At 51.9% G+C, this 57,268-nt stretch carries 58 protein-coding genes (1 of these 58 cut by a window edge); 29 read left to right on the top strand and 29 right to left on the bottom strand.

What is annotated here, in order from left to right; all coding sequences use genetic code 11:
- Window positions 1-143 precede the first annotated feature (143 nt).
- The 7 genes from O0S09_RS00580 (at window position 144) to O0S09_RS00550 (ending at window position 4,885) form a co-directional block, all read left to right on the top strand.
- Window positions 144-803 (top strand): type IV pilin N-terminal domain-containing protein, encoded by a 660-nt coding sequence (locus tag O0S09_RS00580; RefSeq protein WP_268921930.1) that lies wholly within the window; start codon window positions 144-146, stop codon window positions 801-803.
- On the top strand, window positions 800-1,489 hold the full coding sequence (locus O0S09_RS00575) for a type IV pilin domain-containing protein (protein WP_268921929.1): 690 nt from the start codon (window positions 800-802) through the stop codon (window positions 1,487-1,489). The genes O0S09_RS00580 and O0S09_RS00575 overlap by 4 nt, the downstream gene beginning before the upstream one ends.
- Window positions 1,486-2,127 carry a type IV pilin N-terminal domain-containing protein gene (locus O0S09_RS00570; RefSeq protein WP_268921928.1) on the top strand — a complete coding sequence of 214 codons (642 nt, stop codon included), beginning with the start codon at window positions 1,486-1,488 and terminating at the stop codon, window positions 2,125-2,127. Before O0S09_RS00575 ends, O0S09_RS00570 begins: the two co-directional genes overlap by 4 nt.
- A complete protein-coding gene (locus O0S09_RS00565; RefSeq protein WP_268921927.1) occupies window positions 2,124-2,780 on the top strand; it encodes a type IV pilin N-terminal domain-containing protein in 657 nt (218 codons plus the stop codon). Before O0S09_RS00570 ends, O0S09_RS00565 begins: the two co-directional genes overlap by 4 nt.
- A gap of 10 nt (window positions 2,781-2,790) precedes the next feature.
- Window positions 2,791-3,474, top strand: coding sequence for a type IV pilin N-terminal domain-containing protein (locus O0S09_RS00560; protein WP_268921926.1), 684 nt, complete (start codon window positions 2,791-2,793; stop codon window positions 3,472-3,474).
- Window positions 3,468-4,193, top strand: coding sequence for a type IV pilin domain-containing protein (locus tag O0S09_RS00555; protein WP_268921925.1), 726 nt, complete (start codon window positions 3,468-3,470; stop codon window positions 4,191-4,193). Before O0S09_RS00560 ends, O0S09_RS00555 begins: the two co-directional genes overlap by 7 nt.
- A gap of 116 nt (window positions 4,194-4,309) precedes the next feature.
- A complete protein-coding gene (locus tag O0S09_RS00550) occupies window positions 4,310-4,885 on the top strand; it encodes a PAS domain S-box protein (protein ID WP_268921924.1) in 576 nt (191 codons plus the stop codon).
- Between the two features lie 197 nt (window positions 4,886-5,082).
- Here O0S09_RS00550 and O0S09_RS00545 read toward each other — a convergent pair whose 3' ends face one another.
- From O0S09_RS00545 to O0S09_RS00495, 11 genes are all read right to left on the bottom strand, one after another.
- Window positions 5,083-5,940 (bottom strand): class I SAM-dependent methyltransferase, encoded by an 858-nt coding sequence (locus O0S09_RS00545; RefSeq protein WP_268921923.1) that lies wholly within the window; start codon window positions 5,938-5,940, stop codon window positions 5,083-5,085.
- Between the two features lie 69 nt (window positions 5,941-6,009).
- Window positions 6,010-6,162, bottom strand: coding sequence for a hypothetical protein (locus O0S09_RS00540; RefSeq protein WP_268921922.1), 153 nt, complete (start codon window positions 6,160-6,162; stop codon window positions 6,010-6,012).
- 16 nt (window positions 6,163-6,178) lie between these two features.
- Entirely contained in the window at window positions 6,179-7,363 is a 1,185-nt protein-coding gene (locus O0S09_RS00535; RefSeq protein WP_268921921.1) for an ABC transporter substrate-binding protein, read from the bottom strand.
- A gap of 94 nt (window positions 7,364-7,457) precedes the next feature.
- On the bottom strand, window positions 7,458-8,645 hold the full coding sequence (locus O0S09_RS00530; protein ID WP_268921920.1) for an ABC transporter substrate-binding protein: 1,188 nt from the start codon (window positions 8,643-8,645) through the stop codon (window positions 7,458-7,460).
- Window positions 8,646-8,757: 112 nt separating this feature from the next.
- Window positions 8,758-9,561 carry an ABC transporter ATP-binding protein gene (locus O0S09_RS00525; RefSeq protein WP_268921919.1) on the bottom strand — a complete coding sequence of 268 codons (804 nt, stop codon included), beginning with the start codon at window positions 9,559-9,561 and terminating at the stop codon, window positions 8,758-8,760.
- Window positions 9,558-10,742 carry a FecCD family ABC transporter permease gene (locus tag O0S09_RS00520; RefSeq protein WP_268921918.1) on the bottom strand — a complete coding sequence of 395 codons (1,185 nt, stop codon included), beginning with the start codon at window positions 10,740-10,742 and terminating at the stop codon, window positions 9,558-9,560. Before O0S09_RS00520 ends, O0S09_RS00525 begins: the two co-directional genes overlap by 4 nt.
- Before the next feature lie 160 nt (window positions 10,743-10,902).
- Window positions 10,903-12,984 carry a sodium-translocating pyrophosphatase gene (locus O0S09_RS00515; protein WP_268921917.1) on the bottom strand — a complete coding sequence of 694 codons (2,082 nt, stop codon included), beginning with the start codon at window positions 12,982-12,984 and terminating at the stop codon, window positions 10,903-10,905.
- Window positions 12,985-13,166: 182 nt separating this feature from the next.
- The gene (locus O0S09_RS00510) at window positions 13,167-14,585 is read right to left on the bottom strand and encodes a DNA-directed DNA polymerase II small subunit (RefSeq protein WP_268921916.1); all 1,419 of its coding nucleotides are present in this window, start codon (window positions 14,583-14,585) and stop codon (window positions 13,167-13,169) included.
- Between the two features lie 56 nt (window positions 14,586-14,641).
- Window positions 14,642-15,805 carry an aminotransferase class I/II-fold pyridoxal phosphate-dependent enzyme gene (locus O0S09_RS00505; RefSeq protein ID WP_268921915.1) on the bottom strand — a complete coding sequence of 388 codons (1,164 nt, stop codon included), beginning with the start codon at window positions 15,803-15,805 and terminating at the stop codon, window positions 14,642-14,644.
- Window positions 15,806-15,816: 11 nt separating this feature from the next.
- Window positions 15,817-16,308, bottom strand: a complete 492-nt coding sequence (locus O0S09_RS00500) for an Lrp/AsnC family transcriptional regulator (protein WP_268921914.1) — start codon at window positions 16,306-16,308, stop codon at window positions 15,817-15,819.
- A gap of 29 nt (window positions 16,309-16,337) precedes the next feature.
- Window positions 16,338-17,594, bottom strand: coding sequence for an ORC1-type DNA replication protein (locus tag O0S09_RS00495; protein ID WP_268921913.1), 1,257 nt, complete (start codon window positions 17,592-17,594; stop codon window positions 16,338-16,340).
- 577 nt (window positions 17,595-18,171) lie between these two features.
- Between O0S09_RS00495 and O0S09_RS00490 the strand changes: the two genes are divergently transcribed.
- The gene (locus tag O0S09_RS00490; protein ID WP_268921912.1) at window positions 18,172-18,660 is read left to right on the top strand and encodes a MogA/MoaB family molybdenum cofactor biosynthesis protein; all 489 of its coding nucleotides are present in this window, start codon (window positions 18,172-18,174) and stop codon (window positions 18,658-18,660) included.
- A gap of 2 nt (window positions 18,661-18,662) precedes the next feature.
- Window positions 18,663-19,169 (top strand): GNAT family N-acetyltransferase, encoded by a 507-nt coding sequence (locus O0S09_RS00485; protein ID WP_268921911.1) that lies wholly within the window; start codon window positions 18,663-18,665, stop codon window positions 19,167-19,169.
- Window positions 19,170-19,171: 2 nt separating this feature from the next.
- Here the strand turns inward: O0S09_RS00485 and cgi121 are convergent, their stop codons facing one another.
- From cgi121 to O0S09_RS00465, 4 genes are all read right to left on the bottom strand, one after another.
- On the bottom strand, window positions 19,172-19,678 hold the full coding sequence (gene cgi121 / locus O0S09_RS00480) for a KEOPS complex subunit Cgi121 (RefSeq protein WP_268921910.1): 507 nt from the start codon (window positions 19,676-19,678) through the stop codon (window positions 19,172-19,174).
- A gap of 4 nt (window positions 19,679-19,682) precedes the next feature.
- Complete coding sequence (locus O0S09_RS00475; protein WP_268921909.1) at window positions 19,683-21,875, bottom strand: ATP-dependent DNA helicase; 2,193 nt, start codon at window positions 21,873-21,875, stop codon at window positions 19,683-19,685.
- 114 nt (window positions 21,876-21,989) lie between these two features.
- Window positions 21,990-22,532: a KH domain-containing protein gene (locus O0S09_RS00470; protein WP_268921908.1), complete on the bottom strand. Its 543-nt coding sequence runs from the start codon at window positions 22,530-22,532 to the stop codon at window positions 21,990-21,992.
- Between the two features lies 1 nt (window position 22,533).
- Entirely contained in the window at window positions 22,534-23,364 is an 831-nt protein-coding gene (locus tag O0S09_RS00465; RefSeq protein ID WP_268921907.1) for a serine protein kinase RIO, read from the bottom strand.
- 283 nt (window positions 23,365-23,647) lie between these two features.
- On the opposite strand from O0S09_RS00465, the gene O0S09_RS00460 reads away from it, so the two are divergent.
- Window positions 23,648-24,346, top strand: a complete 699-nt coding sequence (locus tag O0S09_RS00460) for an acetyltransferase (protein ID WP_268921906.1) — start codon at window positions 23,648-23,650, stop codon at window positions 24,344-24,346.
- Window positions 24,347-24,375: 29 nt separating this feature from the next.
- Here the strand turns inward: O0S09_RS00460 and O0S09_RS00455 are convergent, their stop codons facing one another.
- From O0S09_RS00455 to O0S09_RS00430, 6 genes are all read right to left on the bottom strand, one after another.
- Complete coding sequence (locus tag O0S09_RS00455; RefSeq protein ID WP_268921905.1) at window positions 24,376-25,173, bottom strand: MBL fold metallo-hydrolase; 798 nt, start codon at window positions 25,171-25,173, stop codon at window positions 24,376-24,378.
- A gap of 58 nt (window positions 25,174-25,231) precedes the next feature.
- On the bottom strand, window positions 25,232-26,200 hold the full coding sequence (locus tag O0S09_RS00450) for a phosphotransferase family protein (RefSeq protein ID WP_268921904.1): 969 nt from the start codon (window positions 26,198-26,200) through the stop codon (window positions 25,232-25,234).
- Between the two features lie 46 nt (window positions 26,201-26,246).
- The gene (locus O0S09_RS00445) at window positions 26,247-27,200 is read right to left on the bottom strand and encodes a tyrosine--tRNA ligase (RefSeq protein WP_268921903.1); all 954 of its coding nucleotides are present in this window, start codon (window positions 27,198-27,200) and stop codon (window positions 26,247-26,249) included.
- 74 nt (window positions 27,201-27,274) lie between these two features.
- Window positions 27,275-27,688 (bottom strand): pyridoxamine 5'-phosphate oxidase family protein, encoded by a 414-nt coding sequence (locus O0S09_RS00440; RefSeq protein WP_268921902.1) that lies wholly within the window; start codon window positions 27,686-27,688, stop codon window positions 27,275-27,277.
- Window positions 27,689-27,776: 88 nt separating this feature from the next.
- Complete coding sequence (locus tag O0S09_RS00435; RefSeq protein ID WP_268921901.1) at window positions 27,777-28,511, bottom strand: winged helix-turn-helix domain-containing protein; 735 nt, start codon at window positions 28,509-28,511, stop codon at window positions 27,777-27,779.
- Between the two features lie 62 nt (window positions 28,512-28,573).
- On the bottom strand, window positions 28,574-28,981 hold the full coding sequence (locus O0S09_RS00430; protein WP_268921900.1) for a pyridoxamine 5'-phosphate oxidase family protein: 408 nt from the start codon (window positions 28,979-28,981) through the stop codon (window positions 28,574-28,576).
- Window positions 28,982-29,636: 655 nt separating this feature from the next.
- Here O0S09_RS00430 and kdpA point away from each other — a divergent pair.
- Genes kdpA through O0S09_RS00410 form a run of 4 tightly spaced genes read left to right on the top strand, consistent with a single transcriptional unit; the run spans window position 29,637 to window position 36,537 of the window.
- Window positions 29,637-32,039 carry a potassium-transporting ATPase subunit KdpA gene (gene kdpA, locus O0S09_RS00425; RefSeq protein WP_268921899.1) on the top strand — a complete coding sequence of 801 codons (2,403 nt, stop codon included), beginning with the start codon at window positions 29,637-29,639 and terminating at the stop codon, window positions 32,037-32,039.
- Window positions 32,040-32,042: 3 nt separating this feature from the next.
- On the top strand, window positions 32,043-34,136 hold the full coding sequence (gene kdpB, locus O0S09_RS00420) for a potassium-transporting ATPase subunit KdpB (protein WP_268921898.1): 2,094 nt from the start codon (window positions 32,043-32,045) through the stop codon (window positions 34,134-34,136).
- 3 nt (window positions 34,137-34,139) lie between these two features.
- Entirely contained in the window at window positions 34,140-36,107 is a 1,968-nt protein-coding gene (locus O0S09_RS00415) for a DUF4118 domain-containing protein (protein ID WP_268921897.1), read from the top strand.
- Complete coding sequence (locus tag O0S09_RS00410) at window positions 36,100-36,537, top strand: hypothetical protein (protein ID WP_268921896.1); 438 nt, start codon at window positions 36,100-36,102, stop codon at window positions 36,535-36,537. The genes O0S09_RS00415 and O0S09_RS00410 overlap by 8 nt, the downstream gene beginning before the upstream one ends.
- A 259-nt stretch (window positions 36,538-36,796) precedes the next feature.
- Here the strand turns inward: O0S09_RS00410 and O0S09_RS00405 are convergent, their stop codons facing one another.
- Complete coding sequence (locus O0S09_RS00405; RefSeq protein WP_268921895.1) at window positions 36,797-37,984, bottom strand: histidine phosphatase family protein; 1,188 nt, start codon at window positions 37,982-37,984, stop codon at window positions 36,797-36,799.
- Between the two features lie 11 nt (window positions 37,985-37,995).
- The gene (locus O0S09_RS00400) at window positions 37,996-39,021 is read right to left on the bottom strand and encodes a type II glyceraldehyde-3-phosphate dehydrogenase (RefSeq protein WP_268921894.1); all 1,026 of its coding nucleotides are present in this window, start codon (window positions 39,019-39,021) and stop codon (window positions 37,996-37,998) included.
- A 140-nt stretch (window positions 39,022-39,161) separates the two neighbouring features.
- On the opposite strand from O0S09_RS00400, the gene O0S09_RS00395 reads away from it, so the two are divergent.
- On the top strand, window positions 39,162-39,479 hold the full coding sequence (locus O0S09_RS00395) for a PadR family transcriptional regulator (protein WP_268921893.1): 318 nt from the start codon (window positions 39,162-39,164) through the stop codon (window positions 39,477-39,479).
- A complete protein-coding gene (locus tag O0S09_RS00390; protein ID WP_268921892.1) occupies window positions 39,476-40,030 on the top strand; it encodes a DUF2812 domain-containing protein in 555 nt (184 codons plus the stop codon). The genes O0S09_RS00395 and O0S09_RS00390 overlap by 4 nt, the downstream gene beginning before the upstream one ends.
- A 6-nt stretch (window positions 40,031-40,036) precedes the next feature.
- On the opposite strand, the gene O0S09_RS00385 is transcribed toward O0S09_RS00390, so the two are convergent.
- On the bottom strand, window positions 40,037-40,273 hold the full coding sequence (locus O0S09_RS00385; protein WP_268921891.1) for a hypothetical protein: 237 nt from the start codon (window positions 40,271-40,273) through the stop codon (window positions 40,037-40,039).
- Between the two features lie 445 nt (window positions 40,274-40,718).
- The gene (gene putP / locus O0S09_RS00380) at window positions 40,719-42,281 is read right to left on the bottom strand and encodes a sodium/proline symporter PutP (protein WP_268921890.1); all 1,563 of its coding nucleotides are present in this window, start codon (window positions 42,279-42,281) and stop codon (window positions 40,719-40,721) included.
- 221 nt (window positions 42,282-42,502) lie between these two features.
- Here putP and O0S09_RS00375 point away from each other — a divergent pair, with 221 nt between their 5' ends.
- The 7 genes from O0S09_RS00375 (at window position 42,503) to O0S09_RS00350 (ending at window position 46,614) form a co-directional block, all read left to right on the top strand.
- Window positions 42,503-43,201, top strand: coding sequence for a peroxiredoxin (locus O0S09_RS00375; protein ID WP_268921889.1), 699 nt, complete (start codon window positions 42,503-42,505; stop codon window positions 43,199-43,201).
- Window positions 43,202-43,246: 45 nt separating this feature from the next.
- Window positions 43,247-43,435 carry a DnaJ domain-containing protein gene (locus O0S09_RS00370; RefSeq protein WP_268921888.1) on the top strand — a complete coding sequence of 63 codons (189 nt, stop codon included), beginning with the start codon at window positions 43,247-43,249 and terminating at the stop codon, window positions 43,433-43,435.
- Window positions 43,436-43,553: 118 nt separating this feature from the next.
- Complete coding sequence (locus O0S09_RS00365) at window positions 43,554-44,111, top strand: flavodoxin family protein (protein ID WP_268921887.1); 558 nt, start codon at window positions 43,554-43,556, stop codon at window positions 44,109-44,111.
- A gap of 63 nt (window positions 44,112-44,174) precedes the next feature.
- Window positions 44,175-44,282 carry a hypothetical protein gene (locus O0S09_RS09995; protein WP_342765825.1) on the top strand — a complete coding sequence of 36 codons (108 nt, stop codon included), beginning with the start codon at window positions 44,175-44,177 and terminating at the stop codon, window positions 44,280-44,282.
- The gene (locus O0S09_RS00360) at window positions 44,239-44,448 is read left to right on the top strand and encodes a hypothetical protein (protein ID WP_268921886.1); all 210 of its coding nucleotides are present in this window, start codon (window positions 44,239-44,241) and stop codon (window positions 44,446-44,448) included. Before O0S09_RS09995 ends, O0S09_RS00360 begins: the two co-directional genes overlap by 44 nt.
- A 278-nt stretch (window positions 44,449-44,726) precedes the next feature.
- Window positions 44,727-45,785: a chymotrypsin family serine protease gene (locus tag O0S09_RS00355; protein WP_268921885.1), complete on the top strand. Its 1,059-nt coding sequence runs from the start codon at window positions 44,727-44,729 to the stop codon at window positions 45,783-45,785.
- Window positions 45,786-45,846: 61 nt separating this feature from the next.
- A complete protein-coding gene (locus O0S09_RS00350; RefSeq protein ID WP_268921884.1) occupies window positions 45,847-46,614 on the top strand; it encodes a winged helix-turn-helix transcriptional regulator in 768 nt (255 codons plus the stop codon).
- Between the two features lie 169 nt (window positions 46,615-46,783).
- Here O0S09_RS00350 and O0S09_RS00345 read toward each other — a convergent pair whose 3' ends face one another.
- The 3 genes from O0S09_RS00345 to O0S09_RS00335 form a co-directional block, all read right to left on the bottom strand.
- Entirely contained in the window at window positions 46,784-48,100 is a 1,317-nt protein-coding gene (locus O0S09_RS00345; protein ID WP_268921883.1) for a uracil-xanthine permease family protein, read from the bottom strand.
- 64 nt (window positions 48,101-48,164) lie between these two features.
- A complete protein-coding gene (locus O0S09_RS00340; protein ID WP_268921882.1) occupies window positions 48,165-48,764 on the bottom strand; it encodes a LytS/YhcK type 5TM receptor domain-containing protein in 600 nt (199 codons plus the stop codon).
- A gap of 478 nt (window positions 48,765-49,242) precedes the next feature.
- Window positions 49,243-51,288, bottom strand: a complete 2,046-nt coding sequence (locus O0S09_RS00335; RefSeq protein WP_268921881.1) for a M13-type metalloendopeptidase — start codon at window positions 51,286-51,288, stop codon at window positions 49,243-49,245.
- 290 nt (window positions 51,289-51,578) lie between these two features.
- Here O0S09_RS00335 and O0S09_RS00330 point away from each other — a divergent pair, with 290 nt between their 5' ends.
- The 6 genes from O0S09_RS00330 (at window position 51,579) to O0S09_RS00305 (ending at window position 56,066) form a co-directional block, all read left to right on the top strand.
- Window positions 51,579-52,094: a GNAT family N-acetyltransferase gene (locus tag O0S09_RS00330; protein WP_268921880.1), complete on the top strand. Its 516-nt coding sequence runs from the start codon at window positions 51,579-51,581 to the stop codon at window positions 52,092-52,094.
- Window positions 52,095-52,266: 172 nt separating this feature from the next.
- Entirely contained in the window at window positions 52,267-52,884 is a 618-nt protein-coding gene (locus O0S09_RS00325; RefSeq protein WP_268921879.1) for a hypothetical protein, read from the top strand.
- Window positions 52,871-53,143 (top strand): hypothetical protein, encoded by a 273-nt coding sequence (locus O0S09_RS00320; RefSeq protein ID WP_268921878.1) that lies wholly within the window; start codon window positions 52,871-52,873, stop codon window positions 53,141-53,143. Before O0S09_RS00325 ends, O0S09_RS00320 begins: the two co-directional genes overlap by 14 nt.
- 97 nt (window positions 53,144-53,240) lie before the next feature.
- Window positions 53,241-54,404 (top strand): hypothetical protein, encoded by a 1,164-nt coding sequence (locus O0S09_RS00315; protein ID WP_268921877.1) that lies wholly within the window; start codon window positions 53,241-53,243, stop codon window positions 54,402-54,404.
- 140 nt (window positions 54,405-54,544) lie between these two features.
- Window positions 54,545-55,294: a hypothetical protein gene (locus O0S09_RS00310; protein ID WP_268921876.1), complete on the top strand. Its 750-nt coding sequence runs from the start codon at window positions 54,545-54,547 to the stop codon at window positions 55,292-55,294.
- Window positions 55,269-56,066 (top strand): winged helix-turn-helix transcriptional regulator, encoded by a 798-nt coding sequence (locus O0S09_RS00305; RefSeq protein ID WP_268921875.1) that lies wholly within the window; start codon window positions 55,269-55,271, stop codon window positions 56,064-56,066. Before O0S09_RS00310 ends, O0S09_RS00305 begins: the two co-directional genes overlap by 26 nt.
- A 48-nt stretch (window positions 56,067-56,114) precedes the next feature.
- Here O0S09_RS00305 and O0S09_RS00300 read toward each other — a convergent pair whose 3' ends face one another.
- A protein-coding gene (locus O0S09_RS00300; protein WP_268921874.1) for a TolB-like translocation protein crosses the window boundary here: on the bottom strand, window positions 56,115-57,268 show its 3' portion. 40 nt of this gene lie beyond the right edge of the window; only the last 1,154 of its 1,194 coding nucleotides appear in the window; the start codon falls outside the window, past its right edge — the gene reads right to left on this strand; it ends in the stop codon at window positions 56,115-56,117.

Below are 57,268 nucleotides of genomic sequence, written 5' to 3'. Positions count from 1 at the left end.
ACAACTCGCAGAATTTGCTCCAAATAGGCAAAACAAACCTGATTCGCGACTTATTTTTATAGCAGCCGGTACATATCACACAATACCAAATTTATTTCACTACCTACAAGTGATTTGCTTAATTTGGGTGGAGCATGTGAACTATGAAAAAAATTACGCCGCCGAGAAACCATCGTCCGAAAAACCAGGACGCGGTATCGCCGGTCGTGGGGGTGATGCTGATGCTTGTCGTCACCATCATTATCGCAGCTGTGGTCAGCAGTTTTGCGAGCGGACTTGGGACTACAAGTGAAGCGGCACCAGCTGTTTCCCTTGGAATCTCCATCTCTTCTTCCAATGTTGGAGATTCCGCGAAGTATGTCACAATCGATCATCTGGGGGGAGAGACGCTAAACACGAAAGATCTCCAGATTATCAGTACGTATACCGTCCCGGGAAACGTCATGAAACAGGTAGTATCCAATGCGGAAAAAGTTATCAAACATACGATTGACGGTTCCATGGATCCCATTCCGGAGAATGACCTGAACAACGATACCGGGCTCGGCTATCCGTGGATTCCGCAGAAAACCAACAATGATGACATCGTTTCCAAACGAACGGCAGACGGAACCTTTGGAACAGCAGTACTCATTTCCGGAAGCAGTCTCAGGTTTGATCGATCCTATTTCCTTGGTTTTGACACGGAAGACGAAGATGTTCTCAAAGACTACGGATTTGCAACCGGCACCAAAACGCACGTAACGATTGTCCATCTGCCAAGCGGAAAAACCATTTACGACAGGGACGTGGTGATTGCATGAAAACGGTACAAAAGAACATCCGGGATGATGCGGTATCGCCGGTTGTCGGTGTCATGCTGATGATCGTCGTGGTTGTCATCATCGCAGCGGTTGTCAGCATGTTTGCAACCGGTATGCTTTCCGACACCAAATCAGCCCCGTCTGTTCAGATTGGCTATGTCGGAGTGATGGATGGAGAACTGGGAGAGGCATCCAAGATCGGTCTGGTCTTTCAGAATCTCGGCGGAGACAATTTCCGGCTTGATGCAATCAGTCTCATACTCAAAAGCGACGATGACGAGGCATCCATCTCCTACAATGATCTGCCTTCCGAGGGGATCATCAATGCGGGAGCAAATGCAACAACATCGGTACTCAAATCCGATCCATACAAGGCCTACCGGTTCTCGAAGCTTCCTGCACGGGTGAACGGTGAAGGGCTAATAACCGAAGCATCAACTCAGGTAAGGGCTGGATCAAACCTCCTGATCGAACCCGGAGAACGGTTCATCATTCTTGCAGACACCTACCTGGCGGATGAAAAGACCGGTACGGGAAAGGTCTACTACGTTGCCGAACGCGGCAGCTCCGGGAATCCGTACTCCGCGGGATGGTTCTCGGTCAGTACCAAAACGACGTACTCGATCGTCGATGAAAACTCTGGTGCGGTGATTGCATCAGGAAAACTTGTGGGAAGTGTCATATGAAACAAACACACAGTAGAAAAACCTGTGCAGACTCCGGAAAAGAGTCTGCTGTATCGCCGGTTATCGGCGTCATGCTGATGCTCGTGGTTACGATCATCATTGCCGCATTCGTCTCGGTTTTTGCCGGAAACACGTTCGGAGCAACCGAAGTCGCACCAACAGCCTCGCTGGATGTCAGCATCATCTCCAATGGCGGTGACAACAAAGATCAGTACGTGATGCTGATCAAACATCTCGGCGGCGACAGTATCGCTTCGGGGGATATGCAGCTCGTCTGTTACTACACGACAGCGAACGGCAACATGCTTGGAGGAACGGTTTCCACAATCAGCCCTGCCATCAAAATAGGAGAGACTAATACAAAAATCCCGTATCTGAATGACCTGAGTATCGGTGCTCCGGGAAGCAAGGGAACCAATCTCGGCGAGTTCACCATGACCTCAGGCGACGTACTCAGTACCGGAAACAACCTCGGAACGGCCATGGCTGTTTTTGGAGAAGTTTCGACAAAGACAGATGAACAGATTAAGCAGCTCTATAGAGACAACGGATTTAAGAAAGGTTCCATTGTAGAAGTCGAAATTATCCATACACCGAGCCAGAAGAGCGTGTACAAAGGAAAGGTGACGGTAGAATGACAAAAACAAAAAGAGAAGACGGAGTATCACCGGTCGTCGGTGTCATGCTGATGCTGGTCGTGACTATCATCATTGCAGCAATGGCTGCCTCGTTTGCAGGCGGTCTGAGTGCAAACGAAAAGGTTGCGCCGCAGTCAACATTCTCGGTTGATTATACCGCAAAGATCACGGATACGGACAAGACAAACGACATCCCAAACAATCCTTCCAAGAACAATGGTCTGACCTTCCGTCTGGTAAGCGGTGATGTGGTCGCGATGAAGGATATCGCAATTCAATTACAGAACGGTGATAAGAACATACAGTTTAGCATGGACACTTCTCTGAACACTACAAATGCAGCAGTGGACGAGACAAAACTGGATCTTCTCATCAACAATGCAGGAAACAAAACCTACTTTGCGGTATCGAAAGGGATGAAAAACATGTCCGAAGTTGTCTCAACCGGCGACTCCATCACACTCCTTGCCGACAACAGCTATGACAGTACTCTTGCGACTGACGTTGGCATTGAGAAGGGAAGATTCCTTACCTGGTCCCCCGAAGGTTCGTCCGGAACATTCAAGGTTCAGACAAACGTGCCGTTTGAGTACACCATCTTCGACACCGTCAGCAGGAAGCCTATCCAGACCGGAACGATAACCATCCGATAACGGAGAAGAAATGATGTACAGACAGAAAGAGAAAAAAGACCCGGCGGTATCACCGGTTGTCGGTGTCATGCTGATGCTCGTGGTAACCATCATCATTGCCGCAGTTGTCAGCAGTTTTGCTTCAGGACTGGGTGACACGACAGAACCTGCACCCGTCGCGTCATACGAGTTCACGATCAATGCGGGGATTGAGGAAAACACCCGTTCCTCCTCCGGCAGGTACCCGTTTGAACTGCGGGTTCTTCAGGGAGACAGCATTCCGTCAAAGGATCTGCAGATCATCACCACCTACACAGTGCCGGAAACCTACCGCGGTGTGGGACTTACGCACGCCGGAAAAGTCATCAAACATACACTTGATGGATCCATCTCACCGCTAACCGCAGCGGGACGGTTGGACTCAACGGTGGCGATTGACGAGGATGCCGAAGGCTATCCGTTCACCCCGCAGGTGAGCGGCTATCCTGATACCTTGTATCCACCAACGAACAATTTCATGCAGACATCCGTCTTTGGTCTCTGCACCTTTGAGCCGACCATCACCTACTACTTCCGTCATCCCTCATGGGTCCTCGGATTTGACGTCAGTGACGAACAGTACGGATTCGGCGAAGGTTCCGTTGTTCACATAACCGTCATCCATACGCCGAGCGGAAAAACCATCTTTGACAAGGATGTGATCGCGAAATGGTAACAAAGAAAACCAATCAAACCGACGAGGCCGTATCACCGGTCGTCGGCGTTATGCTGATGCTGGTCGTGACCATCATCATTGCCGCAGTTGTCTCGATGTTTGCCTCCGGTCTGATGGGTGATACCCCCGCACCATCAACCGCACAGGTAAAGTTTCTTGGCATTTCCTCCACAGGAACTGATATGAAACTTGATGACGGACTGGTCGGCCTGCTGTTTGAGGTGGAGAGCGGGGCGCTGGATCTCCGGACTCTGAAGTATTATATTCAGGATAAAGAATACGGAGGAGGAGGAGAATGTTACGGATCTTATAGTGATCCTATCTCATCGGCACTTGACCCCGGCAATCCCAATGTGAATCCGAACCGTCTCAGATACTATTTCAATAATCCCGCAGACGCCACAAAATGGGGTGTACGGATGATGAAGTTCACGAATCTCACCGTTGACGCAGATCTCAAGGCCCCCGGTCTCGATCCAGAACCGATCGTCTCTACCGGTGAACGGTTTATTCTCTTTGCTGAATCATTCGTACCGGCAAAATATGCCGCAAATGGTGCATTCACACCGACGACCCTCCAGTTCCGAACTGATGATGCAGCGGGTAACGCGTGGATTTCCATGGGGGCGTACGTAAACGGCAACTGCCTGTTTACCCTCTCCGATACCGACGGAACGGTGTACTTCTCTGACTATCTGAAAGCATCGGATGTTCTCTGATCTTTTCACTTTTTTTCAAAGTGGGGTCAACAATATGCATATACGCCATGCATATTTACCTACATACAAAAAATATTTAGTTAGATAAGAAGAAATATATCTTTACGAAGTGGTGTGTGTTGCCAAACGATCGCGATGCGGGAATCGATCTCGTAATGAATACCCTCAAAGATAACAAGTACGGTCTTTCCATTGCCGAAGTCTCCCGAAAATCCGGGATGAACAGAAACTCCGCTGCAAAATATCTCAACATTCTGGTAACCCTCGGACAGGTGGAGATGCAGATTGTGGGGCCCGCCCGGGTGTATCACCTCTCTCCCCGCATGCCGATATCTCCGGCGTTTTTTAGTTTTCTCCCAGACCCGGCGATTTTTATTGCAGAGAACGGAGAGATCCTGAAGGTGAACAAACTGTTTGCTGAGTACTTTTCCCTGTATGCCCGTACAGTTATCGGAAAAAAAATCTGTGAAACGTCTCTGGATATTCTCCATGAGATGGAACAGCTGCCGGCATATCAGACGGCCAGAAGCGGAAAGATTCCAGATGAACGGGGATGGATACAGGTGGATACGAAATCAGGGAGATATCTGCTGTGGATTGTGCCGACCGTGTTTTTCGACGGACGGCCCAGCGTGATGTGCGAAATTGTACCATGGCGGGAAGATAAAACGGTGAGCAGTACAAAAGACTAAGGAACAGACCCCCGGTGCGCGCAGCAGTACCGCAGTAAAACGAATGCAGCGGCAGACCTGCCGATCGCACCGGGCAACTGGGATACATTTCCAAAAATACGTTTTTTAATAGAGATACCAGCTGAACAAACGTGAACTTCACGGCAAAAACTCAATGATCTAAAAATTGGAGAAGCGGGTGGAAAAGATGAAAAAAACTACTTCTCCCACCAGATATGCGCCGTGCGGGAAACCCCCGGAATCACATACCCCGACTCTTCCCGGACCGCCCTATCCAGCAGAAACGCATCCACAATATGTTTCTGCCACTCCTCTGCAACCGACATGCGGTTGTAGTAATCCTCCTGCATCTCAGAGAACGACGAATAGTGCTGACTCTTGTCCTTTGTCTCCACAAAAATATTCGCATAAATTCCCAGCTGACAGAGACAGTTCCATAAAATATCCGCGTTTGCCTCGCTGCAGTACGGCTCGCCGTGAAGAATCGGCCACAGTTCCTCATTGCCTCCGGATGCGGACGGAGGTGTCAAAAACCAGTACAGATGCACCGACTTCTTTGCCGCCGCATCCATCTTCAGGAGACTGTTCCGGATATCCCCCATAATCAGCGACCGCGACGCAACCACCACATCATGAACGCCCGCCTCCTCCGGTGTCACATCCTCCCAGCACTTGCGAATCTCCCGGATCGGCGGCGCATGCATCATCCTGCGGTACCGCTCCATCGCAATCCCCATCGGCTCCGACGGCTCAACCGTCGTCACCGAACATCCCGCGCGGGACAGCGGCACCGCAAGTGTTCCGGGACCCGCACCGATATCCAGAACCGAAGAGCCGGGAGGAATCTGCATCTCCGCGATCTGTTTCTCCATCCGCGACGGATCGCCGGCGATAACATTCTGAACAAACCGATCGACCACGCCCTGATCCGACCAGAATGCACCCCTGCCCTCACCCATCTTTTCCTTCTGGGCAGCAGAACGGGCATGCTGTTCATCCCACAGGCGGCAGTAATCAACAGCCGCCGGAGACGTACCCGAGTTATGCGAACTCATACTCTATACAAAGCGTCCAAAGATAATCAAACAACCCCCATTGAATGGATGGAATCAACCAAAAATATTTTACAAACCCCGGCCCCCGGTAAACAGCCGGTGCAAAAAATGGCGGGCACGTTTGGGACCCTCCCGGAAATGCCTGCCGCCGGTAAAAAATTCCTTCTGGCGATGCGTCGCCGCATGCTGCTCGTCCCACAGAAAGAGGTAATCGATCGCCATCTGTGTCAAAATCTCTTCAGCATCTCCGTCCGGCAAAAACCGCCGCAGCCGCAAGACCTGCCAGAACACCGAACAGCGGTGCCGGAGCTTTGGTCGGCACAGGCGTGGACGAAGCATTCGGCTTTGCATAAATCATCAGATCGGAAAGCTCCGCGTCCGTCAGATCATAGTGGAAGAACAGTGAATAAAATTCCTTCACCCGATCATTGATGCTGTAGTCAAACACCTCCGGATACATCAGATTGCCAAGCCACATCAGCGACAGCAGCCGGTGCACAGACGGCGGTGCCCCCATCCAGTTGTACGGACCATACGGAGCCTCATAGACATTGCCGTTCTGCACCGCAGTCAGGGACCGCCACATAGGATCACTCATGATTTTGTTGTAGTACGCGTGATCCCCCGTATACGAAACGATGATGTAGTCCGGGTTCAGCTGCAGAATATCCTCCATCGTATAGCCGTCGCCCGTTCCGCTGCTGCTTGTCACCGGCGCCGCAATATTATTACCGACATAATCCAGAACCTCGGCATGATACGAGCCGTTACCCACCATTGAGACCGAGTTGCCGTCAATGGACGTCACATAAATCAGAGACTTCTTGGCACCACCGATCGTTTTCATCCCGGCATCAAACTCCGCAAGAAGTGCAGTCGCATACGCGGAAAGCCGCCCGCCCTGTTCCTTTCGGTCAAGAAGTTCGCCGAGCTTCAGATACGAACCCGGAATATCGGAAAGCTTGTTCTGCGTGACAAACGCAAACGCAACATTCGTCTTGCTCTGAATATCATCAAGATCCGGTTTCATCGTCTCCTTCGCCTCCCCGATATCCAGAACAACATCAATGTGCAGCTGCTTATTCAGTTCCATAATCGACTCCGGGTTCATCGTCGAAGCCTTCGAACCATAGAACTGGCCGGTAACCGGAAGCGTCAGCAGCCGGGGATCAATATACTTCGTCTCAACCGAATCAAACGAACTGGAAACACTCACAAACAGATCCGGATCCAGCGAGTAGAGCACAATCTGTGCAAGCGGGCCGGACGGCGAAACTGCATCGATCTCAGCCGGCAGAACAACCTCCCGGCCGACATCATCAACAAACGTCCGCATCTCCTCGGCGGAGACAGCCCCGCAGACAACGGTACATCCGGCACAAACCAGCGCCAGAATCAGAAAAATTTCTGCAACCTTTTTCATACATCCACCTCCCAAAGGGAGACATACGATACTATTGGAACCTCGAAATATAAAATATAACACTCGATTATTGGGAAAAATAAACTAAAAAAAATTAACTTTGGAATCGCCGGCAGCCGACACCCGTCAGTGCAACCGCAGCGCCTGCACAGATACCGGCGATCGGAACCGAAGCCTGCGTTGCAGCGGGAGCGGGCGATGAATTCGGCACTGCATACACCATCAGCTCATCCAACTCCGCATCGGTCAGATCATAATGGAAGAACAGCGGATAAAACTCCTTCACCCGATCATGAATATCGTACGAAAACACCTCCGGGTACATCAGATTTCCCAGCCACATCAGCATCAGAAGTTTCAGAGGAGATGAAGGTCCCATCCAGCTGTACGGACCGCACGGCGCCTCATACACATTACCGTTCCGCACCGCAGACAGGGATTGCCACAGAGGATCGTTCAGGATCTTGTTGTAGTAGGCGTGGTCAGTGGTGAAGGAAACGATGATGAAATCAGGATTCATCTGCAGAATATCCTCCATCGTATATCCATCGCCCGTACCGCTGCTGCTCACCGCATGACCGCCCACATTATTGCCGACATAATCAATCACGTTCGCGTGATACGAACCGTTCCCCACCAGAGAAACCGCATTCCCGTCAATTGAAGAGACATAAATCAGCGATTTTTTGTTCTCACCGACGGTCTTCATCCCAGCATCAAACTCGGCAAGAAGTGACGACGCATACGCGGAAAGTCGCCCGCCCTGTTCTTTTCGATCAAGAAGTTCACCGAGTTTCAGATACGAACCCGGAATATCGGAAAGTTTGTTCTGCGTGATAAACGCAAACGAAACACCGGTTTTTCCGGAGATATCATTCAGATCCTCCTTCATCGTCCCTTTTGCCTCACCGATATCCAGAACCACATCAATGTGTAGTTGCTTATTCAGTTCCATAATCGACTCCGGGTTCATCGTTGAGGCCTTTGATCCGTAGAACTGGCCCGTCTCCGGCAGGGTCATCAATCGTGGATCGAGATACTTCTGTTCCATTGCCGACGGAGTCGCAGAAACGCTCACAAACAGATCCGGATCCAGCGAGTACAGAACCGTCTGCGCGAGCGGCCCGGATGGCGAAACCGCATCAATCTCAACCGGCAGAACAACCTCCCGGCCGACATCATCAACAAACGTCCGCATCTCTTCAGCGGAAACAGCACCGCAAAGAACGGTGCACCCGACACAAACCAGTGCCAGAATCAGAAAAATTTTCGTAGCTTTCATAAAAAACACATCTACCTTCCACAACGAGAGTGATGAAGTACTGTTTGGCTGCCGCAACATAAAATACATTCAGGAAAAATATTGGAAAAATAATGAAAAATAGTTAACAAAATTAGGTATGCTTTCCGACTCCGCCGTCGATCGGGATGCACAGCTTGTGACGGCGGGAACCGTACTGATAATCCTCAACATGGACATCCACACCATACACCTCCTTGATCAGCGCTGCATCCAGCACCTTCTCCGGAGCTCCGTCCGCAATCACGCGGCCGCCGTAGATCATCAGAGTCCGGTTTGCATACAGAAAGGCATGATCCGGATTATGAGTGGAAAGAATAATACTGTAGCCCTCCTTCGCAAGATCCGAGATCCGGCACATCACGCGAAACTGGTTGCCGTAATCAAGGTTTGCCGTCGGCTCATCCATGATCAGAATCTTTGCCTTCTGAACAAGCGCCCGTGCAATTAACGCAAGCTGCCGCTCACCGCCGCTGATCTCCCCGTACCCCGCATCCCGCAGATGCGCAATACCGAGACTTTCCATCGCCGCGTACGCTTCGTCGATGTGCTGCTGGTTCGGGGCGGCAAGCAGATTCACCTGATTGGTCAGGCCCATCAAAACCACATCAAGAACTGTGTAGTTGAACACCGGGTACGTTGACTGCGGAATGTAGGCAACATGCTTTGCAATCTCTTTGTGATCCAGCGTCCGGATATCCCGGCCGTTCAGATGGATGGTGCCCTGATAACTGCGGAGAAAGCCGAGGATGCAGCGAAACATTGTACTCTTGCCGACCCCGTTCGGTCCGAGAACCGCAAGCAGATCTCCTTCTCCAACGGAAAAGGAGATATCATTGAGTACCTGCCGGGAGGTTTTGCTGTACGCAAAGGAGAGATGTGAGATATCAAGCGTCATGATCGTTTTCCTCCCATCATCAGAAGATAGGCAAAGATAGGAGCCCCAACAAATGCCGTGAGAATCCCAAGCGGAACTTCGGTGGTTGCAATAGTGCGGGAGAAGTCGTCCACCAGCAGCAGAAATCCGGCACCCATAATAATTGCGGCCGGAATAATCCTCCGGTAATCGTAGCCGAAGATCATTCTGCAGAAGTGCGGGATGACAAGACCGACCCAGCCGATGAGACCAGAGATGGAGACGGCAACCGCGGTCACGAGCGTTGCGCAGATGATCACGACAAGCCGCAGAAGATTTGTGTTGACGCCAATGCTCCGGGCTTCATCCTCGCCGAGCGTGAGGACATTCATCCTCCAGCGAAGCAGTACCAGCGGGAGAAGACCAAGACCGATAACGACAGCCGCAAGACCCAGTTTATAGTCACTCTCCGCACCGGCGAGACTTCCCATCAGCCAGTAGGTAATCGCCGGAAGCTGATCGTTGGTATCGGCAACGAGTTTGATGTAGGAGGTTGCCGCACTGAAAAGACTCCCGATCAGAATTCCGGCAAGCACCATGCTCAGGGTCGCAGAACCTTTGGTCAGACGGCTGATCAGATAGGCAGCGCCGACGGCAATGAGACCGCCCGCAAAGGCAAACGCCGTAATCGCGCCGGTGCCAAGATAAAAATAAATAGCAACGGCCGCACCAAACCCGGCACCGGCTGATGCACCGAGGATGTCGGGGGAGACCAGCGGGTTCTGAAACATCCCCTGATACGCAGCACCCGCCGTGGAAAGAGCAGCGCCCACCAGAATCGCTGCGCAGATTCTTGGAAGGCGGATGTTGAACAGCACACTGTAGGTTGCAAAGTCCCAGGTATCCGGGCCCGGAAGAATCATTGAGAGAAGATGCGCAATGCCGGAAGAGAGGAAAGAAACAGACCAGACCGCACCGGACAAAGGAGAAAACGGAGGGAGAATAGAAAGAAACGTTTCACAAACCGTAACGGAGGATCCGATAAGAGAGTGAAATGAGGAGAGGAAGACGAGAATAACATCAGCGATTCCGAGTGAATATCTACCGACAGCAAAAGATCCAACGATGCAGATTACCGCCGCAAGGATCAGAAGAACAAATCTGAACCGGTAGTCCGGCAGCTTTCGATCAGGTGCCTGCGGGGCGGAAACAGCGTCAGCCATAGATAGGTACTGGTTGTCTGTCCAAAGATTATTAATTCTCTTGAATCTTATCGGATTTGTTAATAAAATATTATTGACGAATCAACTCCTGAAAAGGGCAACGCGGGAAAATGATTGGAAACGCACCCGCGGAAAAAAATGTGGATATGATTTTGTCTGTTTATGCTGCGAAGGCTAAGATGACCGGCACAAATACCAGTGCAATCATGCTCATCAGCTTAATCAGAATGTTCAGAGCGGGTCCGGACGTATCCTTGAACGGATCACCGACGGTGTCACCGACCACTGCTGCCTTGTGGGCGTCAGAGCCTTTGCCGCCGTAGTTGCCAAGTTCAATGTACTTCTTTGCATTGTCCCAGGCTCCTCCGGAGTTTGCCATCGTAAGCGCAAGGAGAACACCTGCAACAAGCGAGCCCACAAGGAGACCGCCGAGTGCAAGAGGACCAAGAACCAGACCGATAATGATCGGGGCTGCGATTGCAATAACGCCCGGCAGAATCATCTTGTGAATTGCCGAGTCGGTTGCAATAGCGATTGCGGACGTGTAGTCCGGCTCTGCAGTGCCTTCCATCAGGCCTTTGATCTCTTTGAACTGACGGCGGACCTCAACCACGATCTTCTGTGCTGCCTGACCGACTGCGGTCATGGTAAGGGCAGAGAAGAGGAACGGAAGCATACCGCCGATAAGGATACCAATGAACACATTGGTGTTGAGAAGATCGATTGCCTCAAGACCGACTGCGGTTGCATAGGCACTGAACAGTGCAAGAGCCGTCAGCGCAGCGGAACCAATGGCAAATCCTTTACCGATTGCCGCGGTCGTGTTTCCAACCGCGTCAAGGGTATCGGTGATCTCACGGACAGAGTGCGGCTGACCGGACATCTCGGCGATACCGCCGGCGTTGTCGGCAACCGGGCCGTATGCATCAACGGCAAGGGTCAGACCAAGAGTGGACAGCATACCAACTGCGGCAATACCGATACCGTACATTCCTGCGAAGTAGTAGGCAACATAGGTCGCGGCTGCAATGATCAGAACCGGCCAGACGGTCGACTCCATACCTTTTGCAAATCCGTTAATTATGTTGGTTGCAGCTCCGGTCTGACAGGACTCGGAGATCGATTTTGTCGGTTTGTAGTCAAAGGAGGTGTAGTACTCAGTGATCAGACCGATACCAAATCCTGCAACAAGACCGGCGATGGTTGCAAACCAGATACCCATACCAAACTGACCACCAACAAGGTTGGAGGTCAGGAAGTAGGTTGCAATCACGGAAAGAATCAGTGCAATGACCGTTCCCGTGTTGAATGCCTTGTGGATTGCGGAGTTCTCGTTCTTCTTGGTTCTGACGAAGAGGGTTCCGACTGCTGCGGCAATGATACCGCATGCGGAGATGAGCATCGGCAGAAGAATGACGTTGAGTGCGTTGGCGTTCTCACCAAACTGGGAGAGGGCAAATGCTGCACCGACGATACCGAGAGCCATGGATGCGATGATCGAACCCACATAGGACTCGAACAGGTCGGCACCCATTCCTGCAACATCACCAACGTTGTCACCGACGTTGTCGGCAACGACAGCCGGGTTGCGGGGATCGTCTTCAGGGATGCCTGCCTCGACTTTGCCGACAAGGTCGGCACCGACATCAGCTGCCTTGGTAAAGATACCGCCGCCGACACGGGCGAAGAGTGCAACAGAGGATGCACCAAAACCAAAAGCCGCCATGTTGGAGACCACGGTGTTCACGGCAACGATGTCGCCGAATCCGCCGAAGATGCCGATAAGGGCAAGGAAGACAACGGATGCACCGAGAAGGCCGAGACCGACCACGGACATACCCATGACCGAGCCGCTGGCAAAGGAAACTTTGACTGCATCAGCAATACCGCGTTTTGCGGCATTGGTAGTTCTTACGTTTGCCTTGGTTGCGCTGTGCATACCAATGTATCCCGCAAGCGAGGAAAGAGCGGCACCGATAACATATGCGGGTGCTGCCCAGATACTCATACTGTCGTCGGTGACGAAAGAGAGACCTGCAAGAATGATTGCAATAACAACAACAAAGGCTCCGATTGCGCGATACTGACGGTTCAGAAAGACCATTGCGCCAAGGTGAATGGCTGCAGCGATCTTCTGCATCTTCTCATCGCCGGTCCCCTCTTTCTTTACCACAGAGTAAGAGTAGAGGGCGAAGAGAAGGCCGATTACGGCACATATTGGAGCGAGATAGATCAGATCCATACGAATCAAAAACCTCCGGATACCCGGTTTGGTTTCTCTCTATAGTACAGGACAGACTACCTAATAATACTAGTGCAAAAAGAGTTTCCGGTGCTGACAGGAAGAAGGTCGTACGAAAGGGTTTCGATTATTGACGAACGGGCGGCGCGCGAGGGAGAAGGGAAGGATTGGTATTGATACCCTCACTTCAAAAAGCAGAACTTCTCATACCCCATCGTCGCCAGATCCACCACAACCGCCTCCGCCGGCGTCGGATTAATGTTCATCTGTTTCTGGAACGATGTCTGGCCCTGCCAGGTCCCTGCATTCACGCCGAGCACACCGCGATAACTGATAACATCACTGATATGCACATGCCCGGTCTGTAAAATGTCCGGAACGTCACGGATCACCAGATGATCCATGGGTGTTGAGAGCAGCGGCGTTCTCTGACCGTAGATGGGACCCAGGTGACGGCGTTTCAGCATCGCTTCCATGATCTCTCCCGGATGCTCGTAACTTGCTCCCGGAATAAACTTGATCAGATCATCAATACTGCGCCCGTGATACATCAAAACGTTCACCGACTGGATGTTCACCACCGCCGGGTTTTCCACAAACGTCACATTGCCCGGGAACTGCGCCCGGAACTCTTCGGGGAGAACCGGCTGGGGTTCTGCGGCCCGCACCGCATCGTGGTTACCGGGAGAGAGAACAATCTGCAGATGCGACGGCAGGGCCGAGAGCATCTCGCCGACCGCATCATACTGTTCGTAAATCGTTTTGATGTGCAGTTCCTTGTCCTGATTCGGATACACCCCAATACCGTCCACCACATCTCCTGCGATCAGCAGATACTTGACCTCGGGTGTCGCTTCCAGCCACGAAGCAAACCGATCCCACGCATCCGGAAGAAACGTATCGCTTCCCACATGTACATCCGAGATGAGAACAACTTTACCCGGCTCTTTGGAAGGAGATATCGTATGGGTCAGCGGAATCTCCGGCCGGAACAGGGTGTCGGAGAAGATCATGCCGCCGCCGCCGCCCGTATCACGGGCAAGTTTTCCGCGAACGCCGATAACCTCATCAGGGATGATCTTCTCCGCTTCATCAAACCCTTCGCGGTTTTTGTTGAACAGGACCTTAATAGTCCCGGTCGGATCTTCGATCTCCACAATCCGGTGACCCTTCGCACTCGTCGAACTCTCAACCACCATACCGATAGCACCGATATCGGTGTCGGCAAAGCGGCTGTTCTGTTTCACCAGTGCTTCAATTGGAACCGGGCTGACACGGGGCCGCATCATCGCGGCAAGGGCATCGTACCGATCGCGGAACAGGGCAAAGGACTCCTCCGGGTTTGCTGTGGGAACAGAAGAGCCCTCTCTTCCCGCAAGAATCTCCGGCAGCGCACTCACGCCGACCGCAAGTTTGTCAACCCGTGCCGCCACCATACCCGGCACCTCCTTCGGCGTCACCACCGAAACCGCGGACGGCAGAGAACTGATGATTCCTTCAATAATACCGGAGCCGCCGCTCTCGCTGATATACGTAACAACCGCCGGGTGAACCAGCAGACCCGCCTCAAGGAACCGTGCGACGATCTCTCTCTTCTGCATGGAAAATCGGGAGGAGTATATAAACTCCTCCACTCGAAACAAAGGGGTTAAATACTTCAGCTGTGCAGCGACTCAACAAACATTCCGATGCGGTGTACCGCATCGGAAAGCTTCGATCGATCCACCGCGTAACAGGTCCGCACATGGCCGCGACCACTCTCGCCAAACGCGCTTCCCGGCACAACCGCAACGTGCTGCTCCTTTAAGAGCTGCTCGGCAAACTCCTCATCCGACAGGCCTGTTCCCGCAATCGAGGGAAACGCATAGAATGCACCCTTCGGCAGATGACAGGGAAGCCCGACGTCATTGAGACCCTTCACAAAGAGGTTGCGCCGCATCCGGTACTCAGCAACCATTTCGTTTTTCGCATCCTCACCGTTCTTCAGTGCCTCAATTGCCGCAAACTGCGCAGCGGTCGGTGCTGACATCATCACGTACTGATGAATCTTCAGTGCCGCGTCACAGATCTCCTTCGGCGCACAAACGTAGCCGAGCCGCCAGCCGGTCATGGCATAGGCTTTGGAAAATCCGTTCAGGGTGATCGTCCGGTCCCACAGACCATCGATCGCAGCGGTTGATACATGGTGACCATCATAGGTCAGCTCCGCATACACCTCATCGGAGATCACCAACAGATCGTGATCGATCACGATATCGGCGATGGCCTTGAGATCGTCTGCACCCATCACCCCGCCGGTCGGATTGTTCGGGAAGTTGATCATCAGCACTTTCGTCTTCGGTGTGACGGACTCCATCAGTGCCTCGGGCGTTACTTTGAACTGATCCTCTGCCCGGCAGGGAAGGGCCTTCGGCCTTCCGCCGGCCATCAGCACCTCAGGCTGATACGAGACGAAACAGGGATCCACAACGAGGACCTCATCGCCCGGATCGACCACCGCCCGCACCGCAACGTCCAGCGCTTCGGAAACGCCGCTGGTTACGATCATCTCGGTCTCCGGACAGTACTTCGTGTGGTAGCGCCGGTCAAGATCAGCAGCGAGGAGCTCACGCAGCTCCGCAAGACCGCGGTTTGACGTGTACATCGTCATGCCTTTTTCGATGGATGCAATCGCAGCCTGCGAAATGTTCCACGGGGTATCAAAATCCGGTTCGCCGACGCCGAGGCTGATCACATTGTCCATGGTGAGCAGCAGATCAAAAAATTTCCGGATGCCCGACGGAGGAATCTCCGCGGCCATGCGTGATACAAAACTTCGCATGATCCCCCGCCTTAGAACGTGATGAGCTGACGGTCACGGCTGCCGGGCCGCGACATCTCAACTCCCTGCTCTTTGTATGTCCGCATCACAATCTGCGTCATCGTTTCGCGGACGCCCTCGATGGACGCGATCTGCTCGGCAACAAACCGGGAAACCTCGGCCATGGACTGGCCGCGGATGATGACCTGCAGATCATACGTTCCGGTCAGGAGAAGAATAGACTCCACCTGCGGGAACCGGGCAATCTGGGCGGCGATGCCGTCATAGCCCAGTCCGCGTTCGGGAGTGATTTTGAGGGACAGAATAACAGCCACCTCGTCAACTCCCGCAGCACTGTAGTCAATGACCGCAGTGCAGCGCCGGAGAACACCTGCTGCGTGGAGTGCTGCGATACGGTTCTCAACTTCGCGTTCATCAACCTCCAGCATGACAGCAATATCGCCTGCGGCGATACGGCTGTTCTTTTGCAGTTCCCGAAGGATTACTGTATCCTTTTCGTCCATGATTTTTTCACCTGGGTGATGCAGAGGTCTCAGAGAAGCGGCTGTAAGATGCTACACTCCCGGAGACTTGGATCGTTCATTACTACTGTACGTATCTGATTAGTGGGACTGTTGAAATAGATTTCTGTTGTCCGGCCGTGACGACCGTGCGAGACGACACGGGCGGTCACGATACCGAGCATGTTCAGTTCGTTGATGAGATCCGAAACCCGCCGGTGGGTTAAGGGTTCGACATCGAGTTCCCGTGCAAGCTCGCGGTAAATGTTGATGACGCTGCCGCTGGTGAACACCTTCTGACCCGAAGAGGAGACGAGGAGCATGGCACAGAGTACCATCTTTCCCTGACGCGGAAGGGTCTGGACACACTCGCTCATAGTATCGGTCTCGATGTTTTCCTGGGCGCGGCGGACATGGGCCTCAAGGACTTTGTCCGAGGATTCCCGTTCGGCAAGTTCACCGGAGACGCGAAGAAGATCAAGCGCACGCCGGGCGTCACCATGCTCCTGCGCGGCGAGTGCCGCACAAAGAGCAATAACATCTTCACTGACGGCGTCCGGGAGGAAGGCCATTTCAGCACGCTGATGCAGAATGTCCTGCAGCTGAACGGCATCGTAGGGGGGAAACACCAGTTCTTCTTCGGAGAGCGAGGAAAGAACACGGGGGTCCAGGAAGTCCTTGAAGGTAAGATCGTTGGAGATGCCGATAATGCTGACCCGGGCATTTTTGAGATCACTGTTGATTCTTGTCAGATTGTAGAGCGTATCGTCACCACTTTTTTTGACGAGTTTGTCAATCTCGTCAAGTACGATGATCTGCAGACCTCCGGCCTGTTCAAGTACGTTCTTGAGTTCGGAGTACACCTGATCGGTGTGCCAGCCGGTTGCAGGGATGGTGTTCTTGGCGCGGTCGCTTGGTTTGAGATCGTGACCGCTGATATGGTTTGCAATCTGGGCAAGCACGCGGTACTGGGTATCGATGGTCTCACAGTTGAGATGCACCATGCGGCAGGGGGAAAACTCGGAGCTTTCATTCTCCAGTTCGGATCCGACAAACTTGACGGTTGCGGTTTTTCCGGTACCGGTTTTGCCGTAGATGAGAATGTTGGAGGGAGTGGCACCCTGAAGAGCAGGGGCAAGAATCACGGCAATAGAGTCAATCTGATCCACCCGGTGCGGGAGCTCACGTGGACTGTAACTATGGCGGAGAACCTCACGATTCTGAAATATTTTATTTTGTACGGTATATTTTTTGAAAAGGCCGGTAGATTTGAAAGGTTCGTCAGGCATGAGATATCAGATCTGTAGATTAGAATACGCTTCTTTTCCTATTAATACACCGCTCTTTCCACTGGAGAGTACCTTTATAGGGTCATCTAATTGAGGGGGTATGGAGAGTACGAATATGTCAGGAGAGTGGCCAGAATTTCCAGAGAACATCATGGATGCTGTATGCAGTCCCCCACCCCTTCATTTCGAGTGGAAACCGGATTGGGTGTTTCCAAAAAATCTCGCATATTCCCAGAATCTGTGGCAGATTCTTCTTTTGTTCACAAATAATTTTTTATTTTTTATAATCAATAAAAAATTTTTACAATGTTTAAAATGAAAAGTTTTATATTATGAGAGGTAGACTTACTTATGAATAGTAAGACCAGACAGGAAGGTATCATTTTTGGGAAGATACCTTCCATGTGTTCCACTCGAAATAAAGGGGTGGGGGTGTTTCTGGGGAAGAGTCAAAAAATTCTGATAAAAAAATTGTCACATTAGATCTGTTTTTCATTTTTCTCAACTGATTAACTTATTTCATTGAACTTACCCTGTTGCGAATCGCATAATACTAAGGAATACCTACATAGTTTTCATGCCATCCGAACACCGAAAGGATGTTTCCATACAAACTGCTGTTATCACTGTGTCCACAACCCGGACAGAGAAAACAGATTTGAGCGGACAGATCATTCGCGATACATTTGCTGCCGCAGACATTCCGATTGTATCTCTTGTCATTGTCAAGGATGATATCCCTGCAATTCAGGCTGCGATCTTGGAAGCACTGAAAACAGCAAACTGTGTTGTGGTAAACGGCGGAACAGGTCTTACGCATGATGACTGTACCATTGAAGCGGCAATCCCATTGTTTCAAAAGACCATAGACGGGTTTGGTGAACTGTTCCGGATGAAAAGTTATGAGCAGGTAGGAAACTCTGTTATCCTTTCCCGTGCAACTGCGGGGATCACAAACGGCCGTGTGATCTTCTGCATACCGGGTTCTCCCAAAGCAGTGAAGCTTGCAGCAGAAGAGATCATCGTCCCGGAGATCCGTCACACCCTCACACATGCAGGTCAGTAACCATGACATCCCTTTCTCTTCTTCCGGTTGAAACGGTTGAGGATATCACTGCGGTGGCAGAGCTTGCCAAAGAGATCTGGACCGAACATTTTCCGCCGATCATTGGCGCGGCGCAGACTGCGTACATGATTGAAACGTTTCAGTCTGCTGAGGCGATCACCCGCCAGATTACGGAGACCGGTTATCAGTATTATCTTCTGCAGTCAGGCTCCGATCGGATCGGCTATACTGCCGTTCATCCCGAACCCGAGAATCATGCGATGTTTCTTTCAAAAATTTATATCAGAAAAAGTTTCCGCGGTCGGGGATTTTCCCGCAGTGCAATAGAGTTCATCGCATCACTTGCCAGAGAGCACGGGCTTACCATGATCTATCTGACGGTCAACAAAAGGAATTTCTCTTCCCTTGCGGTGTATGAAAAACTTGGTTTTGTCCGTGCCCGGGAACTGGTGACCGAGATTGGACACGGGTTTGTGATGGATGATTACGTGATGGAAAAGTCTCTCTGAATTTATTTGTACGCATCCATCAGAGCAACTCGTTCGATCACCAGCTCATCAATGCGGTCTTCCCCGACGACCGCCAGCTCCGCATCCGTAATCCCGAACTCTTTCATCAGCACCGCCCGGGATGCACGCACTCCGTGTTTCTCCGGCACAACAACTTCGTTCAGCAGCTCCTGTGCTGCCGCTGTATCTCCGTCGAGAATTACCACAAACAGTACGTTATCTCCTGCATGCAGACCAAACCGCGGCGCAAGCGAGCACTGGCGCTGGCCGGAGGCATACAGCAGAATCTCCATTGCAAGCGTCCGGGCGACCGGTTTTCCGGAAGCACATGACCGCTTTGCATGCAGGACTGCGGAACGGATGTGATCCTGTCCTGCAACTTTTTCTGCATCAAACAGTACAATGGTCGATGCGGTTTTTTTTGCGATCGCATTGACCTGTGCAAGGACTGCCGCCGTATCACTGACCGCAGCTCTGGCCTCATAGATTGTAAGGGACTGTTCCATCATTTCTCTACTCTCCAAAATCAAACAGGGTTTTCTGCGGCTTCGGCTCTGCCGGAGCCGCGTCAGGGCCTACTTCGTTCCTCTCTTCCTCCGGAAGAGAGGAAAATCCGGTCGTCTTTCCCGTCTTTTTTGCTGCCTGCTCCAAAACGTTTTTTGCAAGAACGTTTCCAAGAATTGACACCACCTCGCGGGTATCGGCAGCGAGCAGTGCCTCAGGTGTCGTAATCCCGCGGTCAAACAGCCTCCGGGCACGAACACGACCGATGCCGCGCAGTGCTATCAGCGGCAGAAGTTCCTCCTTTACCCCGTTTTCGATCCGGATCTCAAGATTGCGTACCTCGGCATCAAACCGCGGCGCAAACTCATGGGTGATTCTCCCTGCCGCATGCATCAGCCAGCGGAGATTCTCCACCACCGCATGAATATCCCCTGCACCCACGCCGAAGTTCTCGCAGATGATGTCTTCCGGGACCTCCTCGCACCAGGCCTCCGCAACCAGCGCCGTCTTCACCGCGGCAAAGAACTCCTCGGACAGCTCCTCGCACCACAGTTCGTCGCCCCGCTCGCAGAACACCTGATCCACCAGCCGCTCGTCGGATGCCTTCAGGTAAAACCGGAACATATCCGGTGTCATGCACAAAAGATGCAGCATCCCGAATGCCGAAAAGGTCTCCTGTTTTTCCAGCGTCTCACGAAGGAGCGATGCTGTTTCCGGATCGAGATACAGACGGGAGGCAAGCACGCCGAACTGTGTTCCCCACAAAGCGCCGTCCGCTTCTTCGGTGATCATCCCGCTCTGCACCAGATACGCAAGAGCTTTACTGATGTTTCGGTCAAGTCTCCGGTGCGTCGCCTTCTGGCTTGCGTAGAAGGACTTCTCCATGAACCCTTCGACCTCCGCACGGGTGGACGCAAATCCGGTCGCGACCAGTGCCAGCAGATGGTTCCGCAGCTCGTTTTCCTTCTGACACTGGGACGAAATGTTCTCCGCCGGTGCGTCGATGAACTCCTCAAACAGTCGGTCAACCGCATCGCGGTCTTTGGCAATCAGAACCGCCTCACCGTAGGGATCAAGCCGTGGCCTTCCGGCGCGCCCGGCCATCTGCCGGTACTCCATCACCGGAATCGGGTTCATGCCGATGCCCGCCTCATACCGCTGGTAGTCGCGGATGAGTACCCGCCGGGCAGGAAGATTCAGGCCTGCGGCGAGCGTCGGGGTTGACGCGATCACCTGAATGTCGCCTTTGCGAAATCCCTCCTCCACCGCTTCGCGGGCTGCCCGCGGCAGGCCCGCGTGGTGAAACGCCGCGCCGTTCCTCACCGCGTTCGCCAGTACTTTTCCGGACGGTGTTGCATCCGCCTTTGCGATTCTGTCTGCATACCCGTCAAGCTCCGCCGACTTCTTCTTCAGTACCGTCGCAGCCCGTTTTGCGTACGCCTCCGCCGACCGCCGCGAGGATACGAACACCAGACACTGCCCGCCTTCCGCGGCGGTATCCAGCAGCAGATTCAGATCATCGTCCTTCTTCGGCGTCGGCACGATCCGTTCCGCGCCGTGGAAGTGAATCGCCCCGTTGTGGTACACGCCTTCCCGGAGATCCACCGGCCGCCACTCGCTTGTGATGAGGCCTGCGTCCAGCCACTTTGCGAGCTCCTCCGGGTTACCCATCGTTGCCGAAAGGCCGATGATCTGCATGGCGGGGTTCTGGTACCGCAGTTTTGCGATCACCATCTCCAGTGTCGCACCGCGGGAAGGATCGCCGATCAGATGAATCTCGTCCACCACGAGGAGCGAAACTCGCTTCAGCCATTCGGATCGGTTTCGCAGCAGCGAATCTGTCTTCTCCGACGTCGCCACAATAATATCATAGCGGCCCAGATACTCGTCGCGCTGATCGGGATCGCCGGTCGCGATCCCGACCTTCACCTCTTTTCCGGAAAAATCCTCATATTTTTCTGCGGCAAGTGCCTTCAAAGGAACAATATAGAGACACTTTCCGCCGTCTGCAATTTCCTTTTGCATCGCCATTTCGGCAACAAGAGTCTTGCCGGATGCGGTAGGAATTGCCACGAGCAGGTTTTTTCGGTCGAACAGACCTGCATCTACGCACTCCGCCTGCGGCGGGTAGAGTTCGGTGATGCCCAAAGCCGAATACTTCGTGCGCAGCGAAATTGGGAGAGGCAGTGAGTCTATTTTCATGGAATGGCCGATCCGGTATATGAACCCCTTTGTTTCGAGTGGAACTATGGAGAAACTCTGTTTGTAAATAAAGATTGTGAATGGTAGAGACGCACGGGCATGCCCGTTGCTGTCTCAGTAGTAGTAGCTTATCACATTCATCTTGGCTTCCTTTTTCTTGCGGTCAAGGAAGTTGAATACGGTGTTGTGATCCGAGCCGCTGATCAACATAAGAACTGCGGTGTGGGCGTCGTTCACCTGGTCGGGAAGACCGATAATGCCGATGGTTTTTCCGTACACCGAGATGTAGGTACCGGTCATGTTTTCGATCTGCTCGCGGGCTTTTCCGTCGCGGCCGATGATTCTTCCGCGGACACGGGAAAGTTTCTGCGGCGTGTCGGCATCATCGGAGATGTCGATTAAGTCCAGTATCATATCGTCGTCCTCCAGCAGTTTTCGGGCGCGCTCCGGGGAAAATCCGCGACCGATTGCTTTGATGATCTCCATCGATCGGATCTCGGCAAGTGCGTCCTCTTCGTTGGTGATGGTGACCAGGCCGTCATGGCTGTCCACTTCGAGGGTTACCTCCAGCAGTTTTTCCAGATTTTTACGGGTTTCGCCGTGTTTTCCGATGATTGCGCCGATACGGTCGTTGGGGATTTTTACTTCCTGGGTCATGTTATATCTCGAAAAATTCTTCTCCGACTATGTTGCGGAATACGTCATGTTCGTCGGTTGTTTTGCATTTTGGTGCAAAAAATCTGTTAATGTTTCTAATGTCGCGGAACAGAAAGTTGTAGGCCTTCGGGTGTTCCGGCGTTACTGCCTGGGCCATGTCGATCAGAATAAGGCCGTCCGCTCCTGTGAGGATGTTGTACTCGGAGAGGTCTCCGTGTACAAGTCTGGCTTTCTGATACAGATCGCGAATGAGGCCGACTGCATCCTGATAGGTTTCTTCGGGACTTTTCGGGAGTTTCTGGCGCATCTGCGGGTACGGGATGCCGTCTTCTCCCAAAAATTCCATGATCAGAATGTTTCTGTCAAAGGCAAGCGGTTCAGGGCAGGGAATGCCTGCTTCTCTGGTGCGGGCGAGATTGCTGTACTCCTTTTTGGTCCAGGCAAAAATGATGTCTTTGTGGGTGCGCCTGATGTTGGAAAACCGGGGGTCGCCCAAGATGTACTCGCTCATGGTGGTGAAGTTGCCGGTACGCAGACGGTAGATTTTGACTGCGGCACCGGTTTCCTCACCGGTTTTGCCGGTACGTCCGGCGATGAAAACGTTTGCTTCTTTTCCGGTGGAGATGGAGCCTCCGATTGAGCTGATGACTTTTTTGTTCACCAGTTTGTAGAGGGCAAGAAGCGTGGTTTCGTCAAAGACCTCACCGGTAACTTTGCGGGAATCTTCGTCTTTGCGGATTTTGATGCCGAGATCTGCGAGTTTGCGATCCAGCCGCTCGATTTTATCGAGGTTTTCGTGGTGGTGATCTCGTGGGTGTGGTGTTGATTTCATTTTTTTGGGGGTGATGTATTCGCAATCAGTTATTATTTCGTCTACTGGGTATTAGTTCTTCGCCCCGTCCCTTTTCTGATGTATGGTTTGGGAATGCCGGCGCCTCCCCAAACCATACAGAAAAGAACTGGCTCAGGCCCCACTCCCAAGCCTGCTGTTTGTTCGGATTGTATCTGGATCCATTTTTTGCATGTATGTTTTTTCTGTATTTTTTTCATGTTCTTTCCGAAAAATAAGATATATAGACAGGAAGGTTTATACCCCCCCCCCCAAATACTTCCTGATGAGTGAGAAATATTGTGGTGATATTGATCATTATACAAAATGGGATGAAAAACGATTGCTCATTGTCGGGGCGCGTGGGCAGGGAAAAGTCACATTGGACTGTGCGTTATCCTCAGGGATGTACCGTCATATTTCGTTCATGAGTAATGATGTTACCGGCGGAGGCGTCAGCGGTTATCCGTTACTGGATCAAAATACCACCACAATTGAGTATATTCTGCATAATTTTGATGAAGTTATTGTTGCTATCGGGTTACAAAATGCAATCCGGTTGCAGTTATCGCTGAATTTTGAGGTTCAGGGAATGAAACTTGCGACACTTATCCATCCAACCTCTGTCGTGAGCCAATTTGCAGAAGTTGGAGAGGGATCAATACTGTTGGCGCATTCTGTTGTGAATCCTTTTGCAAAAGTCGGAAAGGCTTGTATTATAAATACCGGGGCAATTGTAGAACATGATTGTGTTATTGAGGATGGCGTCCATCTCTCTCCGAATGCCACGATAGCAGGCCGTGTCCATATTGGGAAAAACACCTGGGTATGTATGGGGAGTAGTGTTGCTCATGACGTTACGATTGGAGAGAATGTAGTGATAGGCGCAGGCGCTGTAGTACTTCAGGATATCCCGGATAATGTCATGGTTGCGGGAGTTCCTGCTACGATACGGAAGATCCGTGATTTCCCAGAGAAAAAATGATGATGCTCTCTTTTCTCAGGATCACAATTTTACCACGTAATATTCATCCCCACGCTCACCTCGCCGCAGGGAATTTTCTGATGGATTGCCGCCCGCACGGCAAATGAGGTACAGTGGCAGGGGTAAAGCTCCGGGACGCCGAGCTTTTCCAGATATGCAATCACTTTTTGTGCCCGTTCATCCGCCTCTTTGAGATGGAACCCGCCGATGATGCCCCGAACCGGTTTTTGAAACAGTTCTTTTGCATAGGCGGCCATATTGCAGATGCCTGCGTGCGAGCAGCCGGTGATAAGGAAAATTCCGTCAGATCGTTCATAGACAAGGGCTGAGTCTTCCATCACGAAATCCGGGACGAACCCTTCGGGGCTTGCGTACTCGCCGAACTGTACCCGTGGTTCAAAGTCGTTGAGCCGGGGGATTTCTCCGAGAAAAGTGAGGTGATCACTTACCTTCTGTGGTTTTTGCGAAAGATGCATCTCGTATTTTTCTGCAAGTTCCTCAGTACGAAAGATTGAACCTGCATTCATCCCGCGGCTTCTTTTTTCGCGGAAGGTATCGGGATGGGCAACAATTTTTGCCGGCGGCAGTATTGCCTGCAGGTGTGCAAGTCCTCCGGTGTGATCGTCGTGGCCGTGGGAGAACACCAGGGTTGTCACGCGGGAGAGATCCACTCCCATGCGTTCTGCGTTGATTCTGCACACATCCGAGTATCCGCAGTCGAAAAGGATCTTTTCGTTCCCGTCCTCAAGATAGAAGGACAGTCCCGGTTCGCCGAGAAAATATTTGTCAATTGCGGTGGTGTTGTCAACAAGAACGGTCAGTTGCATGTGTATAATGGTATTTGCCGGAGGATCATATGAGGTATCGGGTTACCGGTAAACCTCATCAAAGATGATATGATCCATCCGTCTGATTCATGCCAAATGGGTGCCAACTTGGGATCGGATTGTTCAGGTCGTTAAACCAGGAGAAAACGTCCCGTGCGGTTTGCACGACACCGGCAACTTCGTCCTCTCCGAGGGAAACGGCAGCTGCGGCAGCACCCGTCATGTCCGAGCAGATATAGAGGAGACAGAGCTTCCAGAAGTTTTCCGGAATGTCTCCGTCAAAGTAGCCGTCAATTCTTCCCGCGGCAAAATATCTGCTCGCGGCTGCGCACCACGTGATCCGGTTCAGCTCTTCCCAGGGGTCTCCGCAGTCCGCCCGGTCAAAGTCGACGATGCCGAGCGTTCCGTTTTCGTCCAGAACCATGTTGCCGATATGATAGTCACCGTGCTGAAAACACTGCGGGCGGTTTTGAATCAGGTGACGGTTGGCGGCAATGTATACAAGGATTTCCTCGTCATGCGGGAGCCGGACACCGCATAAGGTATATGCTTTGATCCGCCGATCGATTTTTTTGGCGAAGCGTTCTCCCCAGCAGGGCAGGGTGTCCGGGGCTGAAATTGTGTGAAGCTGCCGGAGAATTTTTCCGGCGGTGATGCCGAGGTGGTACTGTTCCTCCGGCGAACGTTCCGGCAGTCCCTCCTCCAGATCCTCGCCCGGTACCCATGACAGAAGCATGCAGATGGTTTCACAATCTTTGCAGCAGGTCAGATCAAGGGGTTTGGGAAGCGGGAGATCCAGTTTTTCCAGGGTCTTGAGCACCGCAAACTCCTGCTGTTTGTACGGAAATTTTTCCGCGGAACGTGTCGTCCTGAGCAGAAATTTCTCTCCGTCCGCATTTTGTACCAGATATTTTTTGTCTGCCGACCAGCCGCGGGTAATCTCCTGCACGATGGTGAGGCGGCGGAGGGAACAATAGTTTTCCAAAAAGTTTTGTTCGATCGCCTTTGCAGCAGGTTTCTCTGTCATCCTGAAAAAGAAAAAAAATAATGTTCTGAAATTGTATTGATACGGATCAGTTCTTATAACTCTGCACGTATGCATACGCATCCGCGAGGATCTCCGTCAGCGCCTCACCGCAGGCTGCCTTGAGATCCATCGGGTGAATCTTTCCTGCGGCGTAGGCCGCCTCAAGGTCTGCGTAGCTCTGGTACTCCGCGTTCCCGCCGAACTTCTCAGGCCGGCGGATAACAATCTCCGACACGCGGGGGAAGATATTGTATTGGAACACCTGCAGAATCGGGTTTCCTTCCACCTCCGGCGGACAGAACGCCTTCTTCATCTTCTTTTTGATCTCCTCGGGCGAGTCGGCGACCGAGACGACGTTGCCTTTCGAAGAAGACATCTTCTGGCCGTCAAGACCGTTCACAATCGGCGTGTGGATGCAGACCGGCGGCTTGTAGCCGAGACTCGGCAGATGCTCGCGGGCCAGCATGTGAATCTTGCGCTGGTCGATACCGCCGACCGCCGCGTCAACGTTCAGGGTCGGAATATCAACGACCTGCATAACCGGATACACCATCTGCGAGACCATCGGGTTATCCATGGCACGGCCGACCTCGTCCATACTGCGGGTCGCCCGGTTCAGCGTGATCTCCTGACAAAGTGTTAAGACTTCGGTCTGATACTTGGGCGTCAGCTGGACATCCGTTCCCAGCACAAACTCCGCACCCTTCAGACCGCATGCCTCGATACATGCCTTGTTGTACTCGGCAAGTTCTTTGATCTGTTCAAACGTTCCCTTCCGGTTCAGATATGCGTGCAGGTTTGCGATCAAGACCACAACGTCAAACCCTGCTGCTTTCATATCCATCAGTTTATTGATGGTCACCAGGTGACCGAGGTGAATCTCGCCGCTGGGTTCATACCCGGTATAGACCCGCTTTGTTGGTTTGTTCAACAACTGCCGGAGTTCGTCTTCAGTGACGATCTCCGCCGTGTTACGGGTGACGAGTTCGTATGCGTCCATATCCTACTACGTTGGAATCACAATGAGATAAAGGATGTGTGATACAGTGTAGACAGGTTAAAAAAAGGGAGAGGTTATCCCTTCAGGGTGTAGCTCTTCGGCGGTTTCTTTTCACATCCGGCAATGACCGCGGTTCCGGCAAGCGTAAACACCTCAAACTTCGGATCTTCAAAGGATGTGAAGAACTTCTTCATGAACGGGTGTGCCTGATACACATCGTTTCTGATACCTTCATCATCCGTAAAGACAACATTTGCCGAGATGCGGAGCCATGCGTTCTTCTTTGGATCGAATGCTGCAACCTCCACTCTCGGATGGGCTTTCACCTGGACGTACAGGGGTTTGGTATTGGTCGTGGCAAAGTAGGGGTTACCGAACTGTTCGAGGACGAACATGATCGGACGGACATGGGGATTGCCGTCCTTGTCAACGGATGCAAGATACGTGACGGGATTTTTCGTGAGGAATTCTATGACTTCAGAGGACATGATAGTGCTATCTCCGGGGCACGCTGCCCAACAGGATCTATCGCTCCGAAAGATTATAATATCCCGGATAGTGACAAAAAAAGAAAAATTATCCGATCTTCTCCATCAGAACGGCAGCAGTCCCCAGAAGCTCGTGCCCCCGGCCGGTCAGGACGTACTCTTTTCGTTCACCCTTCTGCAGGATCATTCCTGCGGCAAGCAGTTTTTCCAGATGAAACAACAGGTTCCCGCCGCGAAGTCCGGTCAGCTTCCCCAGTTCGGCGAAGGACTTCGGCTCACTTGCAAGAGACTTGAGAATTTTTACGCGGATCACATTCGCCAGCGGTTCGCCTATCCATGCAACTACTGCCGCGTCGGACAGCTCCTGAATCTGTTCGTCGAGGCTGTCCCCCGCATACACTCCCGCACTTTTCAGCAGTTTTGTGTGGGCGGCGAACAGTTTGTCTGCTTCCAGAAGGCAGCCGGTACAGTGTTCGTATTGGCACAACTTCTGCGCCTCTTCATACTCGCGGCGGATTTTTGTGATCTCTTCGGCGGAGATCGATCCGGTTTTCAGGCTTCCGAGCAGGACAGCGAGTGTTTTTTCAAACTGCGGCAGACACTGCTCCTTTGCCGGACAGTTTTCGGCCTGGGCCCGGAGTGTTTCCTTTGCCTGCGTCAGTTCGCCTGCAATTATCGCATCCGCTGCCTGTTTGCGAAATGTGTCAAGCGCGCCGGAACTCTTTCTGGATTCCGGTGCATTGATGCAGCGTCCCACCTCGGCTCTGAGTGCTTCGATCTCGGCTCTGAGTGCGGCAAGTTCTGCGGCCCAAGCGTCTTCCATTGTTCTGCAGTACCTCATTCTCTTTTGAAACAGATGAAGGTATAGGAAAAAAATGGGTTGGATTAAATGGTGAAGGTCTTCGGCGGCTGACCGGAGAAGTCGGCGATGGTTGCGGTACCGTTGATGATCGTGAATATCTCAAAGTCCGGGTTCTCGGCGGTCTGATAGATGCTTTTTACAATCGGACTTGCTTCGATGATCGCTTTTTTGATCTCCATGTCGTTCGAGAAGGAGACGGTCGCAGAGATTCGAAGCCAGGCGAACTCCGGGTTTGCAACGGTGATCTCAACTCTGGGATGTTCCCGCATCTCTTTGTACATCGGTTTTTTGCTGGAGGTGCAGAAGTACGGTTTTCCATCACGTTCAAGGTAGTACATGAACGGACGAACCTTCGGGTTGCCGGCTTTGTCAACGGTTGCCAGGTACATGACCTGATTGTTCTGCATAAACTCGATTACTTCGGTTGTCATGATGTTTTTTCTCCTGAGATTCCTGAGGGAATTCTCTCCTACTCTGTTGATCGTCATTTGTTATAAAAATAACTCTAAAGTATATTTTTATATTTATGGTGGGGGAGGAGGTTAGGTCTTGGTATCTTCGGATATTTTGTTATTGGAGCTGAATTCTGGTGTTATTTCGAAATTTTTCTGTATATTTTTCGTACCCTCGTGAGAAGATGCCGTGCCTTCTCTTTCAGCAGAAATACAGCGGTTTTGGATCCGTTTTTTCAATATGCCAAGTTTCGGGGTTAATTTTTCAAAAGACTTTGTTATAGGAATATTTTTTGATAATTTTTGGCATCATCATCATCTGCGCTTTTTTTGGAGAATATATTTCGGCACATGACGAAATTTCTGGGTTTTTCTATTTAAAGAAACAGGACTTTTCTCAGAAGTCGGGAACTCTGAAAATGCACTATTATAATATGTCTGACATGCCTGAAATCGCCAGTAAACAGCGTATTTTTCTGCCCCATTCATCCTATTGGAAAACGATGGTATGATTTTTTTATATTTTTTTCTGAAAATTCTCGTTTTTGGAAAATCCTTATATACCGAAAATTGACAACCTCGGTTTAATCAGTTCTTGAGTATCCGGCGAAATCTGGGTACGAAGAGGTGCTGTATGCAACTGAAAAATGAAACATCACAGAAGATCCTTCGCCAGATAAAACCGGCGATTGTTCTTCTCCTTATACTGACACTCCTGACAGGTCTGGTTTATCCGCTCCTGATCACCGGGGTGTCACAGGTTGTTTTCCCTGCACAGGCAAACGGGGGCCTGATCAGCGAAAACGGCACGTACATTGGTTCTGAACTTATCGGACAGGAGTTTACCGATCCGAAGTATTTCTGGGGACGTCCGTCAGCGACATCTCCGGCATACAATGCTTCACTTGGTTCCGGGTCCAACCTTGGCCCGACCAACCCAGCTCTGGAGCAACTGGTGGCAGACAGGATTGCGGCCCTTCAGGCAGCAAATCCCGGCAACACTGCAGCCATTCCGGTTGAACTGGTAACAGCCTCCGCAAGCGGTCTTGATCCACATATCAGTCCTGCGGCAGCCTATTATCAGATTGCCCGGGTTGCGGAGGAGCGCGGTATCTCCGAAGGGGAACTTATCGCCCTGGTCAACGGTCACATCGAAGATCGTCAGTTCGGCATTCTTGGTGAACCGAGGATCAATGTTCTGAAACTGAACCTTGCACTCGACGCGTATGTTCCCGGTACTCTTGCTGCAGAAGAACAGCTTCCGGCCGACACTGGGATGATCAACGGCGTCCGTGGTGCGGATATTGCACAGTTTGCAGTCTTCTTTGTGATTCTCGCAGTCCTCGTGGTGCTTGTGGGCCGTTTCATGGCAAAGATCTATAAAGGGGAAAAGACCTTCCTTTCGCCCATTTACGAACCGGTTGAAAGATATCTTCTGAAGATCGCCGGCGTGAAGGGTGATGAGGAGCAGGACTGGAAATCCTTTGCTGCATCTCTGCTGATCTTCAATGCCTTTGGTCTGGGTCTTCTGTATCTTCTTCAGCGTGTCCAGCAGTTCCTGCCGCTGAACCCGCTGAACCTTGCAGGGGTATCTCCGGATCTTGCGTTCAACACTGCCGTGAGTTTTACCACCAACACCAACTGGCAGGCCTACTCAGGTGAGGTCACATTAAGTTACCTTACCCAGATGCTTGGACTGACCGTCCAGAACTTCCTGTCGGCAGCGACGGGTATGGCTGTGGTGATCGCACTGATCTTTGCTCTCACGAGAAAGAATACGCACGGCATCGGCAACTTCTGGGTTCTTCTGCTGCGTAGTCTGTGGATTCTCATTCCGATTGCCGTCATCATCTCAATGCTCCTTGTCTCGCAGGGAACTATTCAGACGCTTGGTGCTCCGGCTGAGATCGAACTTATTGACCCCGTCCTTGACGAAAATGGTAGTGTCGTTGCCGATACCCAGGTACTGGCCATGGCACCGGTCGCCTCGCAGGCGGCCATCAAGTTCCTTGGAACAAACGGAGGTGGTGTCATGGGTGTCAACTCGGCCCATCCGTTTGAAAATCCGACCCCTTTGTCGAATCTCGTGGAAATTCTCGCCATGATCCTCATCCCGGCCGCATTGTGTTACACCTTCGGCAGCATGATCGGATCGGTTCGCAAAGGGATTGCAGTTCTTCTTGCAATGGCGATCATCTTTGTTCCCTTCCTTGGTATCTGCTATGCGGCAGAATTTGGCGGTAATCCGATGTTTACCGAACAGGGAGCTGATCAGATCGCATCTGCACTCCAGCCCGGAGGAAACATGGAGGGAAAAGAAGTCAGATTCGGTCTGGCGACCAGTACACTCTTTGCGGTGGTAACCACCTCAACCTCGTGCGGCGGTGTGAACTCCATGCATGATTCCTACACACCGGTCGGAGGCATGATACCTCTGCTGCTCATGCAGCTCGGTGAGATCGTCTTCGGCGGTGTGGGTTCGGGTCTGTATGTGATGCTCGTCTTTGTCATCCTTGCCATGTTCATTGCCGGTCTGATGGTCGGGCGGACGCCTGAGTTCCTCGGCAAAAAGATCGAGCCAAAAGACATGAAGCTTGCATCGCTTATCATCCTGATCCCACCGTGTGGAATTCTCATCGGTACGGCAGTCTCCGCGATGATCGAACCGGGTGTTACCGCTATTCTAAATCCCGGTGCGCATGGTCTTTCCGAGATCATGTACGCGTTCTCGTCTGCGATAGGCAACAACGGCAGTGCATTTGGCGGTCTTGGTGTTAACACCGTCTACTACAACATTGCTCTTGGCATTGCAATGCTTGTCGGAAGATTTGCCATCATCGTCCCGGTCCTTGCCCTTGCGGGATCACTTGCGGCAAAGAAGATCGTCCCGCCTTCGGATGGAACTCTTCAGCCGGATAGGCCGCTGTTTGTCATCTGGCTCGTGTTTGTCATCCTGATGGTGGGCGTTCTGTCCTTCCTGCCGGCACTTGCCTTGGGTCCGATTGCTGAACATCTGATAATGATTGGAGGTCTCTGAGACATGTCTGAGAAAAAACAGGCAGGAATGTCCAAAGCGATGTACCTGCAGGCGATCAAAGATGCATTCCGCAAACTCGATCCCCGCGACATGATCAAAAATCCGGTTATGTTCGTGGTGGAGATCGGCAGTGTCATCACAACCCTTCTCTGGGTATGGGCACTGGGTGGAAACGGTACTGATGAAGCTTGGTTTGTTGGTGCGATTGCCGTATGGCTGTGGTTTACCGTCCTCTTTGCAAACTTTGCAGAAGCTCTTGCAGAGGGACGGGGAAAAGCACAGGCTGCGGCTCTTCGCCGGATGAAACAGAAAACGGAAGCCTTCCGTATCTGTTCCTCTTACAACTCCGGTTCCGGTACGGAGCCGGTCAAGGAGGATCTTGAACAGGTTCCGTCAACGGATCTCCGTAAGGGCGATCTCTTCTATGTACCGGCCGGAACCCTCATTCCGGTTGATGGTGAGATCGTTGCGGGTATTGCATCCGTCAATGAATCGGCCATCACCGGAGAAAGTGCACCGGTTATCCGTGAATCCGGCGGTGACCGCAGTGCGGTCACCGGTGGAACAACCGTTCTCTCCGACTGGCTCGTTGTCCGCGTGACACAGGATCCGGGAGAGGGATTCATCGATCGGATGATTTCCTTAATTGAAGGAGCAAACCGTCAGAAGACGCCCAACGAACAGGCGCTTAACATCTTCCTGATCACACTTACGGCCATCTTTCTGGTGGTCTGTACGACACTGTACGCGTACTCCAGTTACAGTGTTTCCCAGGCGGGAAGCGGTACAGTTGTCAGTGCAACCATTCTGATCGCGCTTCTGGTCTGCCTTGCACCGACCACCATCGGTGGTCTGCTTTCGGCCATCGGTATCGCGGGAATGGACCGACTGATCAGAAAGAATGTTATTGCAACTTCTGGTCGTGCCATTGAGGCGGCGGGTGATGTTGATGTTCTGCTGCTTGACAAGACCGGGACGATTACCCTTGGAAACCGCCAGGCGGTTGATCTGATTCCGGTTGCCGGAACATCTGTTGAGGAACTGGCAGAAAATGCCCAGCTTTCCTCGCTTGCCGATGAAACGCCGGAAGGCCGCAGTATTGTAGTTCTGGTCAAAGAGCGCTATGGTCTGCGGGGCAGAACTGTTGGTTCCCATGCGGATGTCCCGGAGATGGAATTCATTCCGTTCTCCAGTCATACCCGGATGAGCGGTGTTACTATCGGATCAACCGAGATCCGGAAAGGTGCAGCAGACGCGGTGTATGCCTACATCCGCGAGTGTGGAAACACGGTTCCTGCTGATCTGGAAACTGAGGTGGAAAAGATCTCGAAGGCCGGTGGAACCCCTCTGGTTGTTGCAAAGAACGGCAAAGCTCTTGGTGTTGTCTATCTGAAGGATATCGTCAAAGGAGGTATCAAGGAACGGTTTGCCGAACTTCGCCGCATGGGAATCAGGACTGTGATGATCACGGGAGACAACCGGCTGACCGCCGCAACCATTGCAGCGGAGGCGGGAGTTGATGACTTCCTTGCCGAGGCAACCCCGGAGAGCAAGCTTGCACTTATCCGCAGGTATCAGGAGGAAGGACACCTTGTCGCGATGACGGGTGATGGTACAAATGATGCTCCTGCTCTTGCACAGGCGGATGTTGCGGTTGCCATGAACACGGGAACCCAGCCTGCTCGTGAGGCGGCCAACATGGTGGATCTTGACAGTAATCCGACCAAACTGATTGAGATCGTGGAGATCGGAAAACAGCTGCTGATGACGCGGGGATCACTGACAACGTTCAGTATTGCAAATGATCTTGCGAAGTACTTCGCGATCATTCCTGCGGCCTTCATCAGTACCTATCCGGCTCTTGCGGCCCTGAACATCATGGGACTCAATCAGCCGATTCTCTCGGCGGTGATCTTCAACGCCGTGATCATTGTGCTGCTGATCCCTCTTGCGCTCCGCGGCGTAACCTATAAGCCGGTTGGTGCCGAGATTGCATTACGAAATAATCTGCTGATCTACGGTCTGGGCGGTGTGATCACTCCTTTCATCGGTATCAAGTTGATAGATATCGTCCTGACTGCCCTGGGAATGGTATAAATTATGACAGATGAGACACGCCCGGATCCGGACACTCTGCTTTCCCATGTGCAGAAGGCCGAGGAGAAGAAAGGAGCCGGACGGCTCAAAATATTCCTCGGCTATGCGGCGGGGGTGGGCAAGACCTATGAGATGCTCAAGGCTGCCCACCAGCTCCTCAGCGAAGGAGTAGACGTCCGGATCGGATACGTTGAGGCCCATAAACGGCCGGAAACTCAGAAGCTTATTGCGGGAATTCCGCAGATTCCCCTGAAGAAAATCGAGTACAGGACGACCCTTCTTTACGAGCCGGATCTGGACGCGATTCTTGCGGACAAACCGCAGGTTGTTCTGATCGATGAGCTTGCACATACCAATGCGCCGGGTTCACGCCATACGAAGCGCTACATGGATGTCGAGGAGATTCTGACTTACGGCATTGATGTGTATACGACGCTGAATATTCAGCATCTGGACAGCCTGCGGGATGTGGTTGCCCAGATTACACACATTCAGGTACATGAAACGGTGCCTGACCGGGTGATCGATGAGGCGGATGAGATTAAACTCGTGGATCTGCCTCCGGCAGAACTGATTCAGCGGCTACATGACGGGAAGGTCTATGTACCCGAGATGGCAGAACAGGCGGTCCGCAAATTCTTTAGTGAGGGGAATCTTCATGCCCTCCGGGAAATTTCCCTGCGAAAAGTCGCAAAACAGGTGGACGGCCAGATGGTTGCCTACATGCAGACCCGATCCATTCCGGGTCCCTGGCCGGCAACGGAGAGGCTTTTGATCTCCATTGGTCCGTCTCCGTTTTCTGAACGACTGGTCAGAACTGCACGCCGGCAGGCGGATCGCATGAATGTGGACTGGACTGTCTTGTATGTGGAGACACCCAAGACCCGCGCCCTTCCCAAGGAGGACAAGGAGAGGATCTGGAAATCAATGAAGCTTGCAGAAAGTCTTGGGGCAAAGGCGGATACCGTGTTTGCGTTCTCGGTTCCTGATGCGATTATTTCCTATGCGAAAAAACACAATGTGACCCGTATCATTCTTGGCAAGACGCTGCGTCCCCGCTGGAAGGAACTCCTTTTCGGTTCTATTGTGGATGATATCATTCACAAAAGCGGGGATATTGATGTCTATATCGTCAGCCAGAATGAGGAGTACGAAAAACATGTACCGAAATCCCGCGAGTCTCTGAGGCCGGAGATGACAGCTGCGGGTATTGCGGAAAGTATCCTGCTGGTTGCAGCCGCAGTTCTTGTCGGTGAGTTTGCAAAAGCCTACATCTCTGAGTCAGCACTCATTCTGTTGTTCTTTGCAGTTGTCATCCTTTCTGCAATCCGCCGCGGTCTTTTGACGGCGGTTCTTTCTGCAGTACTGAGTATTCTCGTGTTTGATTTCTTCCTCGTTCAGCCGTACTATACGTTCCACGTCTTTGATCCGTCAGGAATGGTTTTGATCTGCGGGATGCTCGCGATCGGCATTGTCCTGAGCCGGCTGATTGCCCGTTCCCGGGAGGATGCGGCAGCTGCCCGCAGTCGTGAACATGAGAGTGCGATGTTGTACCGGATGTCGCAGAAGCTTGCCGGGACTACCATGGTTTCGGAAGTCGCCGATGTACTGACCTCATCTGTCCGGGAAAATTTCGGATGGGAAACAATTGTTCTGGTTCCCGGAGGTACCGGACTGGTACCGATTCCGGTAGAGAATGGTGCAGTTATCGATGAAAAGGATCTGGCCGTCGCCTTTTGGGCATTTATGAACATTGAGGTTGCCGGGTATGATACGGATACACTGCATTCCTCGTCGTTCCGTTTTGTCCCCATCAGGACACCGGAACGTGTTCTTGGTGTTCTTGGCGTCCGTCCGACGGATGTAGATGGTGTTATTTCTCCGGATACCGGCAGGATTCTGACAGCATTTGCGGATCTTGCCGGCCTTGCGATGGGAAGAGTTTTCCGGGAGGCAGATGCGGATGTCTGAAGTTCTTGAACATATGCGGGATTGTTTCTTTGTGGAAACAATGTCCCAGAAACTTGCATGTGCTGTAGATGTACCAGAGATTGCGGAAGCTGTTGTTTCCACTGTCCGGGAAAGTTTCGGACTGGATGCGGTTGTTCTGATTCCGGACGGTACCGGGCTAGTTCCTGCAACTGCGGGAGTTCCGGTTCCTGATTCGGATATGTCTGCTGCGGCTCTTGCATTTCAGAACAGTGCGGAGATTGGGGCTGGGACCGGGACACTGTCGTCCGTTTCGTTCCGGTTCCTGCCAATCTCCGGTCTGTCCGGTACCTGCGGAGTACTGGCCGTCCTTTTCCCCGGGGACGGTATCAGTCCGGAGGTCTGCAGTGTTCTCGGTATTTTTACCGATCTTGCTGGTCTTGCGATGGGAAGAATTTCCCGGGAGGAGTAAGATGCATACCCTTCTCCACCATTTTTGTCGTATCTTTTCTGTGGCGGTAAAAGGAAATCATCGGGTGATCTACTGTACTCATGCGGGATGTATCGGTCCGCTTGGTATGATCTCTCTGGAAGAGTCTGCTGGGACTTCCTTTTCCGTTGAAAAGGACCGACCCTGCGCAATGGGATGCCGGAATGGTATATGTAAGGTTCTTCGTTGACGTGGAAAAACGCAGTTATCCGGTAGATACCGGGTTAGTGGATGCAGCGTGTTATTCACGGAGAGGAGAGAGATCCAGCAGATGTTCTTCCCCCCGCCACCAGAGGTAGTATGCCCCGCCGCGGCGCAGCAGAATGCAGCCGTCCAGAAAACCCGGCCAGTCGTCGGTGAAGTCGTAACCGGTCAGAATCGATACAAACGGAACGATCCATGCGTCATGCGTCACACAGACGGAGATCTCCCCTTCAGCAAGTGTACCGGAAACAAAATCAAACATTCGCCGTGTTCCTTCCGTGACCGGATAGTGGCCGGGCAGTGTCTCGCCCGCAACGTATCGGAGGCTCATGATCTTGACCGGGTTTACGACGTAGAACTCTCTGACAATGTCGTCATCCGCAACGTAGGCGCTGGGTGTTCCCAGCATCAGACTCTTTTTTGTTTCACCCGAAACGCCTGCACCGGCTAAAATTTCATCGCCGGTCTGAACACACCGTACCATCGGGCTTGCGTATGTCCGGAGCGGTACCTTCGGCAGCGCAGCGCCGAAGGCCCGCGACTGCCGCTTTCCCCGTGCCGTGAGAACCTTGGTCGAACCGGGCTGACCTTTGATGAACGGTTCGCGTTCCCCGTGCCGCATCAGAACTGCTGCCGCATCCCACGCGGTGTCCCGCAGGACTGCCGGTATCGGATTTTCCGGCGGGATGTAGCGGACCGTTCCGCACAGCGGAAACGGTTCGGCGGGTTCTCCGGTTCGTTCCAGGATCGATCCGTCCGGACTGATGAAAAGCCATCCTCTCTCATCGCGGACGTATGCCCTCCCCCCGGAAAACGGGCGGGCATCGTAGTACCAGTCACCGTAGAGCAGTTCTCCTGCGGTGGTAATGTGGGTTGCGCCAAGTGTTTCATGATACACCACTGCGGACCCTTCGGAAAATCCGGTTGCATACAGATACGTCTCAAAGGCGATGGGTTTTCCCGCTTCATCGATGAAGAGATACCGCCCGTCCCGGTTCTGGACGGGCGCAACACCCTCGGAAAAATCTCCCGTCCATGCGTACCGTTCGTTGTATGCGGGCTCCCCGAGAAAATTTATGTGGTATGCTCCCTCTCCGTCACGGACCGCGGCAAGTCCCGGGAAACAGAACGGACCGACACAGTCAAACCGGCGTTCATAGATAGGGCTGCCGCAGTACAGGTGATGCGTTGCGTCCGGGCTGATGATCAGATCGTCAAAGTCCATACAAAAAAGAGTTAGCGGATAGCCGTCAGGCCGATCGCTTTGTTGGTGATCGCAATCGATTCGGCTGCGGACGCAACATTGCCCGCCATCGCCCGGATGCAGTCCACCGTTTCCACGACAACGTCTGCTTCCTGATGGATTGCCTGGAACAGATAGAGATCGGTTCCGTCAAGAACGGAGATCGAGTCCTTGAAGATACCGTTCTCCCAGAGGTCTCCACGCGGACGAAGGAGATCGGAGGTGTACTCCTTGAGCTGTGCCGTGCTGGTGATGCCGGTACTCTTTTCGATTAAGCCAAGACGCGAGTGTGCCTTAATCAGATCGATCACCTGCTCTTTGGTTGCCGGGTTCTTCAGTTCCATGTTGAGGAAGTGCATGTGCATCAGCGTTGTCGGCACGATCATGGCGGAGGTGACGATGTTGATGTGCGGCAAAACACTCTGGACATCCGGGCCGTGGTGCGAGGGAATCGTGACCGGGTTCAGGACGATTGCATCAATAGGTCCGCGTTTGATGTCGCCCGGATCGCCTCCGCGGCGAACCATGGTTGCCCGGACTTTTTTGACACCGAAGGCCGAGTCGATGAGGTTGATGATCCGGCAAAGTCCGGTCGTGTTGCAGGAGACAACACGGGCATACTGTCTGCCGACTGCATCCGCGTAGTTGCAGGAGGAGTTAAAGGAGAATCCCGCGACCTCATGATCCTCGCCGCCTTCCCAGATGGCTTTTCTGCCGTATTTTTCGTACAGCGCTTTGTTGCCTTCACCTACGCCTCCGGGCGTTGCATCGACCACAATGTCGGCTTTCTGGATCATCTCCTCAACACTTCCCGCAACCGGAATGCCTGCTTTTTCAAAGGTTTCCTTTTTGGAGATGTCTGCGATATAGAGCGGGTATCCCCGCTCTTTTGCGACAAATGCTTCTGCGCCGGGTTTTGTCTTGGAAACACCGATGATTTCCATGTCAGGCTGTGCGGAGACTGCATCGGCCACACGTTTTCCGATAGTCCCGTAGCCATTGACTGCGACCTTGATCATAATACAGTATGCTTTCTCTTCGGTATCATAAAAGCGTATCCAGTACTTCGTTGCCGATAGTATTATATCGGCTCCCGATACATCTATAGTACGAATTCCGATATATCGGGAGACGAAATAATTTCGGGTGATAATCTCTTATGCAGCCTACGGAAAACGGCCCGCTGACGGAGGCGGCGTACTATATTCTGCTGTCGCTGTACTCTCCCCTGCACGGGTACGGGATTATGCAGAAAGTCCGCGAGATGTCAAATGATCGGGTACATCTCGGTGCGGGAACACTGTATGGTGCAATCAATACCCTGCTGGACCGGCAGTGGATTGCATCTGCAGGTGACTCTGCGGTGTCGAGAAAGAAGGAGTATATCATTACCGCCGCCGGTCGTGCGGCGGTGAAAAATGAGATTTTGCGTCTGCGGGAACTGATTGAAAACGGAAAAATGATGGAGCAATTATGAAGAGTGTGATCTGGAAGTTCTACTGGAATTATGAAAAGGAGGAGAAATGGCTCAATAAAATGGCTGCAAAGGGTTTTGCACTGTACAGTTATTCCTGGGGGCGGTATGTGTTTGAGGAGTGCGAGCCGGGCGAGTACCTCTACCGAATAGAACTGCTGGAAGATCTGCCGTCAAAGCCGGAGAGTATGGCCTATCTCGGATTTCTGGAAGGGGCGGGGATTGCCTGTGTTGCAACGCATCTGCGGTGGGTGTATCTGCGGAAGAGAGCCGCCGACGGCCCGTTTGATCTGTACACGGATACCCGTTCTGCGCTGAATCACTACCAGAACATTACGACTCTCTGGAACGTTCTGGCGTTTCTTGAGATCTTTGCCTCCTCCGTGAACATTGGTGTCGGGTTGTACCGGCTCGTGTCCGGAACAGGCGAACCGCTGTTCAACTTTCTGTTTGGATCGATCTTTCTTGTGCTTGGATGTCTGTTCTATTATGTGGGAAGGTCGCCGCGTGCCAAAACCCGGGAGCTTTCTGCTGAACAGAATATTCACGAATAATTTTTTTCAATCCGCGCGATGATTATTCCCGTCCGGAATTATGATGTTTTTACGGCAGATACGTGTCCCGTTTCCCTGTGGTGCTCTGTCACGAAGTACGGGTTTCTGAGCTAAACCTAATTTATGCTCAAGAGATTTATTAATATCATCATCCAGATTATAGATTGTAATATCCGGCGGCCGTGTATCTGCGGCACCGCGAAAAGTACATCCGGCACCAGAGAAGGAGGTCTTCTTTTTCATGGTTTCGTTGCTACACCCATGTTGTTGGCATGCCCTGCCACCGGATATTACTCCAAAACTGTCACACAGCATGAATCGTTTCGGAAAATCGCAGACCCGTGAGGAATTCATACATCTGCAATTCGCGGGACAGCGACGAACTTCAGCCGGTGCCTTACTCCCCGACCGGTACAGGGATGCAGTGGTCAGGTCCGGCTGAAGGATATGTTTTGGTGCTCTTTTCCATGGTGTTATTTGGTTTATGTATACGCGGCATATGCGTTGACACAGGCATCTGTTTCGTGTGATTCGCATCAGAGGTAACATCCCGGTAGTACTGCCAGGGTGCAGACTCATGATTTTTTCCCCGGTGAATAGGGATCTCCCGCAGTACATGAAAAATGTGGACAAACACTCGTCAGGTCGGCGGGATCGAAACAGATCTGAAAAAATAGGGAGGAGTCTTTCAGGTACTCCGGTCACCGATTGCTGCCACGTACTCATCGTACATGTCGGTGACTTCCTTCTCCGGCTCGGCGGTGAACTTTGAGACAAGGTAAATTGCGAGCAGACTTGCAATCACGCCCGGCACCATCTCATAGAGGCCGGTAACCGCGGTCAGGTACGTACCCCATCCGAGCGAGACCGCGCCTCCGACAATGATTCCGGCGAGTGCTCCCTGCCAGTTCATCCGTTTCCAGAAGAGACCGAGGAGAATCACCGTACCAAACGTGCAGCCGAATCCTGCCCAGGCGTTTGAGACAATGTTGAACACCGTGCTTGCCTGATCCAGTGAGAGGACGATTGCAATGGCGGAGACGATCAGAACCGTCACCCGGGAAATCCACAGGAGTCTCCGGTCGGGTGCGGATTTGTTGATTAAGTTCTTGTAGAGATCCTGCGAGATTGCCGAGGATGCCACCAGCAGCTGGGAGGAGGCCGTACTCATGACGGCTCCAAGGATACCGCAGTAGATGATGCCTGCAATAAACGGAATTGCACCGAACACACTGCCGGTCATCTGAATAAAGATCTGTTCCGAGTCGCCGACCAGTGCGGGGTTCGGGAACAGCAGCTGGCCTACGAGACCGACAAAGATTGCAGCGGACAGGGAAAGAATTACCCAGACCATTGCGGCCATCCGTGCCTTTGGCACCTCTTCGGGATCTTCGATTGCCATGAACCGCGGGAGAATGTGCGGCTGGCCGAAGTAGCCGAATCCCCAGGCAAGTCCGGACACGATCGTGAAGACCGAGACGAACTCAAAGATACCGCTTGCTGCATTATACTCATGGAACAGCGAGAACATCTGCGGGTCAATGGAGGCAAAGCTTGCCCCCTCGCCAAACAGGATCACGCAGGCGATGAGCGGTACAAGAATCAGGGCAAACAGCATTAACAGTCCCTGGATGGTGTCGGTGATGCAGACTGCTTTGAATCCTCCGGTAAAGGTGTAGCAGACCACAATCAGTGCACAGATCAGCACGCCTGCAATGTAGAGCGAGGCTGCGTCTGCAATGCCGAACGAGCTTAAATCAACACCGTAGATCGTCATCAGCGAGCTGAACAGAACGCCTCCCGCCTTGAACTGGGCGGAGGTGTAGACGATGAAGAAGATCAGAATAAAGATGGATGCGATCGCGGTGATGAATCCTTTCTTTTCCCGGAAGCGGTTCGTGATGAACTCGGGAATAGTCAGTGAGTCCTTTGCTTTGTGCGTATAAATTCTCAGGCGTTTTGCAATGAACCGCCAGTTCAGGTAGGTTCCGATTGCAAGACCGATTGCGGTCCAGCCGGCTGCGGACATGCCGGTTGCATAGGCAAGACCCGGCAGACCAAGAAGCAGCCATCCGCTCATGTCGGATGCTTCCGCAGACATTGCTGCAACAAACGGATGCAGTTTGCGGCCGCCCAGCACGTAGTCACTTGTGGTTTTGGTCTTCTTGAAGTAGAAGAACCCGATGTAGATCATTGCAGCGAAATAGATGATAAACGCTGTTCCGATGCCGATTAAGTTCCAGTCTAACACAAATATTCCCCCGGCAGTGGTATTTCTCCCGCCTGCCCCACACCGGGCTGCCGGGTACAAATACACAAAGTTACTGCAACCTACTTAATTCGTCAACATGCTATATATGTGCTCTTACACGGACTTCTGGGCAATTTTTCCGATCCGAATGCATTTTTTTGCCGTCAACTGAACCCTTATCCACACAAGGGTGCAATAGACATGCAAGGTGAACCACAAAAATGTGCGACGATACCAATTGTCTCTGCGATGCATTCGATGACGACTGCGGATGCGGAGATTTCTATCACGAGATGCCCCGTCTCGGCGAACCCGCCCCCGAATTTATTGCAGAAACCACCCACGGTGAGATCAAGCTGTCCGACTACCGGGACAAGAAGTGGGTCGTGCTGTTCTCCCATCCGGCAGATTTTACCCCGGTCTGTACGACGGAGTTCGTAGCGTTTTCGAAGGCGTACCCTGAGTTTGAGAAGAGAAACGTTGCGTTAATCGGTCTTTCGGTTGACAGTTCGTCTTCGCATCTTGCATGGATACGGGATATTGAAGAGAAGCTTGGCGTTCATGTGCCGTTCCCGGTTATTGCGGATCTGGATACGGGCGTTGCGTCCCTGTACGGTATGATTCAGCCGGCGATGAGTTCGACTGCTGCCTGCCGTGCGGTGTTCTTTATTGATCCAAAAGGGATTCTTCGTGCGATGATCTATTATCCGCTGACGACAGGCCGGTGCATTGCAGAGATTCTGCGGGTGATTGATGCCCTGCAGGTGAACGATACGCATCATGTTGCAACGCCGGCAAACTGGAAGCCGGGGGACAAGGTGATTGTTCCGGCACCAAAGACCCAGAAGGAGATGGAGGAACGCGAGAAGGTGACCGGCCCTGATAAGAAGACCTGGTATCTTCTGATGAAGGATCTGTAGATCCTTCCTCAAGCTTTTTCTCTTTTGAAGCCAGAGGTTAGTAGTATGGTTGAGATGATGACGACCGAGGCGGCATATGCGATTCTCGGTGTTCCGGCGGGTTCGGATTTTGCGACGACTGCAAAGGCGTTCCGCGATCTTCGCGATAAGTACAATCCGGAGACGAATCCCTTCCGCAGAAAAGAGTTTGCCGAAGTGATGGCGGCCTTTGAGTTTTTACAGAGGCAGTTCTGATCCTCAAACTTTTTCGTTTTCCCTGCACGGGTATCGTTCTGAAAGATGCGTATTTGTGTTCTGCAGCAACCATTTTTTCCCGGTTCTGTTTCACCCAAGTTGAAGAGGCTGATGATTTATGAGTAAGAAGATTTTGATTTTAAACGGCAGTCCCCGTCCGAAGGGAAACACGGCTGTACTGATTGATGCGTTTGTATGCGGTGCGGAGTCTGGGGGACATTCTGTTACGCGGTTTGATCTGCAGAAGATGGATATTCATCCGTGTCTCGGCTGTTTCGGCGGCGGGAAGGATCCGAGTAGTCCGTGTGTTCAGAAGGATGCGATGGAGGAAGTTTATCCGGTGTACCGCGCGGCGGATGTTGTGGTGTTTGCGTCCCCGATGTACTACTGGAGCGTGACGGCGCAGCTGAAGACGGCGCTTGATCGTTTGTTTGCGGTGACGGAGTGTGATCCGGAGTACCGGACGCCACAGAAGGAGTGTGTTCTGCTGATGCCTGCGGAGGAGGCTTCGGAGGAGAATTTTGCGCCGGTGGTGAGCTATTATCAGAGTCTTCTGAAGAATCTCGGATGGAAGAACAAAGGAATGGTGCTTGCGGGCGGAGTGATGCACGTTGGAGATATTGCCGGCAGGCCGGTTCTCACGGTGGCGGAGGAGCTCGGGAGGTCGATTGTGTGAGGGTTCTGCTGATCCGATCGCGGGAAGGGTGCCGAAACGAGCCGGTGCGTTTTCCCCGATGCGGTGAATGAAATTTTGGATCGCCTTGACGAGTACGATGCAATTGTTGTGGGGTCTCCGGTGTACTATGCTATGCGGGGCCTGCCGGGGCGGGGCGACGGCTGCGTTTGATCGCTTGAACACGTACTTTCTGATCAGCAATATGCCGATTGTGTCGTCGCAGTACTGGAATATGGGTGCACGGTTCAACTCCGGACGAGGTCCGGCAGGATCTGGAGGGGCTGCAGGTTATGCGGACGCTGGGGGAGAATATGGCGTGGATGCTGCGGTGCATTGAGGCGGGAAGAAATGCGGGAGTGCTTGGCACCGGAGTACGAGGAGCATCTGTGGACGAATTTTATCCGGTAATTTTTTCAATTTTTTTCAGTGACGAACATTTTTGAAATGCTAAGGGATGCTCACAGTCTTTATGTTGTTTCTCGTGATAATTGATACATATCTCTTGAACTGTGAAGAGTCGGACCTGTTCAGTTCTTTAGAGATAAGGGGTCCTAGAGAATTATGTTTCATGGTAATGCATGACTAACGAAAGAAAAATTATTCGGTGAGAATTGTATGAAAAAAATCAGGAAAAATCTTCTGTCGATGTTGTTTTGCATGTTTATGCTAACCTTCCTGGTTTCAGCAGTGTCAGCAGCTCCAAGTGATCTCAGTATTGACCAACAGCAAGTGGTATTGGGTCTTCCCTCTCAAGAAGCAGTTACGTTGTCAAACGAGTACAACGACCTGGTAAAGATAGATACAGGTAATGCTATCCCCTTCCTCCCTCCCGATTGGGGAACAGTTCAAACATTCTTTTATGATCCCACACTATCCTTCCTGAACGACGGGTTACACCTTACTGGTTCTAATAAGGAGAAGTTATCCGGATATCCAGATCGTTATAAAAATCTTGTTCTTCCCGATTTTCAGTATTATGATCACAATGGAGATTTCGTGATAGCTAATGTAACGATCGGTGATATACTGAGTTTGACTGACACAACATTCCAAGGGTATGGTATAAGTAGTTCTGGATATCTTGAGGTTCGTATTAATACTCTGTATCCTCATTCCCAACAGGATATGGTAAATATTTACAACCTTATTCAGAAAATAGCCTCCATGAATGGTTATAATACTGAAATTCCTGTAATTTTCCTTGAGGCTACTATCATTACGGACTCAGGGATAACTTCTCCAGATTCAAGTATTGTATTCATTTTGAAAGGAAATGCAGAATTGAGAAGCAAACTGGATCGGCAACGTCCATTGTGGAGGGGTATTTATGCTGAAAATTCACCGTATTCCTGTACAATTGGATTTGCTGCAAAGGATGGATCTGGGAATTATGGTGTTGTAACCTGCGGACAGGGGAATTCTGTTGGATGGAGACTATACCAGCCTTATGCTTCAACTGAAAACAATTTCATAGGTACGGTCACCTCACGTTCATTATCTCAAGTGGATGCATCATGGATCAAGTGCAGTAGTGGAGTTACTTCTGAGGGGAAAATTAAGGGTGGATGTTCATTTCCATTTTTGGAGGGTATTCAGCCTCGCCTCTTGAAAGTGGGTACTGGCGTTGTGAGGTTATTGGAACACAAGTATCAGGTTCGCAGCTGTTCAACATAATTATCACCAGCCGTTAATGTCTCCTCGAATATCCGTATTGAGAATAGTTTGCATTGCCCTCTTGCTGATCAGTTGTATAAGCATCAGCTCAGTTACAGCTGCTCAAGAGGGTGTTGTACACTTTCCACTTTCCGGCATCACTGTTTCCCCTGGAGACCCTGATCTTATTTCCGATGGCAAGGATGATGAAAACCCGATTATCAAAATTATTGGTTTTGATTTTTCCAAGCCCTCTTTTGTGTCTCTTGTCCTAGATATCTTCAATATTCACGACGTTCCCGTCTGGATAGCGGAAGCAATAGCCCTTTTGCTTACCCTCTTTTTCTCTGGATCTGTGTTCTTCTTTCTCTATACGCATCGTAAACTCTCAGAGGATCCCGCCTCGCGCCCGATGATCCTTCTTTCCTATCTACGTGAACAACCCGGTATGCGGCAGATTGATCTTATCAAAGTCACGGGATTTTCCCGCGGCTCAGTCTCCTACAACCTAAAACGACTTCTTGCCGAACAAAGAATACGCAAGAGTAAGGGTGGAGTCGTGCGCTACTATCCGGCAGGCACCCCTTCACCTCTGCAGGATGATCCCGCATGGAAACTTCTTGAAAACCACAGCCGACAGATGATCTTTGGCATAATCCTTGAATATCCGGGAATATCCCAAAAACAGATCAGCAGAATTACCGGCATTCCGATAACCACTCTTCGATGGCATCTTGCTCGGCTGCAACGGTTACAGGTGATAACGTTTGAAAAAAATCTGAACATCACCTGCTACACTGTTAGCTCCTCATTTGTGGAAAAATATCGTTCTCTTTTAAAAATTGTCTGATGATCCGTATTACTGTTCTCGGAGATCATTTCTGCTCCGCAGTTTCATGGAGAATTTGGATTGAAAATGGATGAGTCTGCGTTCAAAGAGAAAAGAAAATAGATCCGGCACGATCTTTTTTAGATTGTATTGTTGATGTCAGTTCTTTCAGTAATTTTTGTTTCGTGCCTCATGCGTTACTGCCCCTCTCCTTTTTTTCCCGGAACACCACATGTTCGAGGAGCATCACCGCAACCGTTCCCGCGACAAATCCGTTTGCAAGCACGGGCCGGACGACTGCCGGAACTGCGGCAACCGCTGCTTCCGGCAGAAACGAAAATGTTGCCGCGATAAGAATCGAAAAACCGATCACAACGCCGTTGTTGAAGGAGAACATTCCGCTTCCCTCATGTTCTATCAGGACGCCAAGCGCCGCGGAAAGCTGGCTGGTCATGATGAAGATGAGGAGACATCCCGTAATCACGGTCGGAATCGTGATGATAAGCGAGATCACCGGCGGGACTGCGGCGCAGACGATCATCGCAGCGCCTGCGGCGAGCAGGGGGTAGCGGCTTGCATTCTTTGTGTCAAGGATCATGCCCGAGGAGATCGAGTAGTTGACGCCGCCGAGAACGCCCGCACCGCCGGAGAGCATGTTCATGATGCCCGTGACGGTAATGCCGCGGCGGAGTTGTCCTTCCGTTTCCGCCGCCTGAACTTTTGCTACCTCCCCAACGCCGCGGATGCTGCCTATATCGTTGACGATTAGGGCGATGTAGCAGATGAAAACCGAGAGGATGACGCCGGGCGCGGCGATCGGGGTGAGCAGCAGCCCTTCGGTAAGAGGGACGCTTCCGCCCGCATCAAAGGAGACTGCGGTTCCGGGAAAACAGACGAAGGCCGCAATCGTTCCGAAGACGAGCACCCACAGCATTAAGGTCGCCCGCCAGAATCCTTTGAGGTGATGGTTGAGGGCGAAGATCAGAATCAGCAGCACGAATGCGAAGATCAGTTTTGCGGCCATGCTTCCCGGCTGGTCCGGATTTGCGATGAGGCCGGCGAATGTCGGGACGAGTGTTAACGGGATTAAGGTCAGAACGGTTCCGATTACGCGGGGCGTAAACAGTTTTGCAACTCTGGTGAGAAGGCCGGTGCGGGCGATCACAATCCCGGCTGCACCACAGAGAACAAGGGCGGTGGAAAATGCTGCGGGGGCAAAGTCGGTCGCAGCAACCGCCGCGGTAAGCAGAATCGCAGACGGGCCGTAGACCGCGGGGAGCCGGTGGCCGAAAATAACCTGTAAGATTACCGCAATGCCGGTGATGACGAGAAGTTTCTGGGCGTACCAGACCGCCTCCGCCGGGGTCGCGTTATAGAGTCCTGCCACAACGTTTGCAAAGATGATGACGAATGCTGCGGAGCAGATCGTCCACATGAGGCCGGAGGTTGCCATCTCCTTTACGGGAACGCGGTCATTGACGTTGTAGCGGAAGGACATTTGTACCATTTCTTTGCGTTTACATGATATAAGGCATGAGGCCGGCGGATGTGATCCAAAAAAGAGGTGCGGATTATTCTGTCCGCTCCTGTGCGGAACGGTAGAGCCAGGAGAACAGCATGATCGAGATAATCACGACGATTCCGTATCCTGCCGCTGCCGGCGTCTCCATGACAATCTGCCAGCCGACACTGAGCCCTCCTTCGCTGAGGAAGATCACCAGGACCGAATGTACCAGAACCGCGACCACACCGATCAGGGCGGCAAGCCAGAGGGAGGGACGATCCCGGAAGTAGTATCCCGCAGCCGCCGCAATGCATCCGGCGCAAAAAGTTCCCAGACTACAGGGAATCATCGTAATGCCCCCCTGTGTCAGCCGGAAGAGTGCACTCACCGCCGCAGCCCCGACACCAATTACCGGCCCGAAGTAGAGGCCGGCAGAGACCGGAGCGCTGTCACGGTTGTTCATAATAACCCCGTTTACATCAACCGCGGACAGGGTTCCGATAATTGAGATGATTCCGAAGATTACAATTCCGCAGAGACTTCGCAACCATCCGGTCAGTCTGCCTCCGTTTTTGTCAAGCAGTTTTGTTTTTCCAAGGTAATAGCCGGACAATGCCGCAAGACCAAGATTCACGATAAGAAAACAACCAAGAGATACAAGATCCATAATCTACTCTAAATCACTATGATGTGATGTTTCTATTTATACTCTGGCTCAAGGGAGGGTCGGCATTTTTATTTTTGATCTGTTCACGAAGAATGCGGAATGCATGCCTTTCGTCTGTTACTTTTTTTCAGGAACACCGCAGGAGCACGTCACGGCAAGTTCGGTTTATCTGTATGCGAAGTCCCAGAACTGATATGAGGCACTTTCAGTACGCGCGGTCGGGGGTTTATATCCCCCCGCGGCGTATTCTATTTTGTAACACCCCTCGAGACAGCGGCCCTCTGACAGTACCCGCGGTTTTGGTCCTTCACGAGTCCCTGCCTCACCTACTCTTTTCGCAAGGATTGTGCTGAAGTTTCTGTTGTGCGGCGCGGGTACTGTTCAGGCCGCATCCGGGGTTGTTATGTTCTGATGAGTCATTCCGGCGATACGTCTGCGGATTGGACGCTTGATCTGAGGATCGGTGCTCTCCGTCAGTTTACCAGACGACCAGCCGGTCTTCCGGTGCAAGATACATGCCGTCTTTTGCCGTCACGTTAAACGTGGTATAGAACTCCTGTACCTGCTGTACGTTTACATTCGTCCGCACATATCCCGGCGGATGTTCATCCGTTTCCAGAATTATCCTGCCTATCTGTTCCGGATACATCTTTCGCCAGATGTGCGAGAAGGACGTAAAAAACTCTTCGTAGTCGAATCCTTCGATTGTACCTGCGATATCCATCATACAGGCGAGGCCGCCGAGATCAGCCACCGTCTCACCAATGGTCATATCACCGTCCACACCCAGGTCCGGGTACGGCAGAATGGTTTCATAATATGCCGCAACCTTTGCGGTATGATTCCGGAACGCATTCCGGTCCGCGTCCGTCCACCAGTTCCGGAGGTTTCCGTCCTTGTCGTACTGGCTGCCGGTTGTGTCAAAAGCATGCGTAAACTCATGGCCGATGATCATACCGATGCTGCCAAGCTGCGACTCATAGGATCCGTTCGGATCATAGAAGACGCCGCCGAGAATTCCCGCCGGAATGTTGAGGGAGTTGCTCTCCGGACTGTAGAAGGCGTTGACCTCCTGCGGCATACACTCCGACCATTCGCCTTTGACAACGGTCGTTCCTATCTTGTGTTTCTGGCGGTCCGCTTCGAATTCGGCAATTTTGAGGATGTTTTCTGCGGCACTTCCCCCCTCTGCGGCGCTTCGGAGTGCAAGGGCTGAGTAGTCGGTCCAGATCTCCGGATAACCGACATTAATCGTGATTGCATCAAGTTTTTCGACTGCTGCATCCCTGGTCTCATTGGTGAGCCAGTCGGCGCGGGTAAGCCGCTGCTTGAATGTCTCACGGATGCGTTCGATCATTTCCGTAATGTCGGTTTTGATCTCCTCGGAGAAGTAGGCGTCCGCATACACCCTGCCGGTTGCAACACCGAGTTTCGTATTGATGGCGTCGTATGCCATCTGTTCGGGAGTTTTTGTTCCGCTGATACCGTACTTGGCGATGATTCGTTCGTTGTAAATGTCAAGGCATTTCTGATCCAGATACTGGGCTGTTTCTTTGAGCGTGTTCTGGATAAGCAGTCCTTTGAGTCCTTCGAGATTTTCTTCGGTGTAGGCGGCGTTGAGAGCAGCGAGCCACTGCGGTTCACTGAGTACGAAGGGGCTTCCCCTGTCGTATCCTTTTGCGGTAAGGATCTCCGCAAGCGGGTAGGCGGGAGACTCGGCTCTGAGCTGTTCGAGCGTCCGCGGGTTGTAGATGAGATCGATGCGGTTTTCGGCGGTCAGGTTGGACGCGTTGCGGCGGCCGTCCGCGATCTGTGCTTCGACCGCAAACACCGCCCGGTTGAGTGCCTGAGCTTCCTCTTGGGAGTATCCGGCGTGTATAAGGAGCTGTTCGTAGGTATGGTCGTTGTTCTGTTTGAGTTGTTCCCCGGATTTGGTAAGATTTTTGTACTCGTCTTTACTGCCGAGGGAGAGTGCGATCGGATCGATTCCTACGATGTAGGCCGAGCTGTTTTTCGGATCAACGGTGACGGTGAGGATGGCAAGAGGGTTTGCGAGGTGATACCCGCTGTCGGTGAGCCAGGCGGAGAGTTCGTCAAGGGTGCTGATATTTTTGATACGGGAGAGTTCCGGAAGAATCGGCTGCATGCCCTGTGCGTTTCGGGCGTCCATGTCTTTTACGGAGTTGTAGAGGGTGAGGAGGAGGTCTTCCTCGTGGGTTTTCGGCGTGGTGATGTTGTTCAGCAGACGCAGGAGTTCTGCCTGATGCTGCATCTCAAGCTCGGCAAATGCAGTGATGCCTGCTTCACCGCTTGGGATTTTGCTCGTGCTGAGCCAGTGATGGTTGCTTGCAAGATGGAAGTCGTCCTGCAGTCTGCCGGGGTCGTTTGGAATGTTTCCGACGATATCGCTGTTGATCCAGGGTGTTCCAAGGTACTCCTGATCAGGTGGTGCGGTGATGCAGCCGGCGGCAGCTGCAAGGGTGAGTATGCAGAGGACAAGGAGTCCCGTCAGTAATTTTTTCATGTTCCTTTCCGTTATTAGTAGCGTATACTTTGGCAGATTGTTATTTAAGAGTAGTCTGTCGGGACAACTGTTTTGGTGCAGCGAATCTGTTTGGGGCACTTTCAGTACGCGCGGTCGGGGGTTTATATCCCCCTGCGACGTATTTTATTTTGTAACACCCCAAGGAGCTGCGGACCTCTGACAGTACCCGAGGTTTGGTCCTTCATGAGTCCCCCTCCGCCCCCTTTTCTTCAGCACTGTTCTTCTCATAAGGTATATACGCGGGAGAGATCGATTTAGATGATGTATCTATGGACGTGACGGTGCGGGAGATGGAGCCCGGAGACTGGGGTGCTGTCAGCAGAATTTATCAGGAGGGGATCGATACCGGTACTGCTACGTTTCAGCCGGAGGTTCCGGCTTTTTCGGAGTGGGACCGGTCACACCTGCCGGTCTGCCGCCTCGTTGCGGTTGTTTCGGGTATGGTGATCGGGTTTGCGGTTCTGATGCCGGTCTCGTCACGGGCGGTGTATGCGGGAGTTGCCGAGGTGAGTATCTACATCACGAAGACCTGTGCCGGAAACGGTGCGGGGACGATTCTTCTGCATGCGTTGATCGTGGAGTCGGAGCGGCAGGGTATCTGGATGCTGCAGTCCGGAATTTTATCGGGGAATGCGGCGAGCGTCCGGCTGCATGAAAAGTGCGGCTTCCGGCTTGTGGGGTACCGGGAAAAGGTCGGCTGTGATCGGCACGGGACATGGCGGGATGTGATCTTTTTTGAACGGCGGAGCCGTGTGGTTGCATGGGAGAATCCTGCGGAAAAATAATTTTTGAAAAAATTTTCGGACCGATCTCATTCTGCTTTTTGATTGATGGTTTCGAATACTTTTTTTTCTTTTTATTCGGACCTTTTGAGAGAAGTGAGAGAGTTTTCTTATACTGTGTACTGCCCAGTTTCTTGTATCTCAGGAATATTTCTGAGAGAACAGGTGAATTCTCATGAAACAGTCCTATAAAATTGCGGGCATCCTTGGAGTTGCCGTTGTGGTTCTGCTGATTGCAGTTGCCGCAGTTCCGATGAGTGCTTCGGAAGAGCCTGCCAATCCGCCGATGAGTTCGGCGGAGTATCTTGCTACGTACTGGCCGGACGTGTACGCACAGATCACGCCTGAGAACAAGGATATTCTTTCTGCTCTTCCTCATGTATGGGAGTATAAGGAGATCAAGGAGACCGAAGGAGGTCATGGTCTTGATATGACGCTTGAGGATCCGCAGGCAGCTGAGCGGTATGCTCTGATGGATGCGGTTTCGGATCTTGCTGTCTCTGAAGCGGTCTATATGCAGATCGTGTGGCCCGAACTGTATGCGGATATGAGCGAAGCTGCCCGCGAGAGTCTTGTCCATACGCCGAACATGCACCGTCCGAAGGAGATGGTAACTTCCCAGCCGGTTGTCGTTTCCGGGGAGGAACGCGATCGGCTTGCTGCCCGGCTTGGGGAGGATCTGACCGGTGAGGTGCGGTTTGCTCTGATTGAGGAGCTGAACGGAACCGCCATGACGTCCGCGGAGTTTTCTGGAAAAAGTCTGGCCGGATGTGTACTCGATGGTATCTTCTGAGCACAAGGAGATGCTTGCGAAGTTTTCCCATGTGTGGGAGCGGGTGCCGCTGGATGGTACCGAAGGCGGACAGGGAATCGGTCTGACGCTGGATGACCCGCAGGGGCCGGAGCGGTTTGCGCTTCAGGATGCGGTTGAGAAGCTGGATATCTCTGAGGCTGAGTATATGCAGATCGTCAATCCGGAGTTGTATCTGGATATGGGTGATGATACCCGCAAGAGTCTTGCCCGTATGCCGAATATGCGGAAAAATACCTGATCGAAATACGATCTGAGAGCACCCCTCTCTTTTTTTGAAATATTTATTTAGAATTTTTTGCGCTGACCTTTTGACGGAACTGCGAGAGAACATAAATATGTCCTGCAGCAAAAACAGCCGCATGGTAAAACAGGTCTTCCTTTTCCTCCTCCTGATAACGATCCTCTGCACTGCATCTGCCGCAGCTGTGCCAATTACTATTGTTGGAGGACCGGAGATCATCTACGAATTTCAGGAAGGGTATTATTTTAACACTGTGGTAACAGACGGGAACTACGTCCTTATCGCGGAAAGAAAACCCAATGATGCCCAGAAAACCGGCAGGCCCGTTGAAGGATATCGATGGCTCGGTTCCCTGTATCTGTATGATATCGAACGAGGAGTACTCGAAGAAATTCCCGGAGAAATTCCTTCTGAATGGGCGGTCCTGGAAAATGGAACGGTGTACTGGATAGATGGTTCCTATGGAAAGAAAGTTACTGCCCCCGACGGTCTTGCGTATCTGGAGTACACTACTCATTACTATCAGTACACACCTGGCGATCCCGCACCTGTTGAGATTCCGATCCCGCAAAACTGCCATCTGACCCGTTTTGCGACAGACGGGGTACATCTCGCCATGATACGAAGTGAAGTACTGCGCGAGGGAGTACTTGAACGAACACTCACGTTGTTTGATCTGAGAAACGGCGAATGGGAACGTCTTCCTCTCAGAAACCAACCGGATGCATATTATTTTGGGGTGTCCGGGGATTATCTGGTTTATACTGATGACGGGCGAGACCGCCCTGTTCCTACAGACCGGTACATTCATGTTTACACCATCAGTTCCAAGGAAACCTATGACCTTGAACGTCCGGATGGATATGTCCAGTCGATCGACTGCATCTGGGGGGAAACACTTCTGTATAATCAGGTACCGATAAAGGGGGACACGGATGGAAATTATCGCGGGGAACAGTACCTCATCAATCTGAGAACGAAGGAAACCGAACAGGTGACATTTTCTGAGGATCTCAGTCCTTTGAATATGTATCCCCCGTACGCCGCATTCTGGAAAAAGGATGAATCTACCGGCAGACTTGTGGCCCAACTCGCCACACTTGATATGCCTTTGATCATGCGATCCACGACTCCTCCGATGATGGAAGAACCTCTTTCTCCGCAGACCACGCAGGCAGGAACACCGCTTGGTATGACCCTTGGCCTGATCGCGTTTGTTCTTGCCTGTGTGCTTGCTGTCCTTTGGCGGAAAAAATAATTTTTCAGATTTTTCCCACCTTCATTTTGATACAACTGCCAGAGATGTTATATACCTCTCCCTGCGAATGAAAGCATATCGAACAGAGGAGGTGGCACCAAATTAAAAAAATATCCCGCATCATCCTTCTGGCAGGCCTTTTGTTCCTGCTGCTGTCAATTCCCGTCCTTGCGATAGATCCTGCAGAAGAAAATTATCTCCAGATCCAAAAGAGCCTTGCCCTCATGGAACAGTACAACGGAACCGCCATGACGTCCGCGAAGTTTCTGGAAAAGGTCTGGCCGGATGTGTACGCAAAAGTTTCTCCCGAACACAAGGAAAAGCTTGCAAACTTCACGCATATCTGGGAGTTAAAGGAACTTGATCGAACGGATCACGGTGCCGGTTTTGGTCTCACCATCAATGAAGCAATCGGCAGAGAACGCTTTGCCCTGATGGATGCTATTGATAAACTGGAGATCACCGAAGGTGAGTACCAGGCAATAACTCAGCCGGAACTCTATCTGGATATCTCCGAGGAAACACGCAAAATGCTCAGCGGCATGGTGCGTGCCCAGCGCGGCCCGGATGCCGGCGTCCGCGGCGGCGCATCCATAGCCGAAGGTGAGACGCAGTGGTTCTCCAAGAATGTCACCGCAAACGTGACCCGGCTTGCCGTTGATCTCCAGTGGGAAAATTCCGCAGACATCCAAAATAATCTCAGTATCACCATCTACTCTCCGGACAGGTGTGTCTTCGGTCCCTTCACCGAAGCCGAACCGTTCTACAGCAATCCGCACAAGATGCAGGTTTACACCTACATCTCCCGTCCGGGCGGTGTCGCGGAAGGTGAATGGTGGTACTGCATTAAAGGAGTGAAGATCCATGGAGTACAGAACTACACCATCTAATCTGTTTGTCGCAGTTCTCCTCGTCTGCCTCTGTTTTTTACCCGCCGCAGCCGCAGATGACGGCACTGCCGTATCCGGTGAGATGCCCCGCAGTTTTGCCGACGTTCCCTCCTGGATCACCGACAGTCTCGGCGTCAAAACTCCGGCGGAAGGCGGTTACGTCGTCAACGAACCGCTGCCCGACCACCCCGGCGGTTTCTCGGACATCAACCGTGCCGATGCCGCCCGCGATGCATCCGAAGTCCCTGCGTGGATCGTTCTCGCCGCCGGTATCTCCGGCATCGCCGTTCTCGCACTCGCCGCCTTTCAGTTCCTGCCTATCCTCATCGGCAGAACCCGCGAGGCACCCCCCAGTTCCGTCCGCGACGGCATTTTTGCCGCCATCTCTGAAACACCCGGCTGCTCCGCCGCCGTTCTCAGGGAAAAGACCGGCATCCACTATGCAACACTCCGGTATCACCTGGCGGTTCTCGAAAAGGAAAAACGGATCGTTTCCCGCAGTGCGGGGCACATCTATCACTACTTCCCAAACGGTTCCTCCCTCAGCCGTGCCGACACCATCCGCATGACTTTGTGCCAGAACCCTACCACCGAAAAAGTTCTTGGCCTCATCGAAAAAGAACCCGGTATCTCCGGTACCGTTCTTGCCGCCCGTGCCGGTATCAGCTCGGGAACCCTTACCTGGCATCTCGGACGCCTTCAGAAAAACGACCTCATCACCATCTCCCGTGTTGGTCGCGGTATGCGGATATTCCCGCAGGATCACACCTGATACCCAGATCACTTTTTTCACAAAATACTTTTGAAAAAAAAGAAAAAATTAGTTTTTCCGCCAGACAAACGCAAGAACACATGACAAAGCAAACGCGATCGATCCAATAGCAATGTTCATCGGAACTCCTGCCATGGTGGTCTGCGGTGGTTGAACATCTGCAGATTGAGGGACACTCACTCCATCCCCGGTAAGTTTTGCCATGGAGATCGTCTGCTGAAACTCCGCACTTTCATTCCAGCCGCTCCATACAACAACTCCGTTTCCAACTGACTCCACTCTTCCTTCCTCCGCCAGAAAAATGGGTTCAGATGTCTCAATGAGTGATGTTACATAAACCGGTCGTTGTGGCTTCTCGGTAGAATAATCCGGATACACACTCCATGCAACAAGTGGCGGATCTGCACGGATTGCATACCGCATGGGTTGATTTGAAAGAACAAAAGTTTCGTTGGTAGCAAGGTTTATCGAACGTATATCATTGGTTTTTCGATTGGTTTTGTGGAGATAGGTGAGTGTACTATCATCCAAATCCATCACAGACAGATACTCTCCCTTATCTGCCTGAATCGTAGTTCTCGTATCAGATGTGAGATTGTAAAGATATATCATTCCATTTCCTGTCGGCAGATCTTCACTCCACACAACCAGATCTCTGGAAATTCTCACTGAACCTATTCCTATGTTGTCTGACCCTGGGACTGCGGTTCTTTTTCCGGTCTCAAGATCATATACTTCGATGCGAATATTTTCCGGATGCATCTGCATGCCGTGTACAAGTACCATATGCACACCATCTGTATCTGCAAAACTGCTTATTTCGAGTTTTTTTGACATGGTCTCTCCAATGGTGTACTGATACACACTGCTTGTAATCTCCTCTTTCCCCCTTTCCGGATATTTCTTGTAGGGTGCACTTTGCCAGAAGATCATATCATTAATTACGGTGAAATAATTTATGTACGGTGGAATATTTCCGGGGATTTCCCTCAGGTTTTTTTCTGCAATATCATAGAGGTAGAGTGTTCCCGTGAACTGATACCCCTCTGTATTCGTACCAAAGTTCGAACGGGCTTGTTCTTCACCTATGAGAATATATTTTCCGTCCGTCACAGCATACAAACCATAGCCCTCCTTTCCCTCATAGATAATCTTTGGTTCCTCGGAAAGCTCCAGAGCTACGACAGGTGGAATCCAGAGAC

This window comes from Methanocorpusculum vombati (assembly GCF_026891935.1).
GTDB classification, from domain to species: domain Archaea; phylum Halobacteriota; class Methanomicrobia; order Methanomicrobiales; family Methanocorpusculaceae; genus Methanocorpusculum; species Methanocorpusculum vombati.
The sequence above is the reverse complement of the archived record's forward strand: the minus strand, read 5'-3'. Positions and strand labels throughout refer to the sequence as shown.

Bases quoted from the DNA above. Each gene is read 5' to 3' on its own strand.
- O0S09_RS00580 (WP_268921930.1), top strand. From the start codon at position 144: ATGAAAAAAATTACGCCGCCGAGAAACCATCGTCCGAAAAACCAGGAC.
- O0S09_RS00575 (WP_268921929.1), top strand. From the start codon at position 800: ATGAAAACGGTACAAAAGAACATCCGGGATGATGCGGTATCGCCGGTT.
- O0S09_RS00570 (WP_268921928.1), top strand. From the start codon at position 1,486: ATGAAACAAACACACAGTAGAAAAACCTGTGCAGACTCCGGAAAAGAG.
- O0S09_RS00565 (WP_268921927.1), top strand. From the start codon at position 2,124: ATGACAAAAACAAAAAGAGAAGACGGAGTATCACCGGTCGTCGGTGTC.
- O0S09_RS00560 (WP_268921926.1), top strand. From the start codon at position 2,791: ATGATGTACAGACAGAAAGAGAAAAAAGACCCGGCGGTATCACCGGTT.
- O0S09_RS00555 (WP_268921925.1), top strand. From the start codon at position 3,468: ATGGTAACAAAGAAAACCAATCAAACCGACGAGGCCGTATCACCGGTC.
- O0S09_RS00545 (WP_268921923.1), bottom strand. From the start codon at position 5,940: ATGAGTTCGCATAACTCGGGTACGTCTCCGGCGGCTGTTGATTACTGC.
- O0S09_RS00540 (WP_268921922.1), bottom strand. From the start codon at position 6,162: ATGGCGATCGATTACCTCTTTCTGTGGGACGAGCAGCATGCGGCGACG.
- O0S09_RS00535 (WP_268921921.1), bottom strand. From the start codon at position 7,363: ATGAAAAAGGTTGCAGAAATTTTTCTGATTCTGGCGCTGGTTTGTGCC.
- O0S09_RS00530 (WP_268921920.1), bottom strand. From the start codon at position 8,645: ATGAAAGCTACGAAAATTTTTCTGATTCTGGCACTGGTTTGTGTCGGG.
- O0S09_RS00525 (WP_268921919.1), bottom strand. From the start codon at position 9,561: ATGACGCTTGATATCTCACATCTCTCCTTTGCGTACAGCAAAACCTCC.
- O0S09_RS00520 (WP_268921918.1), bottom strand. From the start codon at position 10,742: ATGGCTGACGCTGTTTCCGCCCCGCAGGCACCTGATCGAAAGCTGCCG.
- O0S09_RS00515 (WP_268921917.1), bottom strand. From the start codon at position 12,984: ATGGATCTGATCTATCTCGCTCCAATATGTGCCGTAATCGGCCTTCTC.
- O0S09_RS00510 (WP_268921916.1), bottom strand. From the start codon at position 14,585: ATGCAGAAGAGAGAGATCGTCGCACGGTTCCTTGAGGCGGGTCTGCTG.
- O0S09_RS00505 (WP_268921915.1), bottom strand. From the start codon at position 15,805: ATGCGAAGTTTTGTATCACGCATGGCCGCGGAGATTCCTCCGTCGGGC.
- O0S09_RS00500 (WP_268921914.1), bottom strand. From the start codon at position 16,308: ATGGACGAAAAGGATACAGTAATCCTTCGGGAACTGCAAAAGAACAGC.
- O0S09_RS00495 (WP_268921913.1), bottom strand. From the start codon at position 17,594: ATGCCTGACGAACCTTTCAAATCTACCGGCCTTTTCAAAAAATATACC.
- O0S09_RS00490 (WP_268921912.1), top strand. From the start codon at position 18,172: ATGCCATCCGAACACCGAAAGGATGTTTCCATACAAACTGCTGTTATC.
- O0S09_RS00485 (WP_268921911.1), top strand. From the start codon at position 18,663: ATGACATCCCTTTCTCTTCTTCCGGTTGAAACGGTTGAGGATATCACT.
- cgi121 (WP_268921910.1), bottom strand. From the start codon at position 19,678: ATGATGGAACAGTCCCTTACAATCTATGAGGCCAGAGCTGCGGTCAGT.
- O0S09_RS00475 (WP_268921909.1), bottom strand. From the start codon at position 21,875: ATGAAAATAGACTCACTGCCTCTCCCAATTTCGCTGCGCACGAAGTAT.
- O0S09_RS00470 (WP_268921908.1), bottom strand. From the start codon at position 22,532: ATGACCCAGGAAGTAAAAATCCCCAACGACCGTATCGGCGCAATCATC.
- O0S09_RS00465 (WP_268921907.1), bottom strand. From the start codon at position 23,364: ATGAAATCAACACCACACCCACGAGATCACCACCACGAAAACCTCGAT.
- O0S09_RS00460 (WP_268921906.1), top strand. From the start codon at position 23,648: ATGAGTGAGAAATATTGTGGTGATATTGATCATTATACAAAATGGGAT.
- O0S09_RS00455 (WP_268921905.1), bottom strand. From the start codon at position 25,173: ATGCAACTGACCGTTCTTGTTGACAACACCACCGCAATTGACAAATAT.
- O0S09_RS00450 (WP_268921904.1), bottom strand. From the start codon at position 26,200: ATGACAGAGAAACCTGCTGCAAAGGCGATCGAACAAAACTTTTTGGAA.
- O0S09_RS00445 (WP_268921903.1), bottom strand. From the start codon at position 27,200: ATGGACGCATACGAACTCGTCACCCGTAACACGGCGGAGATCGTCACT.
- O0S09_RS00440 (WP_268921902.1), bottom strand. From the start codon at position 27,688: ATGTCCTCTGAAGTCATAGAATTCCTCACGAAAAATCCCGTCACGTAT.
- O0S09_RS00435 (WP_268921901.1), bottom strand. From the start codon at position 28,511: ATGGAAGACGCTTGGGCCGCAGAACTTGCCGCACTCAGAGCCGAGATC.
- O0S09_RS00430 (WP_268921900.1), bottom strand. From the start codon at position 28,981: ATGACAACCGAAGTAATCGAGTTTATGCAGAACAATCAGGTCATGTAC.
- kdpA (WP_268921899.1), top strand. From the start codon at position 29,637: ATGCAACTGAAAAATGAAACATCACAGAAGATCCTTCGCCAGATAAAA.
- kdpB (WP_268921898.1), top strand. From the start codon at position 32,043: ATGTCTGAGAAAAAACAGGCAGGAATGTCCAAAGCGATGTACCTGCAG.
- O0S09_RS00415 (WP_268921897.1), top strand. From the start codon at position 34,140: ATGACAGATGAGACACGCCCGGATCCGGACACTCTGCTTTCCCATGTG.
- O0S09_RS00410 (WP_268921896.1), top strand. From the start codon at position 36,100: ATGTCTGAAGTTCTTGAACATATGCGGGATTGTTTCTTTGTGGAAACA.
- O0S09_RS00405 (WP_268921895.1), bottom strand. From the start codon at position 37,984: ATGGACTTTGACGATCTGATCATCAGCCCGGACGCAACGCATCACCTG.
- O0S09_RS00400 (WP_268921894.1), bottom strand. From the start codon at position 39,021: ATGATCAAGGTCGCAGTCAATGGCTACGGGACTATCGGAAAACGTGTG.
- O0S09_RS00395 (WP_268921893.1), top strand. From the start codon at position 39,162: ATGCAGCCTACGGAAAACGGCCCGCTGACGGAGGCGGCGTACTATATT.
- O0S09_RS00390 (WP_268921892.1), top strand. From the start codon at position 39,476: ATGAAGAGTGTGATCTGGAAGTTCTACTGGAATTATGAAAAGGAGGAG.
- O0S09_RS00385 (WP_268921891.1), bottom strand. From the start codon at position 40,273: ATGAAAAAGAAGACCTCCTTCTCTGGTGCCGGATGTACTTTTCGCGGT.
- O0S09_RS00375 (WP_268921889.1), top strand. From the start codon at position 42,503: ATGTGCGACGATACCAATTGTCTCTGCGATGCATTCGATGACGACTGC.
- O0S09_RS00370 (WP_268921888.1), top strand. From the start codon at position 43,247: ATGGTTGAGATGATGACGACCGAGGCGGCATATGCGATTCTCGGTGTT.
- O0S09_RS00365 (WP_268921887.1), top strand. From the start codon at position 43,554: ATGAGTAAGAAGATTTTGATTTTAAACGGCAGTCCCCGTCCGAAGGGA.
- O0S09_RS00360 (WP_268921886.1), top strand. From the start codon at position 44,239: ATGCTATGCGGGGCCTGCCGGGGCGGGGCGACGGCTGCGTTTGATCGC.
- O0S09_RS00355 (WP_268921885.1), top strand. From the start codon at position 44,727: ATGAAAAAAATCAGGAAAAATCTTCTGTCGATGTTGTTTTGCATGTTT.
- O0S09_RS00345 (WP_268921883.1), bottom strand. From the start codon at position 48,100: ATGGTACAAATGTCCTTCCGCTACAACGTCAATGACCGCGTTCCCGTA.
- O0S09_RS00340 (WP_268921882.1), bottom strand. From the start codon at position 48,764: ATGGATCTTGTATCTCTTGGTTGTTTTCTTATCGTGAATCTTGGTCTT.
- O0S09_RS00335 (WP_268921881.1), bottom strand. From the start codon at position 51,288: ATGAAAAAATTACTGACGGGACTCCTTGTCCTCTGCATACTCACCCTT.
- O0S09_RS00330 (WP_268921880.1), top strand. From the start codon at position 51,579: ATGGACGTGACGGTGCGGGAGATGGAGCCCGGAGACTGGGGTGCTGTC.
- O0S09_RS00325 (WP_268921879.1), top strand. From the start codon at position 52,267: ATGAAACAGTCCTATAAAATTGCGGGCATCCTTGGAGTTGCCGTTGTG.
- O0S09_RS00320 (WP_268921878.1), top strand. From the start codon at position 52,871: ATGGTATCTTCTGAGCACAAGGAGATGCTTGCGAAGTTTTCCCATGTG.
- O0S09_RS00315 (WP_268921877.1), top strand. From the start codon at position 53,241: ATGTCCTGCAGCAAAAACAGCCGCATGGTAAAACAGGTCTTCCTTTTC.
- O0S09_RS00305 (WP_268921875.1), top strand. From the start codon at position 55,269: ATGGAGTACAGAACTACACCATCTAATCTGTTTGTCGCAGTTCTCCTC.